Source organism: Actinocorallia aurantiaca (assembly GCF_039533685.1).
Lineage (GTDB): Bacteria > Actinomycetota > Actinomycetes > Streptosporangiales > Streptosporangiaceae > Actinocorallia > Actinocorallia aurantiaca.
This window is the reverse complement of sequence record NZ_BAAATZ010000019.1, coordinates 147523-202346: the sequence shown is the minus strand read 5'-3', so window position 1 is coordinate 202346 and position 54824 is coordinate 147523. Positions and strand designations below refer to the sequence as shown.

General features: G+C 71.5%; 58 protein-coding genes and 2 pseudogenes (1 of these 60 running past the window's edge). 27 read left to right on the top strand and 33 right to left on the bottom strand.

Annotated features, from left to right (window positions below; genetic code table 11):
* Window positions 1-847 carry the 3' portion of an ArnT family glycosyltransferase gene (locus ABD327_RS23095; protein WP_344452723.1) on the top strand. The gene continues 665 nt to the left of window position 1, outside the view, so the window shows 847 of its 1512 coding nt (coding positions 666-1512); the start codon falls outside the window, past its left edge; the stop codon is at window positions 845-847.
* A 15-nt stretch (window positions 848-862) separates the two neighbouring features.
* Here the strand turns inward: ABD327_RS23095 and ABD327_RS23090 are convergent, their stop codons facing one another.
* Entirely contained in the window at window positions 863-1543 is a 681-nt protein-coding gene (locus ABD327_RS23090; protein WP_344452722.1) for a dienelactone hydrolase family protein, read from the bottom strand.
* A 161-nt stretch (window positions 1544-1704) separates the two neighbouring features.
* The gene (locus ABD327_RS23085; RefSeq protein WP_344452720.1) at window positions 1705-2337 is read right to left on the bottom strand and encodes an NADPH-dependent F420 reductase; all 633 of its coding nucleotides are present in this window, start codon (window positions 2335-2337) and stop codon (window positions 1705-1707) included.
* On the opposite strand from ABD327_RS23085, the pseudogene ABD327_RS23080 reads away from it, so the two are divergent.
* Window positions 2266-2709 (top strand): annotated as a pseudogene (locus ABD327_RS23080) (winged helix-turn-helix transcriptional regulator); the annotation flags it as partial. The gene ABD327_RS23085 and the pseudogene ABD327_RS23080 overlap by 72 nt on opposite strands.
* Before the next feature lie 141 nt (window positions 2710-2850).
* Here ABD327_RS23080 and ABD327_RS23075 read toward each other — a convergent pair.
* Window positions 2851-3597 (bottom strand): SAM-dependent methyltransferase, encoded by a 747-nt coding sequence (locus ABD327_RS23075; protein ID WP_344452719.1) that lies wholly within the window; start codon window positions 3595-3597, stop codon window positions 2851-2853.
* Window positions 3598-3787: 190 nt separating this feature from the next.
* The gene (locus ABD327_RS23070; RefSeq protein ID WP_344452718.1) at window positions 3788-4786 is read right to left on the bottom strand and encodes a zinc-dependent alcohol dehydrogenase family protein; all 999 of its coding nucleotides are present in this window, start codon (window positions 4784-4786) and stop codon (window positions 3788-3790) included.
* A gap of 220 nt (window positions 4787-5006) precedes the next feature.
* Here ABD327_RS23070 and ABD327_RS23065 point away from each other — a divergent pair, with 220 nt between their 5' ends.
* Window positions 5007-5270: an ArsR/SmtB family transcription factor gene (locus ABD327_RS23065; RefSeq protein WP_344452716.1), complete on the top strand. Its 264-nt coding sequence runs from the start codon at window positions 5007-5009 to the stop codon at window positions 5268-5270.
* A 46-nt stretch (window positions 5271-5316) separates the two neighbouring features.
* Here the strand turns inward: ABD327_RS23065 and ABD327_RS23060 are convergent, their stop codons facing one another.
* Genes ABD327_RS23060 through ABD327_RS23045 form a run of 4 tightly spaced genes read right to left on the bottom strand, consistent with a single transcriptional unit; the run spans window position 5317 to window position 10154 of the window.
* Window positions 5317-7056: a class I adenylate-forming enzyme family protein gene (locus tag ABD327_RS23060; protein WP_344452714.1), complete on the bottom strand. Its 1740-nt coding sequence runs from the start codon at window positions 7054-7056 to the stop codon at window positions 5317-5319.
* 34 nt (window positions 7057-7090) lie between these two features.
* Complete coding sequence (locus ABD327_RS23055) at window positions 7091-7960, bottom strand: amidohydrolase family protein (RefSeq protein ID WP_344452713.1); 870 nt, start codon at window positions 7958-7960, stop codon at window positions 7091-7093.
* Between the two features lie 3 nt (window positions 7961-7963).
* Window positions 7964-9223: an acyl-CoA dehydrogenase family protein gene (locus tag ABD327_RS23050; protein WP_344452712.1), complete on the bottom strand. Its 1260-nt coding sequence runs from the start codon at window positions 9221-9223 to the stop codon at window positions 7964-7966.
* 19 nt (window positions 9224-9242) lie between these two features.
* A complete protein-coding gene (locus ABD327_RS23045) occupies window positions 9243-10154 on the bottom strand; it encodes an SDR family NAD(P)-dependent oxidoreductase (RefSeq protein ID WP_344452711.1) in 912 nt (303 codons plus the stop codon).
* A 143-nt stretch (window positions 10155-10297) separates the two neighbouring features.
* On the opposite strand from ABD327_RS23045, the gene ABD327_RS23040 reads away from it, so the two are divergent.
* From ABD327_RS23040 to ABD327_RS23025, 4 genes are all read left to right on the top strand, one after another.
* Entirely contained in the window at window positions 10298-11935 is a 1638-nt protein-coding gene (locus ABD327_RS23040; protein ID WP_344452710.1) for a FadD3 family acyl-CoA ligase, read from the top strand.
* Between the two features lie 16 nt (window positions 11936-11951).
* A complete protein-coding gene (locus tag ABD327_RS23035) occupies window positions 11952-12797 on the top strand; it encodes an HTD2 family dehydratase (protein WP_344452708.1) in 846 nt (281 codons plus the stop codon).
* 64 nt (window positions 12798-12861) lie between these two features.
* On the top strand, window positions 12862-13689 hold the full coding sequence (locus tag ABD327_RS23030; RefSeq protein ID WP_344452707.1) for a hypothetical protein: 828 nt from the start codon (window positions 12862-12864) through the stop codon (window positions 13687-13689).
* A gap of 685 nt (window positions 13690-14374) precedes the next feature.
* Complete coding sequence (locus tag ABD327_RS23025) at window positions 14375-14953, top strand: hypothetical protein (RefSeq protein ID WP_344452706.1); 579 nt, start codon at window positions 14375-14377, stop codon at window positions 14951-14953.
* A gap of 175 nt (window positions 14954-15128) precedes the next feature.
* Here the strand turns inward: ABD327_RS23025 and ABD327_RS23020 are convergent, their stop codons facing one another.
* The 5 genes from ABD327_RS23020 to ABD327_RS23000 form a co-directional block, all read right to left on the bottom strand.
* On the bottom strand, window positions 15129-15629 hold the full coding sequence (locus ABD327_RS23020) for a hypothetical protein (RefSeq protein ID WP_344452705.1): 501 nt from the start codon (window positions 15627-15629) through the stop codon (window positions 15129-15131).
* A 225-nt stretch (window positions 15630-15854) separates the two neighbouring features.
* Window positions 15855-16748: a DMT family transporter gene (locus ABD327_RS23015; protein WP_344452704.1), complete on the bottom strand. Its 894-nt coding sequence runs from the start codon at window positions 16746-16748 to the stop codon at window positions 15855-15857.
* An 86-nt stretch (window positions 16749-16834) separates the two neighbouring features.
* Window positions 16835-17854: a Gfo/Idh/MocA family oxidoreductase gene (locus ABD327_RS23010; protein WP_344452703.1), complete on the bottom strand. Its 1020-nt coding sequence runs from the start codon at window positions 17852-17854 to the stop codon at window positions 16835-16837.
* Window positions 17855-17918: 64 nt separating this feature from the next.
* Window positions 17919-18845 (bottom strand): endonuclease/exonuclease/phosphatase family protein, encoded by a 927-nt coding sequence (locus ABD327_RS23005; protein ID WP_344452702.1) that lies wholly within the window; start codon window positions 18843-18845, stop codon window positions 17919-17921.
* A 102-nt stretch (window positions 18846-18947) separates the two neighbouring features.
* Window positions 18948-20324: an MFS transporter gene (locus ABD327_RS23000; RefSeq protein ID WP_344452701.1), complete on the bottom strand. Its 1377-nt coding sequence runs from the start codon at window positions 20322-20324 to the stop codon at window positions 18948-18950.
* A 97-nt stretch (window positions 20325-20421) separates the two neighbouring features.
* Here ABD327_RS23000 and ABD327_RS22995 point away from each other — a divergent pair, with 97 nt between their 5' ends.
* Genes ABD327_RS22995 through ABD327_RS22980 form a run of 4 tightly spaced genes read left to right on the top strand, consistent with a single transcriptional unit; the run spans window position 20422 to window position 23395 of the window.
* The gene (locus tag ABD327_RS22995; RefSeq protein WP_344452700.1) at window positions 20422-20877 is read left to right on the top strand and encodes a winged helix-turn-helix transcriptional regulator; all 456 of its coding nucleotides are present in this window, start codon (window positions 20422-20424) and stop codon (window positions 20875-20877) included.
* 34 nt (window positions 20878-20911) lie between these two features.
* On the top strand, window positions 20912-21460 hold the full coding sequence (gene ybiA, locus ABD327_RS22990; protein ID WP_344452698.1) for a riboflavin biosynthesis intermediates N-glycosidase: 549 nt from the start codon (window positions 20912-20914) through the stop codon (window positions 21458-21460).
* A gap of 41 nt (window positions 21461-21501) precedes the next feature.
* Window positions 21502-22290, top strand: a complete 789-nt coding sequence (locus tag ABD327_RS22985) for an RNA ligase family protein (RefSeq protein WP_344452696.1) — start codon at window positions 21502-21504, stop codon at window positions 22288-22290.
* Window positions 22274-23395, top strand: a complete 1122-nt coding sequence (locus ABD327_RS22980; protein ID WP_344452695.1) for an AAA family ATPase — start codon at window positions 22274-22276, stop codon at window positions 23393-23395. Before ABD327_RS22985 ends, ABD327_RS22980 begins: the two co-directional genes overlap by 17 nt.
* 7 nt (window positions 23396-23402) lie before the next feature.
* Here ABD327_RS22980 and ABD327_RS22975 read toward each other — a convergent pair whose 3' ends face one another.
* From ABD327_RS22975 to ABD327_RS22965, 3 genes are all read right to left on the bottom strand, one after another.
* Window positions 23403-24068 carry a hypothetical protein gene (locus ABD327_RS22975; RefSeq protein WP_344452693.1) on the bottom strand — a complete coding sequence of 222 codons (666 nt, stop codon included), beginning with the start codon at window positions 24066-24068 and terminating at the stop codon, window positions 23403-23405.
* The gene (locus tag ABD327_RS22970; protein ID WP_425547185.1) at window positions 24061-24576 is read right to left on the bottom strand and encodes a SigE family RNA polymerase sigma factor; all 516 of its coding nucleotides are present in this window, start codon (window positions 24574-24576) and stop codon (window positions 24061-24063) included. The genes ABD327_RS22975 and ABD327_RS22970 overlap by 8 nt, the downstream gene beginning before the upstream one ends.
* A gap of 104 nt (window positions 24577-24680) precedes the next feature.
* Entirely contained in the window at window positions 24681-25340 is a 660-nt protein-coding gene (locus ABD327_RS22965; RefSeq protein ID WP_344452691.1) for a class I SAM-dependent methyltransferase, read from the bottom strand.
* Between the two features lie 90 nt (window positions 25341-25430).
* Between ABD327_RS22965 and ABD327_RS22960 the strand changes: the two genes are divergently transcribed.
* Window positions 25431-26624 carry an MFS transporter gene (locus tag ABD327_RS22960; RefSeq protein WP_344452690.1) on the top strand — a complete coding sequence of 398 codons (1194 nt, stop codon included), beginning with the start codon at window positions 25431-25433 and terminating at the stop codon, window positions 26622-26624.
* On the opposite strand, the gene ABD327_RS22955 is transcribed toward ABD327_RS22960, so the two are convergent.
* The 4 genes from ABD327_RS22955 to ABD327_RS22940 form a co-directional block, all read right to left on the bottom strand.
* Window positions 26575-27684: a hypothetical protein gene (locus ABD327_RS22955; RefSeq protein WP_344452689.1), complete on the bottom strand. Its 1110-nt coding sequence runs from the start codon at window positions 27682-27684 to the stop codon at window positions 26575-26577. The two genes, ABD327_RS22960 and ABD327_RS22955, sit on opposite strands and share 50 nt — an antisense overlap.
* Before the next feature lie 173 nt (window positions 27685-27857).
* Complete coding sequence (locus ABD327_RS22950; protein ID WP_344452687.1) at window positions 27858-28829, bottom strand: hypothetical protein; 972 nt, start codon at window positions 28827-28829, stop codon at window positions 27858-27860.
* 141 nt (window positions 28830-28970) lie between these two features.
* Window positions 28971-29957: a hypothetical protein gene (locus tag ABD327_RS22945; RefSeq protein ID WP_344452686.1), complete on the bottom strand. Its 987-nt coding sequence runs from the start codon at window positions 29955-29957 to the stop codon at window positions 28971-28973.
* A gap of 82 nt (window positions 29958-30039) precedes the next feature.
* Window positions 30040-30879, bottom strand: a complete 840-nt coding sequence (locus ABD327_RS22940; RefSeq protein ID WP_344452684.1) for a DUF4253 domain-containing protein — start codon at window positions 30877-30879, stop codon at window positions 30040-30042.
* A 118-nt stretch (window positions 30880-30997) separates the two neighbouring features.
* Between ABD327_RS22940 and ABD327_RS22935 the strand changes: the two genes are divergently transcribed.
* Complete coding sequence (locus tag ABD327_RS22935) at window positions 30998-31786, top strand: CPBP family intramembrane glutamic endopeptidase (protein ID WP_344452682.1); 789 nt, start codon at window positions 30998-31000, stop codon at window positions 31784-31786.
* A 14-nt stretch (window positions 31787-31800) separates the two neighbouring features.
* Here the strand turns inward: ABD327_RS22935 and glpK are convergent, their stop codons facing one another.
* Window positions 31801-33276, bottom strand: coding sequence for a glycerol kinase GlpK (gene glpK / locus ABD327_RS22930; RefSeq protein ID WP_344452681.1), 1476 nt, complete (start codon window positions 33274-33276; stop codon window positions 31801-31803).
* A gap of 47 nt (window positions 33277-33323) precedes the next feature.
* On the bottom strand, window positions 33324-34070 hold the full coding sequence (locus tag ABD327_RS22925; RefSeq protein WP_344452679.1) for a hypothetical protein: 747 nt from the start codon (window positions 34068-34070) through the stop codon (window positions 33324-33326).
* A gap of 123 nt (window positions 34071-34193) precedes the next feature.
* On the opposite strand from ABD327_RS22925, the gene ABD327_RS22920 reads away from it, so the two are divergent.
* The 7 genes from ABD327_RS22920 to ABD327_RS22890 all read left to right on the top strand — a co-directional run bounded on the left by ABD327_RS22920 (window position 34194) and on the right by ABD327_RS22890 (window position 39537).
* Window positions 34194-35174: an AAA family ATPase gene (locus ABD327_RS22920; protein WP_344452826.1), complete on the top strand. Its 981-nt coding sequence runs from the start codon at window positions 34194-34196 to the stop codon at window positions 35172-35174.
* Complete coding sequence (locus ABD327_RS22915) at window positions 35174-36058, top strand: DUF58 domain-containing protein (protein WP_344452677.1); 885 nt, start codon at window positions 35174-35176, stop codon at window positions 36056-36058. Before ABD327_RS22920 ends, ABD327_RS22915 begins: the two co-directional genes overlap by 1 nt.
* A complete protein-coding gene (locus ABD327_RS22910; protein ID WP_344452676.1) occupies window positions 36055-37002 on the top strand; it encodes a VWA domain-containing protein in 948 nt (315 codons plus the stop codon). Before ABD327_RS22915 ends, ABD327_RS22910 begins: the two co-directional genes overlap by 4 nt.
* Window positions 37003-37051: 49 nt before the next feature.
* Complete coding sequence (locus tag ABD327_RS22905; protein WP_344452675.1) at window positions 37052-37657, top strand: class I SAM-dependent methyltransferase; 606 nt, start codon at window positions 37052-37054, stop codon at window positions 37655-37657.
* The gene (locus tag ABD327_RS22900; protein WP_344452674.1) at window positions 37644-38207 is read left to right on the top strand and encodes a TrmH family RNA methyltransferase; all 564 of its coding nucleotides are present in this window, start codon (window positions 37644-37646) and stop codon (window positions 38205-38207) included. Before ABD327_RS22905 ends, ABD327_RS22900 begins: the two co-directional genes overlap by 14 nt.
* 77 nt (window positions 38208-38284) lie before the next feature.
* Window positions 38285-39061: a glycerophosphodiester phosphodiesterase family protein gene (locus ABD327_RS22895; protein WP_344452673.1), complete on the top strand. Its 777-nt coding sequence runs from the start codon at window positions 38285-38287 to the stop codon at window positions 39059-39061.
* A gap of 131 nt (window positions 39062-39192) precedes the next feature.
* Window positions 39193-39537 carry an RNA polymerase-binding protein RbpA gene (locus tag ABD327_RS22890; protein ID WP_344452672.1) on the top strand — a complete coding sequence of 115 codons (345 nt, stop codon included), beginning with the start codon at window positions 39193-39195 and terminating at the stop codon, window positions 39535-39537.
* Between the two features lie 108 nt (window positions 39538-39645).
* On the opposite strand, the gene ABD327_RS22885 is transcribed toward ABD327_RS22890, so the two are convergent.
* Window positions 39646-40194, bottom strand: coding sequence for an FxsA family protein (locus tag ABD327_RS22885; RefSeq protein ID WP_344452671.1), 549 nt, complete (start codon window positions 40192-40194; stop codon window positions 39646-39648).
* Window positions 40195-40466: 272 nt separating this feature from the next.
* Between ABD327_RS22885 and lnt the strand changes: the two genes are divergently transcribed.
* The 3 genes from lnt (at window position 40467) to ABD327_RS22870 (ending at window position 43179) form a co-directional block, all read left to right on the top strand.
* Entirely contained in the window at window positions 40467-42104 is a 1638-nt protein-coding gene (gene lnt / locus ABD327_RS22880) for an apolipoprotein N-acyltransferase (RefSeq protein WP_344452670.1), read from the top strand.
* 1 nt (window position 42105) lies between these two features.
* On the top strand, window positions 42106-42837 hold the full coding sequence (locus tag ABD327_RS22875) for a polyprenol monophosphomannose synthase (protein WP_344452669.1): 732 nt from the start codon (window positions 42106-42108) through the stop codon (window positions 42835-42837).
* Between the two features lie 147 nt (window positions 42838-42984).
* The gene (locus tag ABD327_RS22870; protein WP_344452668.1) at window positions 42985-43179 is read left to right on the top strand and encodes a hypothetical protein; all 195 of its coding nucleotides are present in this window, start codon (window positions 42985-42987) and stop codon (window positions 43177-43179) included.
* Between the two features lie 3 nt (window positions 43180-43182).
* Here the strand turns inward: ABD327_RS22870 and ABD327_RS22865 are convergent, their stop codons facing one another.
* Window positions 43183-43755, bottom strand: coding sequence for a hypothetical protein (locus ABD327_RS22865; protein WP_344452667.1), 573 nt, complete (start codon window positions 43753-43755; stop codon window positions 43183-43185).
* Window positions 43756-43892: 137 nt separating this feature from the next.
* Here ABD327_RS22865 and ABD327_RS22860 point away from each other — a divergent pair, with 137 nt between their 5' ends.
* The gene (locus ABD327_RS22860; RefSeq protein ID WP_344452666.1) at window positions 43893-44099 is read left to right on the top strand and encodes a hypothetical protein; all 207 of its coding nucleotides are present in this window, start codon (window positions 43893-43895) and stop codon (window positions 44097-44099) included.
* A gap of 60 nt (window positions 44100-44159) precedes the next feature.
* On the top strand, window positions 44160-44408 hold the full coding sequence (locus tag ABD327_RS22855) for a hypothetical protein (protein WP_344452665.1): 249 nt from the start codon (window positions 44160-44162) through the stop codon (window positions 44406-44408).
* An 8-nt stretch (window positions 44409-44416) separates the two neighbouring features.
* Here ABD327_RS22855 and ABD327_RS22850 read toward each other — a convergent pair whose 3' ends face one another.
* The 6 genes from ABD327_RS22850 to ABD327_RS22825 form a co-directional block, all read right to left on the bottom strand.
* The gene (locus ABD327_RS22850) at window positions 44417-45319 is read right to left on the bottom strand and encodes a carbohydrate ABC transporter permease (RefSeq protein WP_344452663.1); all 903 of its coding nucleotides are present in this window, start codon (window positions 45317-45319) and stop codon (window positions 44417-44419) included.
* Window positions 45320-45330: 11 nt separating this feature from the next.
* Window positions 45331-46350: a carbohydrate ABC transporter permease gene (locus tag ABD327_RS22845; protein WP_344452662.1), complete on the bottom strand. Its 1020-nt coding sequence runs from the start codon at window positions 46348-46350 to the stop codon at window positions 45331-45333.
* A 31-nt stretch (window positions 46351-46381) separates the two neighbouring features.
* Entirely contained in the window at window positions 46382-47830 is a 1449-nt protein-coding gene (gene ngcE, locus ABD327_RS22840) for an N-acetylglucosamine/diacetylchitobiose ABC transporter substrate-binding protein (RefSeq protein WP_344452661.1), read from the bottom strand.
* A 55-nt stretch (window positions 47831-47885) separates the two neighbouring features.
* Window positions 47886-49076, bottom strand: coding sequence for an ROK family transcriptional regulator (locus ABD327_RS22835; RefSeq protein WP_344452660.1), 1191 nt, complete (start codon window positions 49074-49076; stop codon window positions 47886-47888).
* Window positions 49077-49422: 346 nt separating this feature from the next.
* Entirely contained in the window at window positions 49423-50769 is a 1347-nt protein-coding gene (locus tag ABD327_RS22830) for a DUF2252 domain-containing protein (protein WP_344452659.1), read from the bottom strand.
* A gap of 74 nt (window positions 50770-50843) precedes the next feature.
* On the bottom strand, window positions 50844-51164 hold the full coding sequence (locus ABD327_RS22825; RefSeq protein WP_344452658.1) for a MazG-like family protein: 321 nt from the start codon (window positions 51162-51164) through the stop codon (window positions 50844-50846).
* Window positions 51165-51264: 100 nt separating this feature from the next.
* On the opposite strand from ABD327_RS22825, the gene ABD327_RS22820 reads away from it, so the two are divergent.
* Window positions 51265-52470, top strand: a complete 1206-nt coding sequence (locus ABD327_RS22820) for an acyl-CoA dehydrogenase family protein (RefSeq protein WP_344452656.1) — start codon at window positions 51265-51267, stop codon at window positions 52468-52470.
* A 60-nt stretch (window positions 52471-52530) separates the two neighbouring features.
* Here ABD327_RS22820 and ABD327_RS22815 read toward each other — a convergent pair whose 3' ends face one another.
* Complete coding sequence (locus tag ABD327_RS22815; RefSeq protein WP_344452655.1) at window positions 52531-53316, bottom strand: peptidoglycan recognition protein family protein; 786 nt, start codon at window positions 53314-53316, stop codon at window positions 52531-52533.
* 209 nt (window positions 53317-53525) lie between these two features.
* Here ABD327_RS22815 and ABD327_RS22810 point away from each other — a divergent pair, with 209 nt between their 5' ends.
* Entirely contained in the window at window positions 53526-54065 is a 540-nt protein-coding gene (locus tag ABD327_RS22810; protein ID WP_344452654.1) for an FHA domain-containing protein, read from the top strand.
* A gap of 16 nt (window positions 54066-54081) precedes the next feature.
* Here ABD327_RS22810 and ABD327_RS22805 read toward each other — a convergent pair whose 3' ends face one another.
* Together ABD327_RS22805 and ABD327_RS22800 are read right to left on the bottom strand one after the other, a co-directional pair.
* Window positions 54082-54522, bottom strand: a complete 441-nt coding sequence (locus ABD327_RS22805) for an Lrp/AsnC family transcriptional regulator (RefSeq protein WP_344452653.1) — start codon at window positions 54520-54522, stop codon at window positions 54082-54084.
* Between the two features lie 10 nt (window positions 54523-54532).
* Window positions 54533-54824, bottom strand: a pseudogene (locus tag ABD327_RS22800) (substrate-binding domain-containing protein); the annotation flags it as partial.

Sequence of the window (54824 nt, the reverse complement as noted above, 5' to 3'; positions counted from 1 at the left end):
GCAGGCCCGGCACGGATGGCCGCAACTGGAGATGTCCGACCAGATCGCCGCCGAGGCGGATTTCGGCGGGCGTCCCGGCTTCCTGCCGTTCCAGCTCGTCCTCACCGGCGTGGTGCTGTCCTGGCTGTGGATCCACGGTCTGTGGCGGCTGTTCCGCTCACCCGACCTCGCACGCGTCCGCTTCCTCGGCTGGACGTACCTGCTGCTGGCGCTCGTCTTCCTGGTCACCGCCGGAAAGCCGTACTACCTGGCGGGCCTGTGGGCGGCCCTGTGGGCGGCGGGCGCCGTCGAGATCGAACGCCAGGGAGCCCCGCGCGGCACGGGATGGGCGGTCTCCGTCCCGGCATACGCCATCACCGGCATCACCACCGTCCTGACCACCCTGCCCGTGTACCCGGTCGACCTGCTGGCCCGCACCCCGCAGCCGTACATCAACGCGGACGCGGCCGAGACCGTCGGCTGGCCCCGGCTCGTCGCCGAGGTGGCCCGAGTGCACCGCTCGCTGCCCGAGGACGAGCGTTCCCGAGCCGTCATCATGACGGTCAACTACGGCGAGGCCGGGGCGATCGACCGCTACGGCCCCGCCCTCGGCCTGCCCCGCGCCTACAGCGGCCACAACGGCTACCGGTACTTCGGGCACCCCCCGGACACCGGAGGCCCGGTCATCTTCGTGGGCGCGGAGAGCGCGTCCGGCCTGCTCCGCTTCTGGACGGACGTCACCGTCGCCGGCCGCGTCGACAACGGCGTCGGCCTCGACAACGAGGAGCAGGGCGCGGCCGTCTGGATCTGCCGCGGCCCCCGAGCCCCCTGGCGGGAACTCTGGCCGCGACTCGCCCACCTGAGCTGAAGCCGCCTCCAGCTCTCAGACGGGACCGGATTCCCTCTCGAGAAGGTGGCGGACGAAGAAGCGCTGTGAGCTCTCCAGTTCGAATGCGGGCACGCCCACGTGGCGTCCGGGGTTGGCATGGAGCGCCTTCTCGCGGGAGGCGAAGGCGTCGAAGAGCGCGAGGCCGGATTCGCGCGGCACCAGTTCGTCGTCCCACTGCAGCAGGAACTGAACCGGGATGGTGATCCGGGCCGCCGCTTCGACCAGTGCTTCACGGCCTGTGAGGCCGAAGACGGCGGCGATGATCCTCGGTTCGGCCACGGCGAGCGGCACGCCGATCGCGCTGCCCATCGACACTCCCCAGAAGCCCACCGGCCCGCCCGTGCCGATGTCGTCGAGTCCCTGAAGGGAGTCCAGGGCCGCGCGCCACTCGGGAACGGCCCGCACCGCCAGCGAGGTGTTGTAGTCGGCGATGAGAGAGCCGACCGGCTTGCCCGCCGCCCTTTCCCTGATACCCGCGGCGAACCGTTCGTCCTGCTCGGTCCTCGGACGGTCGCCGTGTCCGGGCGCGTCGAGGGCCGCCACTGCGAAGCCGCACGAACTCACGTAGTGACGGGCCCTCGCCACGAGGCCGGAGGCCTTCTTGTGCTGGCCGCCGCCGTGGCCCAGCAGCACCAGAGGACGGCCACCGGTGGCCTCGGCGGGCGACCAGAGCACGCCCGGAATGCCATCGATGTCGAAGAGACGTTCCGAGACGCCGTTCGAAGTCGTCCCCGAGGCGAAGCGCATATGTTCCTTACCTTTCGGATGCCTACGTGCTCCCGGACTCCAGGAGGGAACCACGGGTCGGCGGCTGCATTCCACTCATGGTCGCGGTGTCATTCGACTCGAGGGATCGCGGAGTTCGGGTCGACGCCGGAGAAGGCCAGGCCGATGACGAAACCCGCCGCCTCCTCCAGTTGGCGGGCGCGGGTCAGGGGGCCCAGCACCGCGGGGACGCCGCCCAGGTCACGGACCAGATCGCCGACCGTCTTCAGCGCGGACGGGTCGTCGCCGCACATCGCGACGGTCACCGGGGGCCGGGCCGGGTCGGCGGGAGCCGTCCATTGCGCGGAGGGGAACAGGTGGAGGGCCTTGACGACGCGGGCGCCCGGGGCGAGGGCGGCGATGCGTTCGGCCATCGAGTCGGCGCCCGTCAGCAGGACGCCCACGCCGTGCTCCACGGCGTTCGTGGGGTCGATGAGCGGTGTCCCTTCGAGGATGCCTTCGGACGCTCCGGCGCTGTGCAGGATGTCCGCGGCGCCCGTCCAGGTCACGGCGAGCAGCACCGCGTCCCGTCCGGTGGCCGCTTCGCGGGGAGTGGCGGCGCGTGCTCTCGCGCCCAGGCGGTCTGCGACCTCCTTCGCCTTGGCGGACGACCGTCCCGCGATCGTCACCTCGTGTCCGGCGTGCGTCCAGGCGGCGCCGAGAGCCTCGGCCAGGTTTCCGGTTCCCAGGATTCCGATGTTCATGGGGGAACGGTAGGCAAAGCGATACGCACCGATCGGTGCGCGACGAGATGCGAGCATGGGCCGGTGAGTGAGTGTCATGAGCTGGTGGCGGACTGCCGGTTGCGGGCGGCGACGGAGCTGTTCGCGCACACGTGGGATCCGGTCGTGCTGGCCGCGCTCCGGCAGGGGCAGCGCCGCAGGCACGAGCTGCGTTCGGCGATCGGGGGGATGAGCGACAAGGTGCTCACCGAGACACTGCGGCGGCTGGTCGCGAACGGGCTCGTGGAGCGGCGCGGGTACGCCCAGGCGCCGCCCCGCGTCGACTACCGGCTCACCGGCCTCGGGCGGAGTCTCGTGGACGGACCCATGGCCGCGTTGGCCCGATGGGTCGCAGAGCACGGCGACGAACTGTTCGAGGCGCAGGAGGCCGCCTCGACCGGCTTATCGGACCTACGCCGAATCGAGAACCGACCACGGTGGACCGGCCAGACGTCTTCAGGACGGACGGCCTGGCCGGTCCACGGGATGCGGCCGTCAGCGACGCATCAGGGCGAACACTCCCCAGCCGAGGTACTCCCGTTCGTACCGGGTGTAGCGAGCGGGCTCCGCGGAGAGTTCCGCGCGCAGCTCGGCGGCCAGCTCGTCATAGGGGTTCCGGTCCAGCCAGCGGCGGATGTTGAGCCATTGCGCCGCCTTGTACCGGTCCCAACTGTCCTGGTCCGCGAGCATCATCTCGACGATGTCGTAGCCCAGTTCACCGAACTGCCCGATGAGCTCGGGAAGGGGCAGGAAATCGCTCCTGATCCCGGCGTAGCAGGCTTCGACGGTTTCCTGGTCCGGAGGATCCCGGCGCCAGTACGGATGGCCTATCAGCATCATGCCGCCGGGCCGGAGGCTGCTCTGCAGCAGCTCGACCGTGCCGGCCACCCCGCCGCCGATCCACGTCGCGCCGACGCACGCGGCGAGGTCGACGGGTTCGGCGGCGACGTATCCCGCGGCGTCGCCGTGGAGAAAGACCACCTGGCCGTCGACACCGAGCTCGACCGCGCGGGCACGGGCCTCGGCGGTGAACTCGGTACTGATGTCCACTCCGGTCCCGGTGATCCGGTGGTCGCGCGCCCAGGTGCATAGCATCTCGCCCGAACCGCTCGCCAGATCGAGGGCCCGCGTCCCCGGCGCCAGGTCCAGCGCCTGCCCGAGGGCGGCCAGCTTCTCGCTGGTGAACGGGTTGTGGATGCGGTGGCTGCTCTCGCGAATGGTGAAGCTACGTGGAAGATCCACTCGTGGGGTTCCTTACGTCCGATGAGGTCATGACGTTCCTGAAGGACGGCCGGGAAAAACCGACCGCAGCTGCCCGGACCCTCATCGAACACACTCCTCGAAACGCGGACTCGAACCTGGAAGCGAAGTTAGGAGTACTCGGCCGGTCATGTCCACTGGATTTCCCGAGGCCGGCGGGCGCGGACGGCGGTCAGTGGTCGACGGTGACGACGATCTTGCCCATCTGGGTGCCCGCCTCCATGTAGCGGTGCGCCGCGACGATCTCGTCCAGGTTAAAGGTGCGGTCCACGGTGGGCTGGAAGGCGCCGGTGCGCAGGCCGGAGGAGACGAACGCCTCTGCCCGGCGAAGGCGCTCCGGATCCCTGGTCGTCTCGTGCATGGTGTAGGTGCGTATGTTCAGTGCGGGCATACCGAGGTCGAATCCCGGGTAGGGAGTCTCCTGGCCGCTCACCGCCCCGTACAGGAAGAGCGTGCCGCCGGAGGCGACCGCCTTGGCCAGGTCCACGACACCGGGGCCTGCGACGGCGTCGAAGACGAATTCGGCGCCCCTGCCCGCGGTCAGGGCGAGCACGCGGTCGGCCACGTTCTCCTCGTCCGTGACGATCACTTCGGCCGCCCCCGCCTCGAGCAGCGCGTCCTTCTTGACGCGGCTCCGCGTGGTGGCGACGGGCACCGCGCCGACGCGTCGGGCGAGCTGGATCGCGGCCAGGCCGACGCTGCTGGAGGCGGCGGTGAGCACGACCGTGTCCCCGGCCCTCATCCCGCCGACCTCGACCAGCGCCCCGTACGCCGTCACGTAGGGCATCCACACCGCGGCGCCCTCGACCGCACCGAGCCCGTCAGGGCGGTGCACGACCGCGGCCGCGGGAACGATCGCACGCTCGGCGTAGACGGAGTAGTCGTTCATCGAGAACGCGGGCACCACGCTGACCGGCCGGCCGACCTCGAACCCCGTCACGCGCGCGCCGACCGCCTCGACCACTCCTGCCGCCTCAGCGCCGAGCCCGGCGGGGAACTCCTTGACCGGCTCGATGTAGTGGCCGCTGCGAAACAGCACCTCGGCGCGGTTGAGGCCGATCGCGTCCACTCGGATCGACAGTTCGCCGGGACCGGGTTCACCGACCTCCACGTCCTCCAGCCGCAGCACCTCCGGCCCGCCGTACTCATGGAATCGCACCGTCTTGGCCATCACGGATCACCCTTCGACAGATGACGGCGACACGACCGCACCGCCGCGCCCCACCCAAACCCAAAGTACGATCACTGTCAAACTTTGATGCTCATGGTACTTTGACGGGCGTCACAGGGCACGGGCAGGAGGTCGACGGTCGATGACGGCAACGCGGCGGAAGAGCCAGGGCGAGCGCGTCCCGGACCATCCGGACATTCACACAATCAGCCTTCAGCAGGTGCTCGATGCTCTGGTCGACCCCGTACGCCGCCAGATCGTCGGCGAACTGTACGCCGCCCGCCAGGACCTCGCCTGCGGCACGATCGACCTGCCGGTCAGCAAATCCACCGCCACCCACCACTTCCACGTGCTCCGCGAGGCCGGCCTCATCCGCCAGTACTACGTCGGCACCTCCCGCATGAACGCACTGCGCCGCGACGAGATCGACGAAGTCTTCCCCGGCCTCCTCGACGCACTGGTGGCCCGGCACGGCCGAGAATGATCCGCCGAAGCGGGAACCCGGCCTCACCGGTGCGGCGACGCCGTCTTCAGGGAGTGCCGGGCTCCTCTTCGAGGTGGCGTTTGAGGACCTTGCCGGTCTCGTTGTAGGGCAGGGCGTCGCGGAACTCGATGAAGGCGGGGACCTTGAAGGAGGCGAGCCTCTCGGCGGTCCAGGCGCGCAGGTCGTCCTCGGACGGGGGCTCCGCGCCGGGTTCCAGGACGACGAAGGCCTTGACCTGCTGGCCGAGGATCCGGTCGGGGACGCCGATGACGGCGGCGTCGGCGATCGACGGGTGTTCGACGAGGCGGTACTCGATCTCTATGGGGTAGATGTTCTCGCCGCCGCGGATGATGAGGTCGCGCATGCGGCTTTCGAGGTAGAGGACGCCGTCGATGACGCGGCCGTAGTCGCCGGTGCGGTACCAGCGGTCCTCGGCGAAGGCCTCGGCGGTGGCTTCGGGGTTGTTCCAGTAGCCGAGGAAGACGCCGGCGCCGCGGATGTGGATCTCGCCTACCTCGTTCTCGGCCGCGGGGACGCCGTCGGGGTCGCGGACCTGGACCTCCATGGTGGGGGCGGGCGCGCCGACGGACGCGGGGTGGCCGTCCATCTCGGGGCCGTTGAGGAAGGTGCCGCCGCCGGTCGTCTCGGTCATGCCGTAGCCGTTGGTGATCTGGACGCCGGGCATCTTCTCCTCGAAGAGGCGCAGCAGTTCGGGGGCGAACGTCGAGCCGCCGCTGCCGATGACGGCGACCTGCCCGGTGCTGTACTTCTCGAAGTCGGGATGGGTGAGCATCTTCCAGAAGTGCGTCGGGACGCCGTGCCATTGGGTGAGCTTGTACTTGTCGGTCAGCCTCAGGGCGCGTTCGGCGTCCCAGCGCCCCGGCTCGGGGAAGACGAGGCGGGAGCCGAACGACGGGGCGATGACCAGGGCGGGGCCCACGCCGGAGACGTGGAAGAACGGGTTCGAGCAGATCGACGTCCGCTGCACGTCCGGCGGGATCTGGCGGTACCTTCCGCCGCCGTTGACGACCACGACGGCACCGCCGAGTCCGCCGAACAGGCCGAAGTGCACGAAGTTGCGGTGGGAGAGCGTCGCGCCTTTGGGCAGGTTCGTGGTCCCGCTGGTGAACAGGACGGCGGCCGGGTCGTCCTCGGCGATCTCGACGTCCGGCAGGCCGCGGGCCGGGTCGTGGACGGCGAGGGCGGCCTCGTGCAGGTCCTTCAGGGAGACGAGGGACCCGCCCTTGGCGGCGAACTCCGTCTGGCCGAGGCGTTCCAGCGGGCGGCCCAGGCCGAAGACGGCTGACGGTGCGGTCAGGGCGATGCCGTGGTCGAGTTCGGCAGGGGCCCACCAGCCGTTGAGGCCGACCATGACGGCGCCGAGCGAGAGGGTCGCCCAGAACGTCAGGAGGTATTCCCTGCCGTTGGGGGCCGCGACGGCGACCCTGTCCCCCTTGCCGACGCAGTACCGGGACGCCAGGACCTCGGCGTAGGCGGCGGCGAGGGAGCGGGCCTCGCCGTAGGTGAGCGTCTCGGGTTCGGGGCCGTCGAAGACGCAGTACTCGGTGTCGGGACTGCGCTCGGCCGCTCCGGCGAGCACCGCGGGCAGGTGCGGGGCGCGCTGGACGAAGACCTCGACGGGCGTGCCGAGCACTTCCTCGGTCGTCCGCTCGAACGGCCCGCCCGGGCCGCACAGCAGGCTCCGCATGTCCTCGCTCAGCGACCGGTCGGCGGTCCAGCGCAGGGTGGAAGGGGAGGCCGAACGGCCCGGGACGGTTTCGGTCACGAGATCCTCCGGGGGTGGGAGAAAGAGATCCCTGCTATGTGAGTTTCAGTACGCGTTTGGCGTTGTCGTGCAGGAACTTCGGCCACACGTCGTCCTTGAGGGGGACGTTCGGCAGTTCCTTCATGATGCGTTCCAGGCTCAGGCCCATCGGGTAGTAACCCGCGTAGATGACCTTCTCCGCGCCCCGGGAATTGGCGTAGTCGATGATTTCCCGGGGGTAGTACTTCGGCGCGAAGGCGCTCGTCGAGTAGTACAGGTTCGGCCACTTGAGCATGAGTTTCACGGCCAGGTCGACCCAGGGTTCGCAGCCGTGGCGGGTGACCATCACCAGTTCCGGGAAGTCGAACATCACCTCGTCGATGTATTCGACCTTCTGCGGTTCGAAAGGCACCCGGGGACCGGGGATTCCGGCGCAGACGAAGACGGGCAGGCCCAACTCCACGCATTTGGCGTAGACGGGGTACATCTTCTTGTCGTTGATGGCGACCTGCGGGTGCGTCCCCGCGGGAAAGACGTCGACGGCCTTGATGCCGAATTCGGCGTGCGCCGAGACGATCTCCCGGATGGCGTCCATGCCCTTGTTCGGGTCCACCGAGAGGCAGCCGGCGAACCGGTCGGGGAATTCGGTGACCGCCCGCTTGCCGTCCTCGCTGCGCACGCCGACCAGGCCGGTGGAGACGCCATGGGCGTCCATCTGGCCGAGGGTGACGGCGATCGGGTCGGGGTGCTCCGGCTCATCGGCCTGGTCGGGCACGTCCTTGAACATGTAGCCGGCGGGCATCTTCAGCTTGCCGGACTCGGCGTCCTTCGTCTGCTTGGTGATGAACCCGTAGGTCGCCTTCGGGTCCCTCATGGGGAACCCGATCATCGTGTCGACGATGGGCTGGTCGTGGGGAATGGCCATGGCTCATTCGCTCCCGTCTCGCTGGGCGGTCGTCATCCTGAACGGCACATCCTTGTCCGGATGCCGCTGCCGGGGAAGGCCGAGGATGCGTTCGGCGATGGCGTTGAGCTGGATGAAGTCGGTGCCGCCGCCGATCCGCAGACCCTGGGCGCTGAGCAGCTGCTGCTGCCCCGACCCGTGCCCGGCCGTCGCCTCCCCGACCAGCAGCCCGTGGGGGCCTTCGATCGCCAGGGCGGTCTCGGCGGCGCGGTGGGCGCGCCTGGCCACCAGCAGCTTCATGATCGAAGCCTCGGGACCGGGCGGCACTCCCCTGGTGATCGCCGCCCGCATGCGCAGGCCGAGGAAGCGCAGGATCTCGTCCAGGGTGAAGACCTCGGCGATGTGCTGCCGGACCACCGGATCGTCGATCCGGCCGCGGGAGCGGGCCAGTTCCACCAGGGCCCGCGCGCGTTCGCCGCCGCCCCCGCCGATCATGGCGCGTTCGGCGGCGAGCGTGGTGTGCACGACCTTCCAGCCCGCGTCCACCTCGCCGACGACGTTGCCCGCCGGAACCCGCACCTCGTCGAGGAACACCTCGTTGAAGTGGTAGGAGCCGTTCATCTGGCGCAGCGGCCGCACCTCGATGCCGGGGGTGCGCATGTCGACGAGGAAGTAGGTGATGCCCTGGTGCTTGGGCAAGTCGATGTTCGTGCGGGCCAGCAGGATCGCCCAGTCGGCGACCTGGGCGGAGGACGTCCACACCTTCTGGCCGGTGACGATCCAGTCGCCGGTGGCCTCGTCCCGGACTGCGCGCGTTCGCAGCGATGCCAGGTCGGAGCCCGCGCCGGGCTCGCTGTAGAGCTGGCACCAGACGCGTTCGCCGTTCAGCAGTGGCGGCAGGTGCTCGGCGCACTGTGCGGACGTGCCGTGCCGCATCAGCGTCGGCCCGACCATCTTCAGGCCTATCATCAGCGGCCCGACGGAGACGTCGAACCGCTCGCACTCCTCGGCGAAGACGGCCTCCTGGCCGGGTGTGCCGCCTCGTCCGCCGAACGCCTCGGGCCAGGCGATCGCGGCCCAGCCTCCGGCCCGCAGCGTGGCCTGCCAGGCCTTGGCCGCCTCCAGGCTGGCGCGCTCGGCCTCCTCGTACGCCTCGGCGGACTCGGCGGACTCGAAATGCAGCCGGTGCTTCACCCTGCCGGAGAAGGGGGGCGCGTGCCCGGCCAGCCAGGTGCGGGCCTCGGCGCGGAACGCCGCCAGTTCGGGAGTGTCCTGCAGCTCCACTTGTTCTCCTTCGACGTGGTCAGCGCAGTCCGGGCGCCCGGGTGCGGAAGACGTCGGTGGCCAGGATCGCCCCGAGCCTCGTGGCGTCCCATTTCTTCTCGCCGGCCGAGATCGTGGCGTCCTCGGTCCAGCCGCCCATCAGGTGGATCTTGTCGTGGATGGCGCGGATGACCTGGCCGCTGACGTGCTGGGCCTCGTCGCTGGCGAGCCAGGCGACCAGCGGGGAGCTGCCCGCCGGGTCCATCGGGTGGTACTCGTCCTCGCCGAGTTCGTCGGGCTCGAAGGCCTTGAGGTCCTTGCCCATGGTCGCGGTCAGCCGGGTCATGCCGCCGGGCCCGACGGCGTTGACGGTGACGCCGAACCGGGCCAGCTCCAAGCTGGTGGTCAGCGTCAGCCCGACGATCGCGGCCTTGGCCGTCGCGTAGTTCGACTGGCCGAAGTTGCCGGACAGGCCCGCGCCCGAGGTGGTGTTGACGACGCGGCCGGTGAAGCGCTCCCCCGCCTGGTAGCGGGCGCGCCAGTGCTGTGCGGCCAGGTGGGTCATCAGCCAGGTGCCGCGCACGTGGACGCGCATGACGGCGTCGAAGTCGTCCGGCGTCATGTTCCAGATGACCTTGTCGCGGCCGATGCCCGCGTTGTTCACCACGATGTCGAGGCGCCCGAACTCCGCGACGGTCCGCTCGACCAGCGCCTTCGCCTGCTCCTCGTCGGCGATGTCGGCGAAGTCCGCGATGGCGGTGCCGCCGCGCTTGGCGATCAGTTCGGCGACCTCGTCCGCGTCGTTCCCCCTGCCCTCGCCCTGGACGCTGGTGCCGAGGTCGGCGACGACGACCTTGGCCCCGTGCTTCGCCAGTTCCAGCGCGTGCCCGCGGCCGATGCCGTGCGCGGCTCCCGTCACGATGGCGATCTTGTCCTCGAGCAATCGGGCCACGGTCCCGCCTCCTTGGGCTGACGTCATCACGGGCGGCGGCCTTGAACCCACCGCACCCTCATTGCAGAATGTATATGTTATTGAACATACCGCCCGATGTCTCCCCCGTCCGCACTCGCGGCCCCGTTTCCCGGAGGACCCAGGTGACCACCACCCCCACGGACGACTTCGTCGACCCGCGCGGAGACCTGCGCTGGGGAACCACCAGCACTCTGCTCACCGAAGCCGCGAACCGCCTCGGCGACACCGAGGCGATCGTCGACGGCGACGTCCGGATCACCTACGCCGAGCTCGAGACCGCCGTGACCGAAGCCGCCGCGGCCTTCCTCGCGGCCGGGCTGGAGCGGGGCGACCGGGTGGCGGTCTGGTCGCCCAACACCGCCCGCTGGATCGTCGCCGCGCTCGGCCTCCAACGCGCCGGGGGCGTGCTCGTGCCGCTCAACACCCGGTTCCAGGGCAACGAGGCCGCCTACATCCTGGACAAGAGCCAGGCCCGGATCCTGTGCGTCATCGACGAGTTCCTCGGACGCGACTATCCCGCCTCACTCGAGGAGGCCATCGGCGGCGCGGGAGAAGGCCGCCCTTACGCCGCGCTTCCCGGCTTGGAGAAGGTCGTCGTCCTCTTCGGGCAGGCCGGCCGGCACACCTCCTGGGACGATTTCGTGGCTTCCGGATCGTCCGTCACCGAGGAGACGGTGCGCGTAAGGGCCGCCGAGATCAGTCCAGACGACCTGTCGGACATGCTGTTCACCTCGGGTACGACCGGCAACCCCAAGGGCGCGATGTGCACCCACGCCCAGACGCTGCGCGCCTACGCGGTGTGGGCCGCGGTCGTCGGGCTGCGGGAAGGCGACCGCTACCTCGTCGTGAACCCGTTCTTCCACGGGTTCGGCTACAAGGCCGGCTGGCTGGCCTCACTCATCGTCGGCGCGACGATCCTGCCGGAGCGCACCCTGGACGTCCCGCACGTCCTGAAGGTGGTGCGCGAAGAGCGGGTGACGGTCCTGCCCGGCACGCCGACGCTCTACCAGACGATGCTGGAGCACCCCGACTTCAGCTCGGACGGCGTCTCCGGGCTGCGGCTGGCCGTGACGGGCGCGGCGAACGTCCCGCCCTCGATCCTCGAACGCATCAAGGAGGAGCTCGGCTTCTCCCACATCGTGACCGGCTACGGCCTCACCGAGTCCTGCGCGATCGTCTCCATGTGCCGCTACGACGACCCGCCGGAGATCATCACCTCCACGGCAGGCCGCCCCCTGCCCGGCCTGGAGGTCGTCACCGTAGACGCCAAGGGCCTGCCCACTCCGACGGGCGTCGAGGGCGAGATCCTGGTGCGCGGTTACACCGTGATGAAGGGCTACTTCGGCGACGAGGAGGAGACGGCCGCCACCGTCGACTCCGACGGCTGGCTCCACACCGGCGATATCGGCGTGATCGACGAGAACGGCCGGATCCGCATCACCGACCGCATCAAGGACATGTTCATCGTCGGCGGATTCAACGCCTACCCCGCCGAGATCGAGAAGATCCTGGACTCCCACCCGTCCGTCGCGCAGAGCGCCGTCATCGGCGTCCCCGACGAGCGCATGGGCGAGGTGGGGGCGGCGTTCGTCGTCGCGAGGCGGGGTGCCACCCTGGACGCGGACGAGCTGATCGCCTGGGCCCGGCGGAACATGGCCAACTACAAGGTGCCCCGCCGGGTGCACGTGGTGGACGCGCTGCCGGTGAACGCGGCGGGCAAGGTCCTGAAGAACGACCTGCGCGCCCGCCCGGGCGCCTGACGGGAGGACCACCGGCATGACGGACCTCAAGCCGACCGACCTCGGCATCGCCGAAGTCACCGAGCTGCCCCTGCACGCCGAGCACGCCCGCAAGGTCGCCGCCGTGCTCGACAACCCCGCGACCCTCCGGGACGGCGACGTCCTGCCGGTGCTGTGGCACTGGGCCTTCGGCACCCCCGAGGCCCCCACCCGCGACCTGGGCCCCGACGGCCACCCGCGCATCCCCCCGGGCGGCCCCACCGAGGGCCTCCCCCGCCGCATGTGGGCGGGCGGTCGTGTCCGCGTCCTCGGCGGCCTGGTCGTCGGCTCCCGCCCGGTCCGCACGTCCTCGATCCTGCGCGCCGACCGCAAGCAGGCCCGCTCAGGCGACCTGCTGGTGGTCACCGTCGAGCACCGCCTCACCCACGACGGCGAGACCCTCCTCGTCGAGGAGCAGGACCTCGTCTACCGCGCCCAGGGCACCCCCGTCCCCCTCCCCGAGGGCACCCATCACGAGCCCGCTCCCGAGCACGGCTGGTCCGAGGAACTCGTACGCACTCCCGTCGACCTGTTCCGCTTCTCGGCGATCACCTTCAACTCCCACCGCATCCACTACGACCCCGCCTACGCCACCGAGGCGGAGGGCTACCCCGCCCTGGTCGTCCACGGCCCCCTCTCCGCGATCACCCTCGCCGAGTCCGTCCGCGCCCACACCGGCCGGGAACTGACCTCGTTCTCCTTCCGCGCCACCGCCCCCCTCTTCGCGAACGTCCCGTTCACCCTCGTGGGAGCTCCCTCAGGCGAGGAAGGAGAACTCGCCTTGAAGATGGTCCGCAACGACGGCCAGACCGCCATGACCGCAACGGCCCGCGTGGAAGGCTGACCCGCCGAACGGCGCTCCGGAACACAGCCCCCGCGCCGCTCATTTCGGCCGTTAGGTTGGGAGCATGGCTTTCGTTCCGCCCGACTTCGAGGTCCCCCTTTGTCTCGACCGGCCGGAGTTCCGGCTCGAGCCGCTGGGAAGCGGGCACAACGAGTCGGATCACGCCGCGTGGACGTCGAGCATTGCGTTCATCCGGACCCTGCCCGGGTTCCGCGACGGCGCGTGGCCTCCGGTCGGCGGGATGAGCCTGGACGAGAACCTGGCCGACCTGGAACAGCATGCACGGGAGTTCTCCGAGCGCAGCCGGTTCGCCTACACGGTCCTACGGCACGGTCAGGTCATCGGCTGCGTCTACATCGACCCCAAGCCGTACTTCGAACGGACCGCCAGGGTGAAGTCGTGGGTCTCGAGCGACCACGCCGACCTCGACGAGCTTCTGCACATCGAGGTCTCGTCCTGGCTCGCCGAAGCCTGGCCCTTCCACCAGGTGCACTACCGGCCGCAGGCCGTCCTGGAGCGCCGCCTGGTCTCCTTCGAGGTGAAGGAGCGCTCCCGGGCTTTCAGGATCACCGTGGACGGCCGCCCGGTGGAGATGACGCTCACCGAGACCGAGACGATCGTCGGCAACCGGGGATCCTCCACGAGACGGCTTCGCCCGGCCAGCCCCGTCGACTGGCTGTCGAGCCCCAAAACGCCGCTGCCCGGATGGCCCGACGACTCCTGGATCAAGGTCCATCCGGACGACCGCACGGTGCGGGTGTCCGCCTTCCTTCCGAACGCGGACGGCAACGGCACGACCGTCTGGTGCCGAGACGAATTCATCCTCGCCTTCGATGAGACCTACACCCAAGTCGACATCGTCTGGGACCACTGGAACGACATCACCACCTGAGCCAACGACGGATGCCGGCATTGCGTCGACAACGACGTGCCGACGTCCCAGAACGCCGGCATGGACGACCGCCGGACTCGAGGTATGAGGATCCGGTGCGGTGCGGAGCCTCATCGCCGACAACACAGACTTCCTTCTACGCAAGGCCTCCTTCATCGCGGACCAGGACGGAAGGACATCATCCGCCCGACCGTCGACTACGAAGCATCCCCGACACCGTCGGTGATGAGCTGCTGGTATCCGGAAACGGAAGCATCCCCGCGTGCGCGGAGCCGACCTGCAGGACAAGCCGGAGGTGACCGTCCTGGGCGAAGCATCCCCGCGTGCGCGGGGCCGACGGGATGCCTGGACGGCCGCCGTGTGCCGTGCAAGAAGCATCCCCGCGCGGGGATGCTTCCACGGTCAGCGCGGGGGATATGCGACGCCACAAGTCGGCCCCGCGCACGCGGGGATGCTTCGGACCTCCGTGCCGCCCTGGACGAGTCCAAGGGGTCGGCCCCGCGCACGCGGGGTGCTTCCCAGGGCGAAGCCGTCAAACTCGGCAAGGCATCACCCGACTTCCAGGCGGCCGCCGCCTGACCGTGCGCCACTGCGAACTGGTCCAAAGTCGTCCGATCTTCTTGCCTCTGGCGGTCATCTGAAAGACCAGTGCCCCCGCCGCTGGTCGCTTCGAAGGAGTACCGACTTGTCCACCACCCCTTTCCGCCTGCTTTCGGCCGCCGTCCTGACCGCCGGCCTGGCCTTCGCCGTTCCGGCGCCGGCCTCCGCAGCGGGCGGTCCCTGCGCCGTCGGCACCTGGAAGCTCACCAAGTACACGATGAAGAGCCACATCGAAGAGGTCACCGCCAAGGCCAAGGGCGGTGAGGGCACCCGGCTGACCATCACCAAGAAGTCGGCCTCCTACGACTTCTCCCGCGCCAAGAAGGTCGTCACCAAGGGCGTCGTGGAAGGCGACCCCTACACCGTGACCGACGTCTTCAAGAAGAAGCTGACCTTCAAGTCCTCCCTCACCGGGAAGAAGAAGACGGGCAGCCTGTCCCTCAAGCCCAAGACCGCCACCGGCGGCGCGACCATCTCCAGTTTCCTCGGCGGCCAGTCCACGGGCACGGCCAAGCTCGCCAAGATTTACCGGGCCGGACTGGACGACCGGTTCATCCCGACCTTCGGCCAGTACACCTGCACGTCCAAGACCCTGAAGCTCGTGCTGGAGGCCGACGGGCCCAGGACCACCATCGCCTCCGTGCACTATTACAAGCGCGCCTGACATCCGCAGGGGGCGGAATCGGTATCGGCCATCCGCCCCCGAAGGGCCCGGCTCTCCTGTCCGTCGGCAGACCGCGCGCCGCCCTGCCGCCACCTGTCGAGGGGCGACCCGGACGACACCGGAATGCCGAGGGCGTCGCAATGCCGACCATTCGGAGCGGATGCCCGCTAGCGGCTCAGGGCGTCGACGGCTCCTGCCGTCGGGCGGGGCCGTCAGGCGACGGGGCGGTCCCGCGTGCGAGCCTCACCATTCCCGCCACCGCGATGACGATCGCGACGCTCAACAGGGTGAACTTCACTCCGGCGGCCACCGCCGCCCGCTCGAACCAGGCGTCGTCCATGTGCTCGAGGCCTGCCCGCAACGACAGGTTCTCCAGTACGTCGCAGACCGCCGCCGTGACGGCCAGGACGCATCCGGTCACGCCGATCGGCCGCCGTCCCCATCCCCACGCGCAGGCGAGAACGTTCGTCGCCGTGTAGCCGATGAGGAACGGGTAGTCGGCCGCGATCGCGTCCCGGAACTCGTCGACTCTTCCTTCGGTCACCTCGGCGGCCGTCCGCGCGCTCCAGGCGAACTCCAGCCGCACGATCGGCAGCGTGAAGTCGGCCATCCACGCGTAGACGGCGCTCCCCAGGACGAGCGGCGCCAGGCAAAGCAGAACTCTTCTCCACCCCATGGGGGAATGATCTCCGTAGCGTGCCGCAGAAGAAAGGGCCCGGCGGAATCCGTGTGTGGCGGCGGCCGGTCCAGAGGTACGGTCGGGCGCATGATCCTTGCCCACCACGCCGCCGTCGAGGCGATCGCCCTCTTCGTCCCCGCCCTGGCCATCATCGGGGTCATCGCCGGAGCGGTCATCCTGGACCGCAGGCGCGCGGCCGAGGGCGAAGAGGACGAGGACGGTCTAACGGCGGCGGGAGAGGGCGACCCCGGCCAGGCAGACGACGCCGCCGGCGAGGGCGAGCGGGGCGGGGACCTCCTCCAGCAGGACCCAGGCCAGGACGACGGCCAGCGGCGGGACGAGGTAGGTGGTGACGCCGAGACGCCCGGCGTCCATCCGGGCCAGGGCGTATCCCCAGGTGCTGAAGGCCAGGGCCGTGGGGACGAGCCCGAGGTAGAGCAGTCCTCCGAGCGCCCCGGCTGAGGCACGGCCGACCTCCTCGGCCAGCGCGGGCGCGTACGGAAGGCAGGCTACGGCGGCGATCGTGCAGCCCAGCCAGGTCACCTGCAGGACCGGAAGCCGCCGCAGCACCGGCTTCTGCGCCACCACCCCGATCGCATAGGCGACGGCGGCCACCACGCCGAGGGCGATGCCGAGCAGGTCCGCGTCGTCCTCGCCCGCCGTCGCCACGCCGATCAGCGCCGCCCCGGCGAACGCGACCCCCGCTCCGGCGAGCAGCCAGCGGGGGTAGCCCTCGTTCAGGAGGGTTCCGGCCAGCAGCGCGATGAGGATCGGCCCGATGTTGACGAGCATCGCGGCGGTGCCGGCGTCGATGCGCTGTTCGGAGGCGTTCAGCGCCACGTTGTAGACGCCGAACCACACCACTCCGTAGACCAGGAGCAGCGTCCATTCGCGGCGGTTCGGCCGTACCCAGTTGCGGCGGACCGCCAGCATCGCGCCGAGCACGACGACGGCCACGCCCAGCCTGCCGAGGGTGAGGGGTCCCGGCCCGAAGTCGTCGCCGAGGCCGCGGATCGCGACGAACGCCGAGGCCCAGGCCAGGACGGTGAAGACCACCGCGCCCAGCGCCAGCCCGTTCCCTTCCGTCCTGCCGTGAACTTCCGATGGTTTTGTCATGATCAAACCGTAGACCCGTTGTCGAACCTTTTTTCGACCCCGGGCCGCTCAGCTGGGAGTCCTCCGAACGCGGCGTCCGAAAGCCGCTACCGCCCCGCCGCCGAACGCAGGGCCGCCTCGATGATCTCCAGTCCCGCGACGGCGTCCTCGATCGGCACGGGAGGCGGGCCGCCGTGCTCGAGCGCGTTCACCACGCCCACGTAGAACTCCTGCCAGGCGCCGGGGTCGGTGCGGACCGGCCGGGACGCCCCGGGGACGCCCAGGAACCCGTAGGTCTCCGGCGGCATCTGGCCCCAGCCCGGCTCGCGCGGGGTGCGGCCCGCACGCAGCATCTCCTCCTGGACGTCCATGCCGTGCGTGACGTAGGAGGCCCGGTCCCCCAGCACCCGGAACCGGGGTCCGAGGTCGGCCGCGGTCGCGCTCATCCACAGGTGGGACCGGGTGCCGTTCTCGTGGGTCAGCGCCAGGAACGCGTCGTCCGCGGCGGTCGCGCCCGCCCGCCGCGTGTCGAGTTCGGCGTAGACGTGCGTGGGCGGGCCGAACAGGCAGACCGCCTGGTCGATGAGGTGGGTGCCGAGGTCGTACACGATGCTCCCCGCGTCGGCGGGGTCGGCCGACTCCTTCCAGGACTCCTTCACCAGGGGCCGCCACCGTTCGAACCTGGACTCGAACCGCCTGATCCCGCCGAGGACGCCCTCGGCCATGAGCCGCTGGAGCGTGCGGAAGTCCCCGTCCCAGCGGCGGTTGTGGTAGGGGAACACCGGAGGCCCGATCTCGGCCAGCCTCCTGGCCTGCTCGGACGTCACCGCGATCGGCTTGTCGATCACCACGGGCAGTCCGGCCTCCAGCGCCCGGGTCGCCAGCGGCACGTGGGTGCGGTTCGGGGTGGTGATCACCACGAGGTCGCAGTTGGCGGGGGCGTCGAACACCGGCGCCGGGTCCGGCAGCACCGCCACGCCCGGGTAGCGCTGCCGCACCGCGTCCTGCCGGGCCGGGTTCCCGGTCACCACGGCCGTCAGGACCATGCCCGGCACCGAGGTGATCAGCGGGGCGTGGAAGATCGAACCGCCGGTCCCGTACCCGAGGAGCACCACACGCAACGTCATGCCTCGATCATGGCAAACCGCCTGGAGCGGACCGGGATCCGGGGTCTCACCAGGCACGTTTCGCTCAGGGGAGGCGCAGTTCCGCGTAGACGGCGCGGTGGTCGCTGCCCGGCAGGCCGTGCACCGAGTAGTCCAAGACCGAGATCCTGCGGTCGGCGAAGACATGGTCGATGACGATGCCGGGGGTCGACCAGCCGTCGGCGGGCCAGGTGGGGCGCAGGCCGGCGCCGCGCACCTCGGCGGCGTCGCGGTAGCCGGTCGAGAGCGTTTCGCGCAGGCTCGCGTGGTCGAGGGTGGCGTTGAAGTCCCCGGCCAGGATCCGGGGCGTGCCCTCGGGGGTGGCCTCGGGCAGTTCGGTCTGGCCCGCGCGCCAGCACCGGTCGAGGCCGGGCCGCAGGGGCGCGCAGGTGTGCACGGCGACGAACTCGACCGGCCCGTCCGCGCCGGGGACGTCCATCGCCGCCCGGACCGCGCCCGCCGGAGCGGGAGCCGTCTGGAAGGGGTGGCGCGAGTACAGCGTGGTGTCGTGCGTGCCGTTCGCGGTGTGCGGGAGCAGCTCGAGGAGGCCCTTCTCCTCCAGCACCCGGCGGGCCTCGGGGGGGAGCTCCTGGATCGAGAGGACGTCGATCCGCAGGTCCCGCACCAGGGCCAGCACGCGGTCGGGCGGGGTGAGGCCGAACCTGACGTTGGCGCTGAGCACCCTCAGCACCGGCCCCTTCGCCGGCGGCTGCCCCTCTCCCAGCATCCGGGGGAGGACGAGCGCGCCGAGCACCACCGCGACGGCCAGCCCGGCCGCCGCCGCACCCCGGCGGCGCAGCAGCAGCGCCACGACCGGTACGGCGAACGCCGCGCCCGCCACATAAGGGGTGAAGGAGACCAGCTGGATCCACCGGAACCCGGCATCGATCCCGGAGAGCCTCAGCACCGTCCACATCAGGAAGGGCGCGATCAGCGCCCAGGCGACGGCGGTCCTCCACAGGCCCATGCTCATCCCCCGATCGGCGGGCGCGGAGCGCCCGGCACTCCGGCATCACAGCCGTGAAGAGTCTAGGCGATCTTCTCAGCCGGACGGGGCGCAAGCACCCTTTCCAGTTCATCCTCTCCCCGGACGGACGAGGAGCGTCAGGACCGCCGCGCCGGTGGCCGCGGTGGCGGCGGTGACGAACAGCCAGCCGTTGTCGAAGTCCCCGGCGCCGGGCGCCGCGCCCAGGACCGCGACGAGGGCGGCCACCCCGAGGACCGAGCCCACCTGCCGGGCCATGGTGACGACGGCCGAGCCGGTGGCGAACGAACCCGCGGGCAGGATTGAGACCGCCGCGCCGACCAGCGTCGGCAGGGTGAGGCCGACACCGACGCCGGTCAGCAGCATGCCGGGCAGGAACGCGGTGAGGTAGGCCGGGTCGGGGGTCAGGGCGGCGAACCACCACAGGTTCCCCGCGGCGAAGACGGCGCAGCCCAGGGCGGCGACCGCTCCCGGGCCGAACCTGCGGACCAGGGGTGCGGCGCCCAGGGCCAGTCCCGGCACCATCAGCGGGCCGGGGGCGATGGCCCAGCCGGTGCGCAGGGCCGACCAGCCCCAGCCGGTCTGCGCCCACAGGACCACGGCGAGCAGCATGGCGGCGAAGGCTGCGGCGAACAGCAGGTTCGCGAGGGTGGCCGGGCCGAAGGCGGGGGTGCGCAGCAGCGCCGGAGGGATGATCGGCGCGGGGTGGCGGGCCGACCTCGCCGCGAACCAGCCTGCCAGGACGGCCGCGGCCGCCAGCGCGCCGAGCGTGGGAGCGGAGGTCCAGCCCCATTCCTCGGCCTTGACCAGTCCCAGGGCCAGCAGGGCGATGGCCGCGGTGAGGATGCCCGCGCCGGTCAGGTCCGGACGGGGCCCGCCGGCGGGCGGCGAGGCGGGCAGGATCCGGGGGCCGGCCAGCAGGACGAACAGGCCGACGGGCAGGTTCACCAGGAAGACCCAGCGCCAGTCCAGCGCGGTGAGGAGCCCGCCCGCGACCGGGCCGAGCGAGGCGGCCTCCCCGCCGACGGCGGTCCAGCCCCGGACCGCGCCCGCCCGGCGGTCGGGCGGCGCGGCGGTCAGCAGCAGCCCGAGGGAGGCCGGGGTGAGCAGGGCCGCTCCGGCGGCCTGCAGGACCCGGGCCGCGATCAGTGTCCACACGCCGGGGGCGAGCGCGGCCAGCGCCGAGGCGAGGGTGAACACCGCGACGCCCCACAGGTAGGCGCGGCGGGCGCCGGTGCGGTCCGCCAGCCCGCCCGCCGGCACGAGCAGCGCGGCGAAGACCACCGCGTAGGCGTTGAGGATCCACGACAGCCGGGACAGCGGGGCGTCCGCGAAGTGCTCGCCGACGACCGGAAGCGCGACGTTCACGATGAACAGGTCGAGGTTGGACATCGCGACCCCGGCGGCGGCGAGGGCGAAGACCGGTCCGAACCGGACGGCCGCGGCGGGGGGTGGGGACGGGTGCAAGGCGGGTCCCTTCCGAGGAGGATAGTCAGTTGGATTTTCCAACTTATTGATGGCGGCACGGTAGACCCAGTGAGTTGGATATGGCAACCTTGAAGGCATGAACACCGGCAGACCCTGTTCCATCGCCGACGCGCTGCGGATCGTCGGGGAGCGCTGGGCGCTGCTGGCCGTCCGCGAGATCGCGTTCGGCAACCGCCGGTTCGACGAGATCGCCCGCAACACCGGGGCGTCCCGCGACATCCTCACCGCCCGGCTGCGCTCCCTGGAGGCCGCGGGCGTCATCACCAGACGCCCCTACTCCGACCGCCCGCCCCGCTTCGAGTACCACCTCACCGAGTCGGGCCGCGAGCTGCGCATGATCCTCAACATGCTGCGCGAGTGGGGCGACCGCTGGCTGGCCGACGAGCCCCCCGTCAAGGCCGCGCACACCTGCGGCCATTCCCTGGACCTCGCCTTCACCTGCCGCCACTGCGGCGACGAGGTGCGGCCGGAGGACGTCCGCCTCACCGTCAACTCACCCGGCTGGGCGCTGAGCGGACCCGAAAATCCCTAGGAGGACGGCTTCGGCCCCTCCTAAGGTGCGGGGCATGGAACCGCGCAGCGTGGAAGACCTCCTGAAGGCGCAGGAGGCCGGCACCGTCCCGAAATACCTCTTCTTCTGGGGGCACAAGCCGCATCCGAGCGGCAGGCACGTGCTGAGCCAGTGGTTCGAGCGGGACTTCACCGACCCCGCGAACGGCGGGAAGGTCTACCGCAGTGCCGAGCACTACATGATGGCGGGCAAGGCCCGGTTGTTCGGCGACGACGAGACCGAGGCGCTGATCCTGGCCTCGGGGCATCCGGACGAGGCCAAGAGGCTCGGCCGCCGGGTGCGGGGTTTCGACGAGGAGACCTGGGCCGGGCACCGGTTCGAGCTGGTCGTCCAGGGCAACGTGGCGAAGTTCGGCGGCGACCCCGAACTGCGGGAGTACCTGCTGGGCACCGGCGGCCGGGTGCTGGTCGAGGCGAGCCCGCTCGACCGGGTCTGGGGCGTCGGGCTGGCCGCGGACGACGAGCGCGCCGCCGACCCGGCCCGCTGGGAGGGCCTCAACCTGCTGGGTTTCGCACTGATGGAGGCCCGCGCCCGGCTGCGGTAAACCATTCGACGCGGCCGGACGACACCGCGTACAACGAAGACATGATCCGCAAATACCCCCGTACGCCGCATCTGCTGGGGTCGCGGCTCCAGCCGGGCGACCACGACCTGGCGGCGGTGCCGTTCCGGGAACTGGCAGGACGGCACCTGGTCGTCGAGGAGAAGCTCGACGGGGCCAACTGCGGCATCAGCTTCGACCAGGACGGCGTCCTGCGGCTGCAGTCGCGCGGCCACTACCTGACCGGCGGCCCCAGGGAGAAGCAGTTCGCACCGCTCAAGGCCTGGGCGTCCGCCGTGGCGCACCTGCTGCGGCCGGTGCTGGGCCACCGGTACGTCATGTACGGCGAGTGGATGTACGCCAAGCACACCGTCTTCTATGACGCGCTCCCCCACTATTTCTGCGAATTCGACGTCTACGACCGCGACGAGGACGTCTTCCTCTCCACCGCCGCGCGCCGTGAGCTGCTCGCAGGTACTCCCGTTCACTCGGTTCCCGTACTGCATGAGGGCCCCGTCTCCGGCCTGGAGAAGCTGACGTCGTTCGTCGGCCCGTCCACCTGCCGGACCGGACGCTGGCGGGAGGCCCTCGACGAGGCCGCGCTCGCCGCCGGGCTCGACCCCGAGCGGGTGCGGGCCGAGACCGACGCCTCCGACGAGATGGAGGGGCTCTACCTCAAGGTCGAGGACGAGGGGCGGACCGTCGGCCGGTTCAAGTGGGTGCGCTCGAGCTTCCTCACCGCGATCCTCGACGCCGGAGGCCACTGGCAGGACCGGCCGATCGTCGCGAACGGGCTGGCCGACCCGGAGGTGCTGTATGCGGCTGTTCGCTGAGCTCTGCCCCCGCCCTCCGCACTGGCGGGTGGAGTGGGAGCCCGTCCGGGCGGCGTTCCCCTGGGTCCGGGACCTGGCGGGCGTCGCGCAGGACCCGGTGCACCACGCCGAAGGGGACGTCGAGACGCACACGCGGATGGCATGCGAGGCGCTGGCCGCGTCGCCGCGCTGGCGTGAACGTCCCGAGGAGCAGCGCGTCCGGCTCTTCGCAGCGGTGCTCCTGCACGACGTGGCCAAACCCCGCTGCACCCGCGAGGAGGACGGCCGGATCACCGCGCACGGACACTCCCGGCAGGGCGACCTGATGGCCCGCCGGATCCTCTGGGAACTCGGCGCCCCCATCCCCTGGCGGGAGCACGTCGCCGCGCTCGTCCGCCACCACCAGGCGCCCTTCTGGGGCCTGGAGCGCCCCGACCTCCAGCGGCTAGTCTTCCGGGTGAGCCTGTCGGCCTCCAACGCCGACCTCGTGCTGCTGGCCGAGGCGGACCTGCGCGGCCGGGAGTGCGGCGACCTCGCCGAGATGCTGGAGAACGTCGCCCTGTACGAGGAGTACTGCGCCGAGCAGGACTGCCTGGACGGGCCGCGGGCCTTCCCCTCCGACCACGCGCGCTTCCAGTACTTCCGCACGCCCGACCGCGACCCCTCCTACGCCGCCTACGACGACACCCGCCTGACGGCCACCGTGCTGTCAGGGCTGCCGGGAGCGGGCAAGGACACCTGGATCGCCGAGAACCGCCCGGACCTGCCCGTCGTCAGCCTCGACCGGCTGCGCGCCGAACTGCGCGTCTCCCCCACCGCCGACCAGGGACCGGTGGTCGCGGCGGCCTTCGAACAGGCCCGGAAGCATCTGAGGGCCGGCCGCCCGTTCGTGTGGAACGCCACCAACGTGTCCCGGCAACTGCGGGAACGCTGCATAGGCCTCGCGGCCGACTACCGCGCCCGGATCGCCCTGGTCTCCCTGGAGGCCGCCCCCGCCGTCCTGCGCGCCCGCAACCGGGCGCGGCCCTCGCCCGTCCCGGACGGGGTCATCACCCGGCTGGCCTCCCGCTGGGAGATCCCGGACCTCACCGAGGCGCACACCGTCACCTGGCTCGACCGGACGTGAACGGCGGTCAGAGCCCGTCCACGACCCGCCAGCGGCCCTCGCGGAACTCCAGCCGCAACAGCTTGCCGGAGACGGGGACGCGGGCCTTCCGCCCGTCGATCCGGGCCTCGCCCAGCCGCAAGGGGAATTCCAAGAGGTCGTTGGTGAGGGAGTCCTGGACGAAGTTCAGAGACGGCATCCGCGCGGAGAGGTCCCGTTTGAGGCCTCCGTCGAGCGGGCGGTCGGTGCATTCGCCACGCAACGGGCAGACCCTGTCCAGGATTCGCAAGGACTCGGTGCTCTTCGCCGCGCCCGTCCTGTCGTTGAGGAAGGCGTCGATCGCGGCCTCGTAGACGGCGGCGTCCTGCGCCGCGTACGGGCTGGTGAGTGTCACTTCCAAGTCCGGGCTGGAGTTCTGCGCATCCGGCGAGCTCCGCCGTGCCAGGTCCTCGAGCGGCGCGCTCGCCGGGGCGGGCTTCTCCGCTGTGCTGTACGTCTCCGAGGAGTCCTGCTGGTAGAGCACGACCGGGATCGCGGCCGTCACGGCCGCGGCCAGAACGAGACCGCCCGCGGCGGCGGTCCAGCGGCGGCGGGCCCGGGTGCGGCGGGCCTCGGCGAGGACCCCGTCGGCCAGGCCGGGGCGCGGAGCCGGTGCCTCCTCGGCCAGCAGGCCGAGCAGTTCCCTGTCATCCACGGGCCTCCCCCTCCATGGCCACCCCGTAGGCCTCCCGCAGTTTCTCCAGCCCCCGCAGCGTCTGGCTGCGGACGGTCCCGGCCGAGCAGCCGAGCAGTTCGGCGACCTCGGCGACCTCCAGCCCCACCCAGTGCCGCAGCACCACCGCGGCCCGCTGCCGGGCGGGCAGGCCGGCCAGCGCGGTCCGCAGCCGGACGTTCCCGTCGACCCCGGCGTAGGGGTCGGCGCCGTCGGCGCTGTCCCNNNNGACGGCCGTCTCGTGCCGCCGGTGGGCGCGCCGCCGCTCGTCGGCGGCCACCGTGACCAGCACCCGCCGCACGTAGGCCTCGGGGTTGCTCTCGATGTTCCGCCATCGAAGATACGCCTTGACCAGCGCGTTCTGCACCAGGTCCTCGGCCCCCGCCCGGTCGGCGGTCAGCAGGTAGGCGAGCCGGAGCAGCCCGGCGGAGCGCTCGGCCACGAACCGCCGGAACGCCTCCTCCTCGACCGACTCGGCCAAGCGGCACACCTCCGAGGGAAGAACGGCAGACGGCGGGGACACCGGGACCGCCGGAGAGAACGAGGGCGACCAGCGTCGCACGCTTCGACCGCGAGTTCCACCGGGACCGGCGGTCAGCGGGCCGGGACCTGCCAGACGGTGGTGCGCCTGCGCCGCGAGCCCTCGAGCGTCCGGCTCACCGGGACGTCGTAGCGGGCCAGCGCGGTGAACGCGCCGCGCGGCAGGTAGCGCCGTCCCGGGTCGCCGACCAGCACGAGGGCGCCGGCCCCGGCGGCCTCGCGCAGGAACGGCTCGACGCGGCGGGACATCGCCTTGTCGTAGAAGACGTCCCCGGCGAGGACGACGTCGTGGCCGGACGGGCGGGAGTCCAGCAGGTCCCTGCGGACCGCGGTGACGGACACGCCGTTGGCCTCGGCGTTCGCGTTGATCGCGGCGACCGCGTAGGAGTCGACCTCGCTGGCGGTGACCTCGGCCGCGCCGGCGAGCGCCGCGGCGACGGCGACGACACCGGAGCCGGCGGCCACGTCCAGCACGGTGCGGCCGCGCACCAGTTCGGGCGAGTCCAGCACATGGCGGGCCAGGGCCAGGCCCCCGGTCCAGGCGAACGCCCAGAACGGCAGGCCGGTGTCCTCGCTGTACTCCCACAGGCCGTACGGGTCGTCGGCCTGGTGGAGTCGGAGTTCGGGCAGGTACGGGACTGCTCTCAGCCGCGTGTGGTCGCGAACGAACGCCTCTTCGGGCGCCCTGCAGAGCGGCGGGGGGTCGGGCTGCACCTTGACGACCTTAATCCGCTCATCCTTACAGCGCCATTTCCCCCGGTCAGCAGGCTTTAAGTAAACAAAGCCACCTCTTAGGTTAGGGAGATGGCACGAATTCCAGGCCCGAGGACCGCCATCGCCGCCGTGTTCGCGGTCCACGGCGCGGTGGGCGGCGCCTTCGCCACCCGCATCCCGTGGATCCAGGACCGGGTCGACACCGGGGCGGGCGGGCTCGGGCTGGCGCTGCTCGCGCCCGCCGTCGGAACGCTCCTGACGATGCCCGCCGCCGGGCGGCTCATCCACCGGCTCGGCGGGCGGAACGCCACGCGCCTTCTGCTGGCGGGCTGGTGCCTGGCCCTGGTGCTGCCGCCGCTCGCTCCCGGTCTGGCGGTGCTGTGGCCGGTCCTGCTGGTCTACGGGGCGCTGGGAGGCCTGGCCGACGTGGCGATGAACGCCCAGGGCGTGCGGATCGAGGAGTCGCTGGGCCGTCCGATCATGTCGGGGCTGCACGGCATGTGGAGCGTCGGGGCGCTGGCCGGGGCGGGCACGGGTGTGCTGGCCGCCCAGGCCGGGATCGACGCCCGGCCGCATCTGGCCGTCACCGCCCTGGTCCTGCTGGGCTGCGGGCTGCTCGCCTCGTCGTTCCTGCCCCCTTCCCGGCCGGGGCTGGACTCGGTGGCTCCGCCGCGCTTCGCGCTGCCGGGCCGGGAGGTGCTCGGCATCGGCCTGGTCGGGTTCTGCGCGGTGCTCGCCGAGGGGGCGGCGGCCGACTGGAGCGGGGTCTACCTGAAGGACGTCACGGGGGCGGGGCCGGGGGTCGCGGCGGTGTCCTACACGGCGTTCGCGCTGACGATGGCGCTGGCCCGGCTGGGCGGGGACGCGGTGGTGGCGAGGCTGGGCCCGGTCCGCACGGTGCGGCTCGGCGGCGTGCTGGCGGTGCTCGGCGGGCTTGCGGTCGTCGCGGCCCGCAGCCCCCTCCCTGCGATCGCCGGGTTCGGGCTCATCGGCCTCGGCGTGGCGGTGGTGATCCCGCTGGCGTTCACCGCCGGGGGCAGGGCCGCCGCCGATCCCGGCCAGGGCGTCGCGGGGATCGCCACCCTCACCTACTCCTGCCTGCTGCTCGCTCCCGCGGCCATCGGCGGGATCGCGTCGCTGACCTCGCTCTCGGTGTCCTTCGCGCTGGTCACCGCGGCGCTGGTGGTGATGGTCGCCTCCGCGGGCTTCCTGCGCCCCGCCGCCGTCCAGCCGTCTAGGTCGTCCGGCGGAAGGCGCGGTCCCGGGTGCTCCTGGCCGCGCTGACCACGACCCTGGGCACGGTCGCGGGGGCGAGCCGGAACGACACCCGGACGGCGAGGCCGGCGGCGGCGTCCTGCGCGGGGGCGGCGATCAGGCGGGCCACCCGGCTTCCGGCGTCCGGGTCCGGCGGGGGCGGCGTCTCCTCGCCGAGCAGCGCGCCGACCGCGCGGGCCCACGACAGGCGGACGGACTCGCGGGCGATGTCGCGCACCAGCTCGCGCAGGGCGTTGCGGACGACCTCCTCCGCCATGCCGGTCAGCGCCCTGCCCAGTTCGGTGCGGGCCGCCCAGCCCGCGGCGTCGAGCGCGCTCCTGGCCGTCAGCTCGGGCACGCCGAGCCGTTCGGCGGCCGACGCCATCTCCTCGGCGGTGCGCGCGGCGAGCCGGACCGGTTCGCTGCGGGCGGCGCTCTCGGTCCAGCCGACGGCGGCGGCCGGGAGGGGGCCGAGCTCCACGGCGGCCGACCCGAGGCCGGAAAGGCCGCTCCTGACCGTCCCGGCCAGGCCGGAGGCCGTCTGCTTCGCCGTCTCCTCGGCGATCTCCAGGGCGAGTTCGGGGCCGAGCTCCAGGATCACGTCCAGCATCACGTCGGCGACGACGTCGACGACCGGCTCGAGCGCCGCTCCGGCGGCGGCCCTGGCCAGGCCGGTGCCCGCGGCCCGTTCGGTCAGCCCCACCAGGCTCTCGGTGGTGGCGCGGGTGAGGGGGTTGCGCAGGGCGAGCCTCCGCGCCGCCCGGGACCACGGGTGGTCGGCGGCGCGTCCGGCCGCGCCCAGGGCGGCGGCGGTGACCGGGTTGGCCTCGGCCGCGGCGGCGAGCTCGCCCGCGAGCCGTTCGGTGAGGGAGGCCGTGACGCGCGCCGCGGTGTACCGGGCGGCCTGCTCGAGCGGACCCCGGACGGCGGGCCGCTCCAGGGACCGCTCGAGCCCCGTCCGGGCCAGGTGGACCGTCACGTCGCGGCCCAGGTCCCGGACGGGCGCGGTCAGCAGCAGCCCGAGCCCCGCCAGGTCCCACAATTCGGCGACCAGCCCCGACACGGGCTCCGCCACCGGCTCCTCGTCCACCGCCGCCCCACCACCGCCGTCTTCGCCGTTCCCGCACTCCCGGTCAGGCTTACGGTAACCGCTGCTCCGCCCGAGGTCACCCAGGGGATGCCTGCTCTTCGGCGATGGCGGACGGCGGACGGGGCGGCTCAGTCCGAGGAAGAGCCGCCGGAGACCTCCGCCGAAAGGCCGTCTTACGTGGAGTTCACCGGGCCTTCGGAACCCGCGGAGCGGACGTGCGGGTCCCCGCCGGACGGTCCCAGCCGTCCGACGGCCGCCACCATGAGCGCGCCGCCCATCGTCACGAGGAGAGCGCCCCCGGCGAAGATGGCGGAACGCAGCTCGAGGACGGGATAGGGATCGTCGAAGAGGCTCAACGGCAGCACGTACTGGATGAGGTCGCGCAGGAGGCCTCCGCTGAACGCCTCGCCCTCGAACAGGTGGTCCACGCCGAGCACCAGCGCCGGAAGACCGCACGCCAGGGGCGCGGCGGGCGAGAGGCGCCGGGATCCCGCCGTCCAGCCGAACAGGACGGCCGCCACCGCCATCAGCCCGACCCGCATCACCGTGTCCAGCGCGCCGTCCGTGATCCAGACGCGCGAGTCGAAGGCGCAGGCGCAGGACGCCACCAGCGCCACCAGGCCTATCAAGGCGCTGGAGAGCGGTCCCCGCGGTGAACGGCGGGACGTGCGAAGTCCCCAGACCGTGGCGGCCAGCAGGGTGCCTCCGACGAGCAGGCACAATCCCTGACCGAGGTACCACTCCGTCCCCTGACGCATCTGCCGGGAGGCGACCTCGGGACCGCCCGGCAGCGGCAGGATCCCGGCCAGGCCGCCGATGTCCTCCCCCCGGATCTGCGCGTACGCGCCCACGGCGGCCAGCGGCAGCCCCGCCACCGCTCCCAGCGCGGGCAGCCGCCTCGACGCCGCGAGGGCCACGCCGAGCACCAGCGCGCAGAGCACCAGCGCGACCACCAGGTGGACGCTCCAGTCCGGCGGGTTCAGGACACCCGGCATCGCGGCGGGATCACCTGACGCCCAGTCCCCGGACGCTCCGTAGGAGGTCGTGTCCCGCCACCAGTACAGCTGGGCGAGCGAGGGCAGGTACCAGAGCGCGAAGAGCACGGGCAGCCCCGCCAGAGCGCCGAGAAGCCGGGAGGACCGCAAGGTCTTTCCTTTCGCCGGGAGGACTCCTATGGCGGAAAGGATGACGGCCCGGCCTCCCCGGACGCATGGGACCGGAGTCCCGCTTCTCCGGCCCGGTCGGCTGGGACGCGACGGCCGGCCGGACCGGGGAAGCGGGACGGCTCAGCGGGCGACCCGCCGGGGGCGGTTCGTGCGCTTCGGGCGGGCCGCCGGCCTCGGACGCGCCGCCTGCCTGGGAAGGGTGCTCCGCTTCGGGCGGGGCGCCGACCTCCACCCCTGCTCCCGCCGCAGCGCCGTGACCAGGAGAGCGCCGCCCAGCACCAGCATCGGGACGGCGGCGGCGAACAACGCGCCGCGCAGCATCAGGATGTGCTCGCCGCTGTCGACCGACAGGGGCAGCACCACGTTCGCGATCTTCAGCAGGGGGTTCCAGCCCAGAACCTCCCCCAGGCCGAGCGCGAACACCGGCAGGCCGCACGCCAGGGGCGCGGCGGCCGGCAGCAGCCGCGCCCCCGCCACGCAGCCCAGCAGGAGGGCCGCCAGAGCCGTCAGCCCCGGCCGCGACGCCGTGTACCTGGTGCCGCCCTCGATCACGCAGCCCCAGGCGAGCACCAGCGCCACCAGTCCGGCCAGTGCGCCGGGAAGCGCGCCCGCCGGAGGGCGGCGGGACGGGAGCAGGGCGCACAGCGCGGCGGCCAGCAGGCTTCCCCCGACCAGCAGGCAGAGGCCCTGGCCCACGTAGGTCATGGTCCCCGCGCGCAACTGCGCGGCCGTGACGTCGGGCCCGGGCAGCGACAGGAACCCCAGCGTCCCGACCAGGCCTCTCGGCCCGTCCGCCGAGAGCATCCCGTACACGCCCGCGGCGGTCAGCGGCGCGCCCGTGACGAACCCGAACACCGGGAGCCTGGCCGCCACCGCGAGGGCGGCCCCCAGGACGACCGCGCAGGCGGCCAGCGCGAGCACCGCGTGCCACGTCCAGTCCGGGGAGGTCAGGAACTTCAGGACCTCCCGGGGTTCGCCGCGCGGCGAACCGGACACCCCGTAGCGGGTCTGGTCCCGCCACCGGTACAGCTCGCCGAGCGACGGCAGGTACCACAGCAGCAGGAGCGCCGGGAGGGCGGCGAGGGCGCCGGAGAGCCGGGACGACAAGACGATCTTCCTTCCGCAGGGGACGCTCTTCACACGCTGAAAAGGATCGCTGGTCCGGCCCCCCGACACGCGGAACCCGCGCTCAGTCCCACCAGAAGGACCAGGCGTTGCGGCCGACGAGCTCCGCGGCGTAGGCCTCGAGGCTGCCGGCGCCCTGGGCGATGACGTCAGGACAGAACGCCCAGTGCTCGGCGGCGATGTGCACGGCGTGCTCCAGCTCGCGGGGCGGCGCCGAGACGCTGAACTCCAGGGTGTTGAACCCCACGCGCACCAGCCGGACCCCGAACCTGTCCTCCCAGCTGCGCACGACGGCCGCGAGCGGAGCCGTCCACTGGTTGTGGTTGAGCGCGCCCTGCCAGCCCATGACGGCCAGCGCGTCGGCGCTGCGCGAGGCCGCCACCAGCCCCAGCAGCGTGGTCAGCCCGTCGGCGAGCTGCCCGGCGTACCAGTCGGCGGCCTCCTGCGGCTCGGCCATCGGCTCGCCGGGCGGGGCCAGCCCGGGGCAGTACTTGCCGAACGGCGCCAGGTCCTCGAAGTCGTCGCCGTAGCGCAGCCTCGGCTCGATCATGTCCTGCCAGACCTCGGCCATGAAGAGCGCCGGGTCGTAGACGTCGATCTCCGACTCCGGCTCGGGCGCGACCTGGCCCGCCGACCACGGCTGGGCCGACTCGTCCAGCAGCAGCGGCCACAGGCCCGAGTAGGGGTGCTCGGCCGCGAGCGAGCGCCAGGTCTCGGCCGTGACCGGCGCGTCGCTCAGCCAGAACGCCGGCCGCGTCACCAGGTGGTCCCTGCGGTAGCCGCGATCGGGCCACACCACGGCGCCGTCGGGCAGCGGCACGTTGAGCGTACGGCCGTTGCCTCCGTCGGCGAACAGCCGGTAAACACCCGCCGGCAGCGCCCTGCCGCGCCGGTGATCGTCCATGGTCGCCCACTCCGTCTTGCCCGTACCTAAGTGAGGATCTTGGCCTATTCCAGGACCTTACTGCCACCCATGTGCCCGGTTTGACACCCTCGGTCGCGGACATGCGACGATCGGTGCCGTGACCCGTGAGATCGTTCCCGCCTCCACCATGCCCTCCCGCCGTGTCCTGGGCCAGGAGGTCTGGCTGGTGTTCGCGCTCTCACTGGGCGCTTCGGGCGTGGCGGCGCTCATCTCCTTCCTGGGTTCGCTGACGGCCTCCAGGGCGCTGAACGATCAGACCGCCTCCCTGGTCACCGACTCCGCGCCGGGCCGCCCCTGGCTCGGCCTGGCCTGGCAGCTGTTCTCCGTCGCCTCGGCGCTGGTGCCGGTCGCGCTGGCGGCGCACCTGCTGGGCCGCTCGGGCGAGCCGATGGGCCGCACCCTCGGCGTGGACTGGCGTCCCCGCGCCCGCGACCTGGGCCTCGGCGCCGCCGTCGCGGCGCTCATCGGCGGGTCCGGGCTGGTGCTCTACCTGCTGGCCCAGGCCTTCGGCTTCAACCTCACCATCGTGCCCACCACGCTGGGGGACGTGTGGTGGCGGATCCCCGTGCTGGTGCTGTCGGCGGTCGAGAACGCGGTCGTCGAGGAGGTCATCGTCCTCGGCTACCTGCTGCACCGGCTGGGCCAGCTCGGCTGGCCCGACTGGAAGGCCGACCTGACCAGCGCCGCCGTCCGCGCCTCCTACCATCTGTACCAGGGCATCGGCGGGCTGATCGGCAACTTCGTGATGGGCCTGGTCTTCGCCCGGCTGTACCGGCGGTGGGGCCGCGTGATGCCGCTCCTGGTCGCGCACGCCCTCATCGACATCGTGGCGTTCGTCGGCTGGGTCCTGCTCGCCGGAAAGGTCAGCTGGCTACCCACCCGCTGACGGGAGATACCAGTTCACTCGACCCAGTCGAACGTCCGGGTCACCGCCTTGCGCCAGCGGGCGTGCTCGGCCTCCCGTTCCTCGGCCGTCATGGCGGGGGTCCAGCGGCCGTCCTCCTTCCAGTGGGCGCGCAGCTCCGCCGGGTCGCTCCAGAAGCCGACGGCCAGGCCCGCGGCGTAGGCGGCGCCGAGCGCGGTGGTCTCCTTGATGCCCGGACGCACCACCGGGACGCCCAGGACGTCCGCCTGGATCTGCATGAACAGCTCGTCGACGACCATGCCGCCGTCGGCCTTCAGGCAGTCCAGCGCGATCCCCGTGTCGGCGTTCATGGCGTCGACGATCTCGCGGGTCTGCCAGGCGGTGGCCTCCAGCACCGCCCGCGCCAGATGCCCCCGGCCCACGAACCGGGTGAGGCCGACGATCGCGCCGCGCGCGTCCGAACGCCAGTAGGGCGCGAACAGCCCGGAGAAGGCCGGCACGAAGTAGCAGCCGCCGTTGTCGTCCACGCCGCGGGCCAGCTCCTCGATCTCGTCGGCCGACGAGATCAGGCCCAGGTTGTCGCGCAGCCACTGCACCAGCGCCCCGGCGATCGCGATGGAGCCCTCCAGCGCGTACACGGCGGGCTCGTCGCCGATGCGGTAGCCGACGGTCGTCAGCAGCCCGTGCCTGGAGACGACCGGCCGCGTCCCGGTGTTGAGCAGCAGGAACGCGCCCGTCCCGTAGGTGTTCTTGGCGTCGCCCTCGTCGAAGCAGCACTGGCCGAACAGCGCCGCCTGCTGGTCTCCCAGCGCCGAGGCGACCGGCACGCCCTCCAGCACGCCGCGGCCCGTGCCGTAGACCTCCGAGGACGGGCGGATGCGCGGCAGCATCCGCGCCGGGACGCCGAACGCCTCCAGGGTGCGCGGGTCCCAGTCCAGGGTCCGCAGGTTCATGAGCATGGTGCGCGAGGCGTTCGTGACGTCCGTGACGTGCTCGCCGGTGAGCCTCCAGATCAGCCACGAGTCGATCGTGCCGAACAGCACCTCGCCGCGTTCGGCGCGCTCGCGCAGCCCCGGCACCTCGGCCAGCAGCCAGCGCAGCTTCGGGCCGGAGAAGTAGGTGGCCAGCGGCAGCCCGCAGGAGTCCAGGAAGCGGTTCTGGCCGACGGCCCCCTCCAGCTCCCGGCAGACGCGGTCGGTGCGGGTGTCCTGCCAGACGATCGCGTTGTGCACGGGCTCGCCCGTCGCGGCGTCCCACACCACGGTGGTCTCGCGCTGGTTGGTGATGCCGACGGCCGCCAGGTCGGACGCGGCCAGCCCGCCGCGTTCCAGCGCCTGCGCCACGACCGCCTCGACCGAGGCCCAGATCTCCATCGGGTCGTGCTCCACCCAGCCGGGACGGGGCATGATCTGGGAGAACTCCCGCTGCGCGTCGGCCACCACCCGGCCCGCCCCGTCGAACACCAGACAGCGGCTGGAGGTCGTGCCCTGGTCGATCGCGGCGATGTACACGGCGGTGGTCCTTCCGGAGATCGGCGTCGTCGCTTATCTAACCGCGATCACAGCGGATTATCCCCGTCGTCATCCGGCCAGGGAGTGGGCCCGGTGCCCGGGCCCGGCCCCGGAAGGGTGGGGACCGGGGTGCCGGACGGGTCGGGCGTCGCCGTCCCCGAACTCCCCGACGGCGACGGGGTCGGCGACGGGGAGCCCGGCTCGGTCGTGGTGAGGGTGGGCACCGGCTCGGTCGGCAGCGGCTCCGGCTGGGAGCGCAGCAGCCACACCAGCAGGAGGACGATCCCGGCGAGCAGCAGCGCCAGGACCACCAGGGCCAGCACGACCAGCACCCGGCTCGCCGCCGAGGAGAGCGTGCCGTCGGTGCTCCAGTTCCCCGTCCCCGGAGAGCCGGTGAAGGTGGGGTACTCCGTCTTCGTCGCGCTCTTCCCGGCCTCGCCCGCGCGCCTGCCCGTGGGGAAGGCCGGATCCTCGCCCCGCCCGGCCCAGTGGTGCAGGAACTGGGGGCCCTTCGCCCGGTCCTTCAGCAGCACCGGCTCCAGCAGCCCGGCCAGGTCCCCGGTGCCGATCACCCACGGCCCCTGGTCCTCGGTGTCGGCGGCCACCACCTCCGGGCCCGACCCGCGCACCGCCGCGGCGAACCTGTCGCGGGCCGCCGGGTCGGAGGCCGCCCCCCTGGTCAGCAGCGCCACCTGGACCTGACGCCCCGCCGGGTCGAGCGCGGCGTACACGATGCCGGCCGGCGACGACAGGATCCGGGCCGTCAGCCGGAACGGGCCGAGTGGGGCGGTCATGCCCGCACCCTACTGTGATCTCTCTGCTCGTGTCGGCTCCGGACCGGCGGGTAATTCACGTAGGGTCGGACAACAAAGTTCGGAATTCGGGGTGAAGGGGCGAGTGTGACTGTCGCCGATGACATGAAGCAGGCTTCGGTGCTGCTCGAACGCGCCCTGGCCGAGGTCAAGAAGGTCATCGTCGGGCAGGAGCACATGGTCGAGCGGCTCATGGTGGCCCTGCTCGCCGGAGGCCACTGCCTGGTGGAGGGCGTCCCCGGCGTCGCCAAGACCCTGGCGGTCAGCTCGCTGGCCCAGGTGACCGGCGGCACCTTCGCCCGGGTGCAGTTCACCCCCGACCTGGTGCCCTCCGACATCGTCGGCACCCGCATCTACCGGCCCTCCAGCGAGTCCTTCGACGTCGAGCTCGGGCCGGTGTTCGCCAACTTCGTGCTGGCCGACGAGATCAACCGCGCGCCCGCCAAGGTGCAGTCGGCGCTGCTGGAGGTCATGGCCGAGCGCCAGGTGTCGCTGGCCGGGCGGACGTTCCCGCTGCCCAGCCCGTTCATCGTGCTGGCCACCCAGAACCCGATCGAGTCCGAGGGCGTCTACCCGCTGCCCGAGGCGCAGCGCGACCGCTTCCTCATGCGCATCAACGTGACCTACCCCGACGCCCACGACGAGCTGCTCATCCTGCGCCGGATGAGCGCCACGCCCCCGGTCGCCGAGCAGGTGCTCGACCCCGACCTGCTGCGGGAGCTGCAGGACACCGCCTCCCGGGTCACGGTGCACGAACTGGTCGCCGACTACATCGTCCGGCTGGTCATGGCCACCCGCGAGCCCGCCGCCTACCGCATGCCCGACCTGGCCCCGCTGATCGAGATCGGCGCCAGCCCGCGCGCCACCCTCGGCCTGGTCTCCTCCTCCCGCGCCCTGGCGCTGCTGCGCGGCCGGGACTTCGTCCTGCCCGAGGACGTGCGCGACGTGGCCCGCGACGTGCTCGTCCACCGGCTGGTGCTGTCGTTCGACGCGGTCGCCGACGGGGTCTCCGCCCCCGAGCTCGTCGCCCGCGTCCTGGCCTGCGTACCGCCGCCCCGCGTCGTCTGGAACCACGGCCCCGTCTGATGCGCATCCCCGAGGACAGGCTCCGCAGGCTGGAGCTGAAGGTGACCGGAAAGCTCGACGGACTGCTGGGCGGCGAGCACATGGGGCTGCTGCCGGGGCCTGGCAGCGAGCTGGCCGAGGCCCGCGCCTACCAGCCGGGCGAGGACGACGTCCGGCACATGGACTGGTCCGTGACGGCCCGCACCGCCGTCCCGCACGTGCGGGACCTCATCGCCGACCACGAGCTGGAGGCCTGGGCGCTGATCGACCTGACGGCCAGCATGGACTTCGGCACCGCCGACTACGCCAAGCGCGAGCTGGCCGTCGCCGCCCTGGCCGCCGTCGGGTTCACCGCCACCCGCCTGGGCGACCGGGTCGGCGCCTACCTCATGCAGCGGGACGGGCTGCGCCGCCGGCCGGCCCGCACCGGCAGGACCGGGCTGTACTCGCTGCTGCGCGAGGTCGAGCGCACCGAGATCGGCCGCGGCTCGATGGGCCTGGCCGCCGCGATCACCGCGCTCGACCGGGGCCAGCGCCGCCGCGGCCTGCGGGTGGTCATCAGCGACTTCCTCGACACCTCGGCGTGGGAGGTGCCGCTGCGCCGCATGGCCGCCCGGCACCAGACCCTCGCCGTCGAGATCATCGACCCCCGCGAGATGGAGCTGCCCGCCGGAGGCGGCCTCGTGGAGCTGACCGACCCGGAGACCGGGACCGTCCAGGAGATCATGCTCACCCCCCGGGTGGCCGCCGCCTACCGGGAGGCGGCCTCGCGGCAGCGGGTCGCCAACGCGGCGGCGCTGCGCCGGGCCGGGGCCGCCCACCTGGTGCTGCGCACGGACCGCGACTGGGTCATCGACATCGCGCGGTTCGCGCTGCGCCGCCGCCGCCTCGGGAGCCGCACATGACCTTCCTCTCCCCCCAATGGCTGCTCCTGCTGCTGCTGGTACCGGTCCTCCTGCTCCTGTACGTGCTGCGGCAGCGCGGCACCAAGCGGTTCGCCATCCCCTTCACCAACCTGCCGACGCTCTCGCAGGTGGCGCCCAAGCGCCCGGCCTGGCGGCGGCACCTGGTGGCCGGCCTGTTCCTGGTCATGCTCTCGCTGCTGGTGGTGGGAACCGCCCAGCCCGCGGCCCCGGTCAAGGTGCCGCGGGAACGGGCGACGATCATGGTCGCCGTCGACGTGTCGCTGTCGATGGAGGCCACCGACGTGGCGCCGTCGCGGTTCGAGGCGGCCAAGGCCTCGGCCAAGTCGTTCATCGAGGGCCTGCCGGAGCGCTTCAACGTGGGGGTCGTGGCGTTCGCCGGCGTCGCCACCGTCGTGGCCCCGCCCACCTCCGACCGCAGCGAGGCGCTGCGGTCGGTGGACAACCTCGTCCTGGACCGCCGCACCGCCATCGGCGAGGCGGTCTTCGCCTCCCTGCAGGCCATCCGGTCGTTCGACTCCGGCAACGGCGACGACCCGCCGCCCGCCCACATCGTGCTGCTGTCCGACGGCGACAACACCTACGGCCGGACCATCAGCGAAGCGGTCGTCGCCGCCCGCGACGCCAAGATCCCGGTCTCCACGATCGCCTTCGGCACCCCGTACGGGACCGTCACGATCGAGGGCGAGACCACCACCGTGGACGTCAACAAGGTCGTCCTGCGGGCCCTGGCCGAGCAGACCGACGGCCGCGCCTACGAGGCGGAGGACTCCGAGCAGCTCTCGGAGGTCTACGAGAGCATCGGCACCTCGCTGGGCTTCCGGGTCGAGGACAAGGAGATCACCTCGGTCTTCACCCTGCTGGCCGCCCTGATGGCCCTGATCACCGGCGCCCTGTCCCTCCTCTGGTTCTCCCGGCTCCCCTGAGGCCGCTCGCCGCCCGGCGGACTCTGAGAGGCCACTAGGCTGGACGGCCGTGGGGGATCATTACTTCTCGGCCGAACCAGGGGCCGTCAGCAGACCGGGCACGGTCGATCTGGTGCTGCGCGACCTGCATCTGCGGCTGGAGACCGACCGGGGGATGTTCTCCCCCGACCGCGTCGACGCCGGGACGCGGATCCTGCTGGACAGCGTCCCCGCGCCGCCGCCGCGCGGGAACCTGCTGGACCTGGGGTGCGGGTACGGGCCGATCGCGTTGACCCTCGCCAGCCGGGCGCCGGAGGCGACCGTCTACGGGGTGGACGTGAACCGGCGCGCGCTGGAGCTCGCCGAACGGAATGCCCGGACCGCGGGCCTTAACAACGTAAGGTTCATGACGGCGGAGGAGGTCCCGCCCGAGGTCTCCTTCGCGGCGATCTGGTCCAACCCCCCGATCCGGATCGGCAAGCAGGCCCTGCACGAACTGCTGCTGACCTGGCTGCCCCGGCTCGAGCCCGGCGGGCTGGCCCATCTCGTCGTGCAGAAGCACCTGGGCAGCGACTCCCTGCAGCGCTGGCTCACCGACTCCGGCCTGCCCGCCACCCGGCTGGCCTCCCGCTCGTCCTACCGCATCCTGGAGGTCAAGGCCCATGCCGGCTCCTGAGCCCGCCCAGCCCCCCGTCCGCAGGCAGCTGCGGCCCACCGACGTCAAGCGGCTCAACCGCACCTGGCGGCGCAACACCACCGGGAGGCTCGGGCTGCTGGTGGAATCGGTCACCCAGCCCTTCAACATCGGCTCGATCTTCCGCACCTCGGCGGCGTTCGGGGTCGACCACCTGTGGCTGACGGGCAACGCCACCGCGCCGACCCACCCGAACGCCCAGAAGACCGCGCTGGGCACCGACCGGCTGGTGCCCTGGAGCCACGCGGGCACGCCCGCCGAAGCGGTCCGGCTGGCCCGCAAGGAGGGGTTCCGGATCGTCGCGCTGGAGCTGACCACCGACGCCGTGCCGCTGCACGAGGCGGCCCTGGAGGGCGACGTCTGCCTGGCCGTCGGCGGCGAGGACCACGGCTGCTCCCCCGCCCTGCTGGCGGCCTGCGACGCCGTCGCCTACATCCCGCAGACCGGCCGCGTCGGCTCGCTCAACGTCGCCGTGGCCACGGCCGTGGCGCTGGCCGAGATCCGCCGCAGGGAGTGGGCCGGGCAGGGCTAGGGTCCCGCGGCGCGATCGCGGTCACACCTTCCCCCGCCGCTGCCCATCCGCGCTCCGGCTGGCCCATACTGGGTCGGGTGCGGTACGCGTTCCTCGATCACGACGGCCCCCTGGCCTTCGCTCACAGGGGCGGCGCCCTGGGCGCTCCCGAGAACACGATGGTCGCCTTCCAGCGGGCGGTCGACCTGGGATACCGCTATATCGAGACCGACGCCCAGGCCACCGCGGACGGCGTCCTGCTGGCCTTCCACGACCCCCACCTCGGCCGGGTCACCGACCAGCGCGGCCTGATCGCCCGGCTGCCCTACCGGAGGGTGAGCACCGCGCGGGTCGCCGGCACCGAGCCGATCCCGCCGCTGGAGGAGGTGCTGGGCAGCTTCCCCGGCACCCGGTTCAACATCGACATCAAGGACGAGCCCGCGATCGGCCCCCTCGTGCGGGTGCTGCACCGCACCCGGGCCTGGGACCGGGTGTGCATCACCTCGTTCTCCACCCGGCGGCTGGCCCAGCTGCGGGTGCGGGCCGCGCTGTTCACCAGGGAGCCCGTCTGCACCGCGCTGGGCCCCCGGGGGGTGGCCGCCGTCAGGCTCGGCGGAGCGCCCGCCCGGGCCGCCGCCGCGGGCGTCGCCTGCGCCCAGATCCCGTACAACCTGGGCCCCCTGCCCTTCGCCACCGCCTCCTACGTCACCCAGGCCCACGCCCTCGGCCTGGTGGTGCACGCCTGGACGGTCAACGACGCGCCCACCATGGAGAGGCTGCTGGACGCCGGGGTCGACGGGATCATGACCGACGACCTGGAGGGGCTGCGCGACGTGATGGCCGGGCGCGGCCTGTGGCAGGCCGCCGTCCGCTGAGCGGGCACTGGACGCCTCCACGCATACGCCACCAACTCGCAGGGTTGGGAGCGCCCTCATGCGGGAATCTTGTGACGGGATCCGGCGTTGGTCACAACAGGACCGCAAGCCGTCTGGGAGGCGTTTTTTCGATGGCAGAGCGCGCACTTCGCGGCACGAGGCTCGGGGCGACGAGCTACGAGAACGATCGGAACACCGACCTGGCGCCCCGCCAGGACGTGTCTTACACCTGCCCGAAGGGTCACCATTTCACCGTCACCCTCGCCACCGAGGTCGAGGTGCCGATGACCTGGGACTGCCGGAGCTGTGGCGTGCCCGCCCTGCTCATGGACGGCGAGGTCCCCGTGGCCAAGAAGGGCAAGCCGGCGCGCACCCACTGGGACATGCTGCTGGAACGGCGCTCCATCGAGGACCTCGAGGAGGTGCTCGCGGAACGCCTCGCGATCCTTCGGGCGGGCCGGCGCAAGAGCGCCTGACGGGCGCCCGGGATGTGATGTGAGAGGGGCGGGAAGGGGCTTGAAGGCCCTTCCCGCCCCTTTTCTGCTTTCTCTGTTCCGCTTTCTCTGTTCCGCGCCGTGGCCGGCTCAGGGCTCGAGCCGCCGCTCCTCCCGGCCGTCGTCCTCCGGGTTCGCGGAGGGCCGGCGGTCGTCCTCGATGACCTCTCCCCTGATCACACCGGGGCCCTCGCTCCCTCCCCGGGGCCGCTGCGGATGCTCGGCGAAGGGGCCGAAGGACCCGCCGGGAAAGCCCGCCGCGGTCAGGCCGCCGCTCGCCGCCCGGCGCTCCGCCCAGGCCAGCGCCCGTCCGCGCACCAGCGAGCGGGTGAAGGGGAGCAGCAGCACCAGCGCGGGAAGGTCGGTCAGGAAGCCGGGGAGCGCCAGCAGCACCCCGCCCAGCAGGATCAGCGCCGCGTCGGCCGGACCGCGCTCGGGCGTCCGCCCCGAGGCCAGGGTCTCGTTCAGCCGCCGCCAGGCCCTGCGCCCCTCGTGCTTGACGATCAGCGAGCCCAGCAGGACCTGGACGATCAGCAGCAGGGCCACGCCCCAGCCGCCGATCAGCCGCCCCACCTGGATCATCACCAGGATCTCCAGCACGGGCAGGACCAGAAGGGCAAGGGGAACCAGCGGGCGCATACCTCCATCATCGCCGATCCCGCGACCCGATCACCCTCCCTGACCGGGATCTCTTCCTCTTTCCCACTCTCTGTTGACAAAGCCTGATGTTCCGATAGGTTTGGCCGTCTGGTCCGGCACAGGATCAACTGGCCCCGGGCACCCTATAGACAACGGACGCCCTGTTCCCACCGCCTGTGGTGACGCGCCCGGCCCGACGGGTGCCCGGGCCCCTCTTGACTGCCGGTAACGTCTCACCGTCGGATGAATCGGGTGGACGGCTGGAGAGAAGCTTGACGCAGGACACGGCGGCGGACGCCCCCGCCGGGGGCACCGGCTCCTCGGACCCCGCCTCTTCCCCTTCCCGGACCCCGCAGGGACGGCCCCGCCGCGCGCTCCGCCTCGCCGCGGCCGCCCTCGCGGGCCTGGTCATGTACCTGGCCTTCCCGCCGAACGTGCTGGGGCCCGACGAGGGCGGCTCCTCCGGCCTGTGGCCGCTGGCCATGGCCGGGGTGGCGCTCCTCGCCCTGGCACTGCGCGGTCTGGGCCTCCGGCTCGCCGCGCTCGCCGGACTGCTGTGCGGGCTCTTCTTCTTCGTCCCGATCCTGCCGGGGCTGCGGCCCATCGGGACCGATGCCTGGCTGGGGCTGAGCCTCACCGAGGCCGTCTACTTCGCCCCGATGGCCGCTGGTATGGCCCTGGTCTCCCGCACCCGGCTGTGGCCGTTCTGGACGGCCGCGCTGTGGGTGGCCCAGGAGTTCGTGCGCGGCCGGTTCCCGCTGGGCGGCTTCCCCTGGGCCCGGCTGGCCTTCTCTCAAACCGACACTCCCCTGACCGGCTACGCCGCGCTCGGCGGAGCCCCGCTGACGAGCTTCGCCACCGCGCTGGCCGGCGCCCTTCTCGCCTACGCGCTCCTCGCCGCGCTGCGGCACCGGCTGCGGGCCGCCGCCCTCGGCCTGGCCGGGGTGCTGGCGGTCCCGCTGGCCGGGGTCCTGATCCCCACCGGCTCCGGAAACGCCTCCAGGGGCGAGAAGGAGGCGGTCGTGGCGGTGATCCAGGGGAACGTGCCCCGCTCGGGCATGGACTTCCTGGGCCAGCGCCAGGCCGTCCTGAACAACCACGTGGCCCGGACCAGGGAGCTGGCCGCCCAGGTCAGGGCCGGGCAGGTGCCCAGGCCCGACCTCGTGGTCTGGCCCGAGAACTCCAGCGACCTGGACCCGTACCGCGACGACGAGGCCTACGAGGTGATCGACGGGGCGGTCAAGGACGTGGGGGTGCCGGTCCTGGTGGGCGCGCTGACCCTCACGCCGGACGGCGAGCAGGTCGAGAACCGGGGCATCGTCTGGGACCCCGAGACAGGCCCCGGCGACTACTACACCAAGCGGCATCCCGTGCCCTTCGGGGAGTACGTCCCCTTCCGCGATCTCCTGACGGGCTTCATCTCCCGGCTGGAGCGCGTCTCCCGCGACTTCGCGCGCGGGACCATGGACAACCAGGTCCAGGTCGGCCCGGCCGTCATCGGCGACGTCATCTGCTTCGAGGTCGCCTACGACGGCATCGTCCGGGACGCCGCGAACGGCAGCGGGATCCTGGTCGTCCAGACCAACAACGCCACCTACGGGCGCACCAGCCTCCCCTGGCAGCAGCTGGCCATGTCCCGGTTGCGCGCCGTGGAGCACGACCGGCCCGTCCTGGTCGCCGCCACCAGCGGGATCAGCGCGATCGTCGCCCCCGACGGGCGGCTGCTCGAGCAGTCCCGCGAGTTCGTCCCCGACATCCAGGTCGCCTCCGTGCCCGTCCGCACCTCCGCCACGGTCAGCGACCGCCTCGGAGCGCTCCCCGAGTGGATTCTGGCGCTGGCGGGCATCATCGGCCTGGGGGCCGCGGTGCGCGCCCGGCGGCGTCCCGAACCGGACACCCTGGAGGGATGAGATGAACTCCCCGGACTCCGTCATCGTGATCATTCCGACCTTCAACGAACGGGAGAACCTCGCCCTGGTCGTCACCCGGGTCCGCGCGGCCGTCCCGTCCGCGCACGTCCTGGTGGTCGACGACAACAGCCCCGACGGCACCGGGGAGCTCGCCGACGAGCTGGCCGCGGCCGACGAGCGGGTCCACGTGCTGCACCGCACCTCCAAGGACGGGCTCGGCGCCGCCTACCTCGCGGGTTTCTCCTGGGCGCTGGCCCGCGGTTTCGGCGCCGTGGTCGAGATGGACGCCGACGGCTCCCACCAGCCCGAGCAGCTCCCCGCCCTGCTGGAGGCCCTCGGCAGGGCCGACCTGGTGATCGGCGCCCGCTGGATCCCCGGCGGCCGGGTCGAGAACTGGCCCAGGCACCGAGAGGCCCTCTCCAGGGGCGCGAACATCTATACGCGGCTGATGCTCGGCATCCCCCTGCACGACGCCACCGGCGGCTACCGCGCCTTCCGCCGCGAGACCCTGGAGAAGCTCGACCTCCAGGACGTCGACTCCCGCGGCTACTGCTTCCAGGTCGACCTGGCCCTGCGCACCCTGCGGGCGGGCCTGCGCGTGGCCGAGGTGCCCATCACCTTCGTCGAGCGCATGCACGGCTCCAGCAAGATGAGCCAGGGCGTCATCCTCGAGTCGATGGTCAAGGTCGCCCGCTGGGGCGTCCGCGACAGACTCGCCGCCCTGCGCCGCTGACCCCGCTGCTCGGCGGCCCACGGATCCCAGGCGCGCCCGGATCCGGCGCTGGAAGGCGCTTCCCATGCCCCGGCCCGCGGGGCGAACCGCCGCACCTTCCGCGCAAGGTGCGGCTTTTATCTATGTTGGTATGGGTACAGGCAGCTCATGGCTATCAGCAACGAAGAACAGCAACTGCGGGACGAGACCCGGACCGTGCTCCTGGAAGCGATCAAAGCCAGCGCCCGGCATCTCGGCAGCAGCTCGGGAAGCGTCGGCGGAGCCTCACTCAAGGACCTCGCCGAGGCGTACGCCATCCTGACCGACTCGAAGAAGCCCCCGTCAGGCTTTTACAGCGCCTGACCGTCAGCCGGCCGCCTCCTTCGGGATGTCACGGACCTTGAGTTTGGCCATGCGCCCGTCCTCGTGGTGCCAGACCACGCCCTCGTAGGGGTGGGAGTGGAGCCATGCGGCGAGCCCGTCGTAGTCGCGGGGGAGGTCCTCGAAGTCCTCGGCGGCGGCGTGCATGACGAGAGCATGCCGCTCGTAGCCCTCGGGGTTGCGGTTGATCTTCGGGCCGAGGAGTTCATAGGTGCCGCGCGGCCAGACGGCGGTGACGTCGTCGGCCGCCGCGTCGGCGAGGGCTTCGGCGTGGAACCTGGCGAAAGCGGACTGCTCGACGGGCTCCCACCCCATGGTCTTGCCGGTCTCCCCGTCCCGCTGGATCTCGACGAAGCCCGCGGGCGGGGCCTTGTCCTTCTTGACCTCGCGGCGGGCCCACCAGCGCTCGCCGTCGTACATGACGCACGTTCCGTCGTACTTGCGAGTGGCGGTGCCCTCCCCCGCGAACACCCAGGCGCATTCGGGGTTGGGCCGGCGGGTGACGTAGCGGGGGTCGCCGTCCCAATCGCGGACGAACAGGGTGGGGACCTTCTTCATCAGGCGGCTCCGTTCGCGGTGGCGGGCCGAACGGGGTCGGCTCAGGCCCGGAGTCGAGTGTGGCAAAGATGCCGGTGCGGCGGCAGCCTTTTTCGCCCTCGCGGACCGCGATGCCCGGTTTCGATATTCTCCTCCCCATGGAAGCCGCCGAAGCCGAAGCCAGGGCCGAACTCGCCAACGCCCGCCACCTCCAGCTCAAAGCCGAATTCGAAGCCGCCCAGAACGAGCTCTTCGACGCCTGCGCCGCAGCGGTCCGGGCCGGCAGCACCCCCGAACGCCTCGCCGAGAAGGTCGGCCTCACCGCCGCCCTCATCCGCGAGAAGCTCCAGGAGCGAGGGGCCTGACCGCCGCGCACCGGACCCGACCCCCTTCGTGAGCAGCCCACGCAAACCCGAGAAGGACCCATGACCCCTGCCCCCCGTTCCCCCGCCCGCGTCCCGGTGAAGGTCCTGATGCTCGTCGGGGACCAGGCCGAGATCCTCATCCCGGCGTTCAAGTTCACGGTCGACAACCCGCTGAGGGTTCCGGTCGACGGGCTGCTCGAGGCGACCGGCCTGGAGCGGAGCAGGCTCCCCGGCCGGCGTCTGACCGCGCTGGTCTCGGAGACCTTCGAGGACGGCGTCCAGGTGGCGGAGTACGAGCTGATCAAGTAAGGACGCGTCTACTTGACGGCCCCCGCGGTCAGGCCTGCCTGGATCTGGCGCTGGAAGATCACGTAGACGATGACGACCGGGACGATCGCCATGCTCAGGGCGGCCATCAGGCCCGGCCAGTCGGCTTCGTAGCCGGCGCTGGTGCTGATGTTGGCGATGCCCTGGGTGAGCACCCACTTGTCCTGGTCGGCGGGCATGAGGACCAGGGGGAGCAGGTACTGGTTCCACTGGCCGATCACGTTGAAGATCGTGATGGAGACCAGGCCCGGCTTCGCCATCGGCAGCATGATCTGGAAGAACGTGCGGGTGTGGCTGCAGCCGTCGATGAAGGCCGCCTCGGCCACCGAGGTGGGCAGCGTCTTGAAGAACGCCGACAGGAAGAACACCGTGAACGGCAGCGAGTAGGCGACGTACACCAGGATCAGGCCGTGGAAGGTGTTGAGCATCCCGAGGTTCTGGACCACCTTGAACAGCGGGACCAGCGCCAGGAAGACCGGGAAGGTCATGCCCGACACGAACATCAGGTAGAGCAGCCTGTTGCCGCGGAAGGTGTACCGCGACAGCACGTAGGCGGCCATCGAGCCCAGGAGCATGGTCAGGAAGGTGCTCGCGCCGACCACCAGGACGGTGTTGAGCAGGTACTGCCCGATGTTCGCCTTGCCCCAGGCGCGGGTCCAGGCGTCCAGGTGCCAGGTCTGCGGCAGCGTCCAGGCGTCGCCGAAGATCTCGTCGTTGGTCTTGAAGGCCGCGACGAACGTCCAGACCAGCGGGACGATCACCAGCAGCGCCCAGACCGCCAGGGCCAGATGGGACAGGCCGGTGAACGCGCCGGTGAGGGCGCGGCGGCCGGGGCGGGCGGCGGCACGGGCGGGACGGGCCGTCGCGGTCTTGCCTGCGGTCTCAGTCGTCATCGTCGCCGCCTTTAGAACTCGATGCGTTCGCGGCGGGTCACCCGCAGGGTGAGCGCCGCGAAGGTGATGGTCATGAAGAACAGCACCACGCCCATCGCGGAGGCGTAGCCGAACTTCGAGTAGGTGAAGGCGTTCCGGTAGATCTCCAGGGCCACGACGGTGGTGGAGTTGTCCGGGCCGCCGCGGTCCACCGAGAGCACCTGCACGATCGCGAACATGTCGAACGCGATGATGCCCAGGTAGACCCAGCCGACCTGCAGGCTGTCCCACAGCAGCGGGATGGTCACGCGGAAGAAGAGGGTGAACTTCCCCGCCCCGTCCAGGGCCGCGGCCTCGAAGAGCTCCTTGGGGATGGAGGCCATGCCGGCCGAGAACAGCACGACGTAGAAGCCCACGCTCTGCCAGACGACCACCGCGATGATCGACCACAGGGCCAGGTCCGGGTCGTTCAGCCACTGCACGGGGGCGATGCCGACCTTGTCCAGCAGGCCGTTGATCATGCCGCTGGAGGTCGGCCGGTAGACCGACTGGAACAGGACGCCGACGATCGCGACCGCCAGGACCTGCGGCAGGAAGAAGACGACCTTGTAGAAGGAGGACCCCCTGACCCCGCCGGTCCCGCCGCCCTTCCCCTTCCCGCCGGCGTTCAGCAGGAAGGAGAAGAACAGCGCGATGGCGAGGGTGGCCAGCGGCAGGGCGATCAGGATCCACAGGTGGTGCCACAGCGCCGAGACGAAGGCGTCGTTCTCGAACAGGGCCTTGAAGTTGTCGAACCCGACGTAGTCGGGGGTTTTGAGCCCCCGCCAGTCGGTCAGCGCGATCTGGAAGGCCTGGAGATAGGGGCCGATCACGAAGACCGCGTACAGGAGGACGGGCGCCGCCAGGAACCCGACGATGAACGGGTACTGGCCGCGTTTCCCCCGGCTCCGCGGGAGCCGGCTCTTCCGCACGGGTTCCGGCGCGGGGTCCGGTCCGGGGCCCGCTTTCGGGTCCGGCACTTCATTGATCTCGATGTCACTGCCCTGCCGCATGGCCAGGTGCCTCCGTGTCGCTGGGCGAAGGTCAGACGGTGCGCTTCTGGATGTCGGCGCCCGCGGCCTTCTTCGCCTTGTCCGCGGCCTTCTGCATCTCGTCGCAGAACTTCGCGGCGTCGATGCGGCCGAACATCAGGTTGTTGGTCTGGCGGCGCAGCTCGGTCTCGAGCTCCTTGTACCAGTTCTCGAAGAGGCTGTTGGTGACGATGTTGTCGCCCGCGGCCTTCTGCGCGGCCGCGACCGACGACAGGCCCGGGGACAGGGACAGGCCGTCGGTGGCGTCCTTGACGATGGTCAGGGAGCCGGACTTGCCGGTGAAGCCCTTCGCGCCCTCCTTGGAGAGCATCATGCGGAAGTACTCCAGGCCGCCCTGCGGGTTGGCGCCCTTGGCCGAGACGAAGTAGAACTCGCCCGCGGCGACACGCAGCGCCTCGAAGGGCATCTTGTCCGCGGCGGTGACCGAGGGGGTCGGGGCGATCGCGTACTTGAAGGACGCCGGGGTGGACTTGGCCTGCTCGTTCTCCAGCCAGGACCCGGACGGGTAGAACGCGACCTTGCCCTTGTTCTGCTCGGTCTGGACCTCGGTGTGGATGAGGCCCTCGTAGGACTTGTCGGAGTACTTGGCGTTGATCTCGGCCCAGGCGGCGGCCGCCTGCTTGACCGCGTCGTTCTGCCAGGCGCCGTCCTCGAGGTTGTCGATGTTGATCAGCACCTCGTTGCCGCCGATCTTGGCGGCGGAGATGAGGATCATCCAGTAGGCGTAGTAGGAGGCGTTCTTGCCCGCGTAGGCGAAGGGGGTGATGCCCTTGGCCTTGATCTTCTCGGCGAGGGTCTTGAACTCGTCGAACGTCTTGGGCGGGGTCCAGCCGTTGGCGGCGAACAGCTCCGAGTCGTACCAGAGGCCGTAGGTGGAGGACACGTACGGCAGCAGGAGGGGCTTGCCGAGGACCTCGCCGGTGGCGGGGGCCTCGGCCAGGACGGTCTCGCGGATCTTCTTCTTCGGGTCGTCCAGGGAGGGGGCGTCCCACAGCGCGGTGAGGTCCTGCAGGTGGCCGGCCTCGGCGAGGGCGCCGCTGTCCATCAGGTCCGAGCCGGCGTTGGCGACGACGTCGGGGATGTTGCTGCCGCTGGAGAAGCGCGGCTGCAGCGTCTTGTTGATCTCGACGATGCCCTCGTGGTTGATCTTCACACCGGGGAACGCCTTCGCGTACATCGGCTCGTGGACCTGGGTGGCGTAGTCGTCGCCCAGCCCGCCCTTGAAGATCACGACAGTGAGCGGCTTGGCCGCGTCCACGCCGAAGGGGTTCTTGGCGTCCTCGCCGGTGACGTCGTTGTCGGTGGTCTCGTCGCTGCCGCCGCTGGTGGCGCAGGCGCTGAGCAGGCTCAGGCCGGGGACGGCGGCGGCCGCGAGGCCGAGGCGCTTGAGGATGTCGCGCCGGTCCATTCCTGCGGTCTCCCGCGGGTCCTGCTGGGCCATGTGAGCACTCCTTGGGTGAGGGTTTTCTTCAGGGGGGGTCTGGTGCCGTGGCCCGTCAGGGGGGCACCGTGGAGCCGAAGAGTTCTTCTCGGGTGAGTTCCAGGCCGTGTTCGACGGCCCCGGTGAGGACGGGGTTGCCCTCTATGACCGACAACCGCAGCGGTGGCCGCGGGATCGTCATGCGGTGGACCTCGTGTTCGATCAGCTCGCGCAGGGGTTCGCCGCCCGCGAGCAGGACGTCGCCGCTGAGGACGACGAGTTCGGGGTCCAGGACGGAGGTCACCGCGGCCACGCCGGTGGCGACCCGGATCGCCACGTCGCGCAGCGCGTCCTGGGCCGCGGGTTCGCCCGCCTTGGACGCCGCGGCCTGGACCGCGGCCGCGGCGTTGACTCCGCGGAAGCCGTGGGAGCGCATGACCGTCCGCACCGCCGAGGGCCCGGCCAGGGCCTGCAGCCCGTGGTTGGCGAACCGGCCGGTCTCGCGGGCGGTGGGCGCGCCGGGGACGGGCAGGTAGCCGACCTCGCCGGCGCCGCCTCCGGCGCCCCGGTGCAGCCTGCCGTCCAGCACCAGGGCCATGCCGATGCCCGTACCTACCCAGAGCACCACGAAGTTCTCGTACCCCTGGGCGGCGCCGTGCGCGGCCTCGGCCAGCGCGGCGAGGTTGACGTCGTTCTCTATCTCGATCCGGGTGCCGAGCTTGGACTCGACGCCTCCCACCAGGTCGGTGAAGTGCCAGCCGGGCAGGTGCCTGGAGTAGTGCAGCCGCCCGGTGACCGGGTCGACGGCGCCCTGGACGCCGACCACGATCCGGGAGAGTTCGGTCGAGATGATCCCGGCGGCGCTGCAGGCCCCGACGACGGCGTTGCAGATCTCCTCTGAGGCCTTGGCGCCCGCGCGGGAGGGCGCGGGCAGCCGGTACTCCCCGGCGATCCCGCCGGCCAGGTCCGCCACCACGGTCTGGATGCGGTTGGGGGTGATGTCCAGCCCGCAGACGAACGCCGCCCGCGGGTTGATGGCGTACTCCTCGGCCGTCCTTCCCAGGTTGCCGCCGCGCCTTCCGTGCAGGACGACCAGGCCGGCCTCGCGCAGCCGGGTGAGCAGCTGGGAGGCGGTGGGCTTGGACAGGCCGATGAGGTCGCCCAGCTCGGGCCGGGTCAGCGGGCCGTGCTCCAGCAGGGCGCGCAGCGCGGCCTTGTCGTTGATGGCTCTCAGCAGCTGAGGGGTGCCCGGGATGTGCTCCGCCATGACCACCCTCTCGATCGCTCGCTCCGCGCACGGTATTTGTTAGGAAACTGTCCTAATGAATGGGAACGTAGAGAAGTGGGCCAGGTCACGTCAACCCCGGTCCGAACGAAACAACGACTTCGCAATAAATCTGTGATCGACCCCCCGGAGGAGCCCTGAGAATCCCTCCCCCAACCGTGAAAATCTCACCCCCACCAGGGATTGGAAGGATCAAGGACGCTCGCCCGGCACGACGAAGGCCCCGCTCGCCGGGCGAGCGGGGCCTTCGGGAGCCGCCGAGGCGTCTCAGCATGTGAACTTATTTCGGGGAGGTTTCCTTACTCAGCCGGCGGACACCCGGCCGGACTCAGGCCGACGGCTGGAGCCCGGGGATCAGGCCCTCCCTGAAGGCGTCGACGAAGAGCCGGTGGTCTTCGCGCACCACGGCGGCGTACCCGTGCCCGAACGCGACCATGGCGGCGACGAAGTCCGACTCGTCGGGGCCGATCGCCTCGTCGATGGCGTCCTCCACCTGGAACGGCACCAGGGTGTGGTCGGAGTCGCCGTCGGAGACGCAGTGGATCTTCGCGGTGGCCCGGCCCAGGTCGGCCAGCAGGGCGATCATCTCGTCGGGCTCGGTCATGCCCGACCAGTCCAGGTCCGCCTCGTACGGCGAGAGCTCCTGCACCACGAAGCCCACACCGCCGATCTCGGTGTGGCCCAGCCACGGGTCGGCGTTGGCCTGCAGCGCCCGCCGGGAGACGGCCGTGCGGTGGCCGTGGTGGCGGAAGTAGGAGGCGATCTGCGGGTCGGTGACCACCCGGGACGGCGCGGCGGTGTTGCCCTGCTTGACCGACAGGATGACGTCGTTCTCCAGGGCCTGGCTGTGGCCCTCCACCAGGATGTTGTAGGCGGTCAGGCCGGCCGAGCCGATGCCGAACCCGGAGGCTCCCACCACGTCCTTGATCTTGTAGCTGAGGCTGCCGGAGAACCGCTTCTCCTGCGGGATGGTCTCCAGGTACCGCTCGTAGGCGGCCTCGACCGCGGCCCGTTCGGCGTCGTCCAGTTCACGGATGCCGGGCGTCCGGCGCATCCGCCGCTGGTACCGGTCGACGACGGTCAGCGCCGACAGCAGCCCGACCCGGGTGGAGGACAGCGCCTCGTTCAGCACGCCGCGGACGTGGCCGTCGGCGGTGTCGAGGGTCAGCGCCCACGACTCGCCGGGCTCGGCTCGCGCGTAGAAGCGCACCTGGTCGACGTAGGCCCGCACGTAGGACTCGATCATGCGGGTGATGTCGGCGTCGGAGATCGCCTTGGTCCAGGCCATGAGCGCGAGGCTGGCCACCAGCCGCTTGACGTCCCAGGTGAAGTGCCCGACGTAGGCCTCGTCGAAGTCGTTGACGTCGAAGACGAAGACCCCGTCGTCGTTCATGTAGGTGCCGAAGTTCTGCGCGTGCAGGTCGCCCTGGATCCAGACGCGGCCGGTGCGCTCGTCGGCCCAGGGGTCGTCGTCGTGGACGATGTCGGCGTAGAAGATCGGCGCGCTGCCGCGGTAGAAGGCGAAGGGGTCGGAGGCCATCTTCCGGAACCGGCGCCGGAACTCGGCGGGGCTGCGTTCCATCAGCGGGGCGAACGCCTCCACCAGCACGTCCACCAGCTGGACCTGGCGTTCCTTGGCGTCCTTCTGCCGTAGCGCTGCCACGAGGTCGGTCATGTGATCGGGGTTCCTTTCGAGCTTTGCCCACGATCATCCCGCTTTCAGGTGACCTGCGTCAGACGAACTCCTGTTCAGGAGGCGTCCAGATACCGGGCGTCCACTTTCTCGATCTTCCTCCGCAGCGCCAGCTCGGGCTCGTCGGCGAAGGAGCACAGCGCGACCATCGCGGTGATCATCACGTCGCACAGCTCCTCGGCGACGTCCTCGCGGGTGTGGGTGACGCCCTTGCGGGGGTTCTGCCCGACCATGCCGATGTACGCCGCGGTCACCTCGCCGACCTCCTCGGAGAGCTTCAGCAGGCGCAGCGCCAGCTCGTGCTCGGAGGTCCCGTTGACCTCGTCGAGGTGGGCGGAGAACCTCCGGACGCTGGCCCAGGGATCGAAGTCGGTCATGGAGGAGACCCTAGTCCGGACCTGCCGGTAAGCGGGCACTTCCCGATCTGCTATCTAATGGTGACCTGGCATTCCCCCTGAGGCCCCGGAGGGCGAGTACATGATCGAGTGGTCCGAGGAAGATCTGATGATCCGCGACGCGGTGCGCGACTGGATCACCAAGGAGGTGCGTCCGCACCTCGACGAGCTGGACTCCGGGGAGCTGTCGCCGTACGGGATCATCCGCGGCCTGTACAAGACCTTCGGCATGGCGGACCTGGCCGCCTCGCAGTTCGACAAGACCATCGCCCGGGAGAAGGCCGGCGAGGCTCCCAAGCCCAAGAAGGAGGGCAAGGGCGACGCCAACGCGGCCATGTCCATGCTGCCCATCATCGAGCTGTGCAAGGTCGCCCCCGGCCTGGTCACCGCGATGGGCGTGTCGCTCGGCCTGGCCGCCGGCACCATCATGAAGCGCGGCACGACCGAGCAGAAGGAGCGCTGGGGCCGCGACCTGCTGACCTTCGAGAAGGTCGGCGCGTGGGCGATCACCGAGCCGGACTCCGGCTCCGACGCCTTCGGCGGCATGAAGGCCTCGGCCAAGGCCGACGGCGACGGCTGGATCCTCAACGGCAACAAGACCTTCATCACCAACGGCCCCGCCGCCGACACGATCGTCTTCTACGCCAAGCTCGACGACGGCCGCCCGGTGCGCGAGCGCGAGATCCTGTGCTTCGTGCTCGACAGCGGCATGCCGGGCCTGGAGCAGAGCAAGCCGCTGCGCAAGATGGGCTGCCACTCCTCCCCCACCGGCGAGCTGTTCCTGCAGGACGTGCGGGTCGGCCCCGACCGGCTGCTGTCGGGCGGCGGCAGCGGCAAGGAGTCCGCCAAGCAGAACTTCACCGCCGAGCGCTCGGGCGTGGCGGCGATGGCGCTGGGCGTCATCGAGGAGTGCATGCGCCTGTCGATCGACTACGCCAAGTCCCGCATGGCGTGGGGCAAGCCGATCGCCGACTACCAGCTCATCCAGCTGAAGCTGGCCAAGATGGAGGTCGCCCGCCTCAACGTGCAGAACCTGGTGTTCCGCTACATCGAGATGCAGAAGACCGGCCGCAGCATGACCCTGGCCGAGGCCAGCGCGATGAAGCTGTACTCCGCGCAGGCCGCCGCCGAGGTCTCCATGGAGGCCGTCCAGCTGTTCGGCGGCAACGGCTACATGTCGGAGTTCCGCGTCGAGCAGCTCGCCCGTGACGCCAAGGTCTTCCAGATCTACGCCGGCACCGACGAGCTCCAGATCACTCACATCGCCCGGGACCTGCTCAACCGCTGACCCGCCGACGAGGCGGGGCTCTCCCACGGGAGAGCCCCGCCTCGTCGTGTTCCGGGGCACCTACTTGCGTTCGCGCAGGAGCAGGATCCGCCAGGTCGCCTCGCCGACGACTCCGTCCTCCTTGATCCCGCCCCACTGCTGGAGGGCGCGGACGGCCTTCTCGACGACGTCGTCGAAGCCGCCTTCGATCGTCTTGACCTCGGGGTGCGAGCGGGCGAGCAGCAGGGCGCGCAGGGTCTGCATGTCCTCGCCGGGCTTGGCGCCCCTGGCGAGGGTGGGGAGCTTCTTCACGATCGCCTCCGTGGGATCGGACCCGGAGGCCAGCCGCCGGGCGACCTCGGGGATGACGCGTTCTTTGAGCTGCTTGACGCGGGCCGTGCCGGGGCAGACGTGGCCCGACCGGTTCCATGCCGCGAACTGCGAGTGGTAACCGAATCCCCTGCCCGACGACGAGGTGACGAGTTTGGCGGGGTTGCCGGTCTGGCGGCACCACCACTCGCCCAGGTCGATGAGCGCCTCGAGCTGCTTCGCCGTCCAGGGAACGCCGCTCTTGGCCCCGTCGGAGGTCTCGACGCTGGTGGCGTACGCGTTGCCCCCGTACTGGGCATCGGCCTTCCGGTCGAGGGCCTGCCACTGCCAGACCGCGCCGTCGAGGCCCTTGTCCCAGCTGCCGCCGACGCCGAAGTGCGACTCGGTCCCGGCGTAGCCGTCGCGCCGGAACCACGAGTCGGTCCCGGCGAGGTAGCCGGACATGGTGTGGAAGATCAGCACGCGCGGGGTGCCGATCTTGGGCTCGGTCTGGGTACCGAGCGGTTTCCTGGCCGCTCCGGGATACCAGAGCTGCATCTTCTTCTCCCGTTCCTCGGTTCCGCGTGCGGACTGGACGCCGGTCTCGGGCGCTCCTCTCGAGATTGCGCACCTTTAGGGTTTATCGGTATGAACCGGCCGCGCATCACCATGGCACTCGTCACAGTGGCGCCGCGGCCGTCCGGCGCTCCGGCACGAGGGCTCTCTTCCGCTGGACACGGATCAAGTTGATCTGAATACTCACGTCTATGGACGGACCGCCCGCTTTCCCGGTACGGGCCTCCGACGCGCAGCGCGATCGGGTCATCGAGGAGTTGCGCGACCGGGTCGTCGAGGGCCGGATGTCGCCGGAGACCTACGAGTACCGCGTGGACCAGGCCCTGCGCGCCCGCAACGAGGCCGAACTGCAGGACCTGCTGCGGGACCTGCCGCCGCGCGGCCGGCTGGTCCGGCGGGTCGCCGGAGTGGTCTCCTCGCTCTCCTCCGCCACCGCGCGCATCGAGGCGGCCTGGCGCACGCCCCGCCTGCCGCGGTTCCTGCTGCCGCCCGGCCGGCAGGCGCGCGTGCTGGTGGGACGGGCGCCCGGCTGCCAGCTCGTGCTCACCGACCTGACCGTCTCCCGGTTCCACGCCGAGATCAAGGCGTGCGAGGGCGGCTGGACCGTCAGCGACCTGGGCTCGATGAACGGCACCAAGGTCAACGGCTGGCGGCTGACCGGCCCCGCCTTGATCCGCCCCGGCGACCAGATCGCCTTCGGGGACTGCGCCTTCGTGGCGGCCGCGCCCTGAGCGGGCCGCCGCGGCCTCACAGCTTGGGCGGGCGGCCCTCGTAGGGGGTGCTCAGCACGATCGTGGTGCGGGTGTTGACGTTGGCGGCCGAGCGGATCCGCTGAAGCAGCTCCTCCAGGTCGCTGGGCTTGGAGACCCTGACCTTCAGGATGTAGTTCTCCTCGCCCGCCACCGAGTGGCACGCCTCGATCTCGTCCAGGTGCGCCAGCCTCTCGGGGGCGTCGTCCGGCGCGGCCGGGTCGATCGGTTTGATCGAGATGAACGCGGTCAGGGGCAGCCCGATCTGCTCGGGGTCCAGCTGCGCGCTGAACCCCTTGATCGCGCCGCGCTTCTCCAGCCGCCGTACGCGCTGGTGCACGGCGGACACCGAAAGGCCGGTCTCCTTGGCCAGGTCGGTGAAACTCATGCGCCCGTCCCGGGCCAGCAGGAGCAGGATCTGGCGGTCTGTGTCCTCCACGGGGAGAAATCTACCGTGAGCGCCCTGTTCGCGGAGAACCGGTGACCGGACCGCAACTTGCCCGCACCATCAGCTCGGTCGCCAGCACCACCGGACGGCCCGGCGCGCGGGCCTGAGAGCGCAGCAGCAGTTCGCAGGCGCGGTACCCCATGTCGCGTGCCGGGTGGGCCACGGCGGTCAGGGGCGGGTCGCACAACTCCGACCAGGGAACGTCCTCGACGATGGCGATGGAGACGTCCGCCGGGACGCGCAGGGTCAGCTCGCGGGCGGCCAGCACGGCGGCCTCGCCGAGGTGGTGGGCG

Bases quoted from the DNA above. Each gene is read 5' to 3' on its own strand.
- ABD327_RS22875 (WP_344452669.1), top strand. From the start codon at position 42,106: ATGAACTCCCCGGACTCCGTCATCGTGATCATTCCGACCTTCAACGAA.
- ABD327_RS22830 (WP_344452659.1), bottom strand. From the start codon at position 50,769: ATGACCGACCTCGTGGCAGCGCTACGGCAGAAGGACGCCAAGGAACGC.
- ABD327_RS22845 (WP_344452662.1), bottom strand. From the start codon at position 46,350: ATGCGGCAGGGCAGTGACATCGAGATCAATGAAGTGCCGGACCCGAAA.
- ABD327_RS22835 (WP_344452660.1), bottom strand. From the start codon at position 49,076: ATGGCGGAGCACATCCCGGGCACCCCTCAGCTGCTGAGAGCCATCAAC.
- ABD327_RS22850 (WP_344452663.1), bottom strand. From the start codon at position 45,319: ATGACGACTGAGACCGCAGGCAAGACCGCGACGGCCCGTCCCGCCCGT.
- ngcE (WP_344452661.1), bottom strand. From the start codon at position 47,830: ATGGCCCAGCAGGACCCGCGGGAGACCGCAGGAATGGACCGGCGCGAC.
- ABD327_RS22865 (WP_344452667.1), bottom strand. From the start codon at position 43,755: ATGAAGAAGGTCCCCACCCTGTTCGTCCGCGATTGGGACGGCGACCCC.
- ABD327_RS22890 (WP_344452672.1), top strand. From the start codon at position 39,193: ATGGCAGAGCGCGCACTTCGCGGCACGAGGCTCGGGGCGACGAGCTAC.
- ABD327_RS22815 (WP_344452655.1), bottom strand. From the start codon at position 53,316: ATGCAGCTCTGGTATCCCGGAGCGGCCAGGAAACCGCTCGGTACCCAG.
- ABD327_RS22915 (WP_344452677.1), top strand. From the start codon at position 35,174: ATGCGCATCCCCGAGGACAGGCTCCGCAGGCTGGAGCTGAAGGTGACC.
- ABD327_RS22860 (WP_344452666.1), top strand. From the start codon at position 43,893: ATGGAAGCCGCCGAAGCCGAAGCCAGGGCCGAACTCGCCAACGCCCGC.
- ABD327_RS23030 (WP_344452707.1), top strand. From the start codon at position 12,862: ATGGCTTTCGTTCCGCCCGACTTCGAGGTCCCCCTTTGTCTCGACCGG.
- ABD327_RS22985 (WP_344452696.1), top strand. From the start codon at position 21,502: ATGATCCGCAAATACCCCCGTACGCCGCATCTGCTGGGGTCGCGGCTC.
- ABD327_RS23055 (WP_344452713.1), bottom strand. From the start codon at position 7,960: ATGGCCATTCCCCACGACCAGCCCATCGTCGACACGATGATCGGGTTC.
- ABD327_RS22900 (WP_344452674.1), top strand. From the start codon at position 37,644: ATGCCGGCTCCTGAGCCCGCCCAGCCCCCCGTCCGCAGGCAGCTGCGG.
- ABD327_RS22910 (WP_344452676.1), top strand. From the start codon at position 36,055: ATGACCTTCCTCTCCCCCCAATGGCTGCTCCTGCTGCTGCTGGTACCG.
- ABD327_RS22870 (WP_344452668.1), top strand. From the start codon at position 42,985: ATGGCTATCAGCAACGAAGAACAGCAACTGCGGGACGAGACCCGGACC.
- ABD327_RS23020 (WP_344452705.1), bottom strand. From the start codon at position 15,629: ATGGGGTGGAGAAGAGTTCTGCTTTGCCTGGCGCCGCTCGTCCTGGGG.
- ABD327_RS22855 (WP_344452665.1), top strand. From the start codon at position 44,160: ATGACCCCTGCCCCCCGTTCCCCCGCCCGCGTCCCGGTGAAGGTCCTG.
- ABD327_RS22940 (WP_344452684.1), bottom strand. From the start codon at position 30,879: ATGGACGATCACCGGCGCGGCAGGGCGCTGCCGGCGGGTGTTTACCGG.
- ABD327_RS23015 (WP_344452704.1), bottom strand. From the start codon at position 16,748: ATGACAAAACCATCGGAAGTTCACGGCAGGACGGAAGGGAACGGGCTG.
- ABD327_RS23085 (WP_344452720.1), bottom strand. From the start codon at position 2,337: ATGAACATCGGAATCCTGGGAACCGGAAACCTGGCCGAGGCTCTCGGC.
- ABD327_RS23035 (WP_344452708.1), top strand. From the start codon at position 11,952: ATGACGGACCTCAAGCCGACCGACCTCGGCATCGCCGAAGTCACCGAG.
- ABD327_RS22820 (WP_344452656.1), top strand. From the start codon at position 51,265: ATGATCGAGTGGTCCGAGGAAGATCTGATGATCCGCGACGCGGTGCGC.
- ybiA (WP_344452698.1), top strand. From the start codon at position 20,912: ATGGAACCGCGCAGCGTGGAAGACCTCCTGAAGGCGCAGGAGGCCGGC.
- ABD327_RS23010 (WP_344452703.1), bottom strand. From the start codon at position 17,854: ATGACGTTGCGTGTGGTGCTCCTCGGGTACGGGACCGGCGGTTCGATC.
- ABD327_RS23070 (WP_344452718.1), bottom strand. From the start codon at position 4,786: ATGGCCAAGACGGTGCGATTCCATGAGTACGGCGGGCCGGAGGTGCTG.
- ABD327_RS22810 (WP_344452654.1), top strand. From the start codon at position 53,526: ATGGACGGACCGCCCGCTTTCCCGGTACGGGCCTCCGACGCGCAGCGC.
- ABD327_RS22920 (WP_344452826.1), top strand. From the start codon at position 34,194: ATGAAGCAGGCTTCGGTGCTGCTCGAACGCGCCCTGGCCGAGGTCAAG.
- ABD327_RS22960 (WP_344452690.1), top strand. From the start codon at position 25,431: ATGGCACGAATTCCAGGCCCGAGGACCGCCATCGCCGCCGTGTTCGCG.
- ABD327_RS22925 (WP_344452679.1), bottom strand. From the start codon at position 34,070: ATGACCGCCCCACTCGGCCCGTTCCGGCTGACGGCCCGGATCCTGTCG.
- ABD327_RS22825 (WP_344452658.1), bottom strand. From the start codon at position 51,164: ATGACCGACTTCGATCCCTGGGCCAGCGTCCGGAGGTTCTCCGCCCAC.
- ABD327_RS22995 (WP_344452700.1), top strand. From the start codon at position 20,422: ATGAACACCGGCAGACCCTGTTCCATCGCCGACGCGCTGCGGATCGTC.
- ABD327_RS22885 (WP_344452671.1), bottom strand. From the start codon at position 40,194: ATGCGCCCGCTGGTTCCCCTTGCCCTTCTGGTCCTGCCCGTGCTGGAG.
- ABD327_RS23005 (WP_344452702.1), bottom strand. From the start codon at position 18,845: ATGAGCATGGGCCTGTGGAGGACCGCCGTCGCCTGGGCGCTGATCGCG.
- ABD327_RS22980 (WP_344452695.1), top strand. From the start codon at position 22,274: ATGCGGCTGTTCGCTGAGCTCTGCCCCCGCCCTCCGCACTGGCGGGTG.